Origin of the sequence: Helicobacter typhlonius (assembly GCF_001460635.1) — a bacterium.
Classification (GTDB): domain Bacteria; phylum Campylobacterota; class Campylobacteria; order Campylobacterales; family Helicobacteraceae; genus Helicobacter_C; species Helicobacter_C typhlonius.
On the sequence record NZ_LN907858.1, the window covers coordinates 1 to 56,601 of the forward strand.

The following is a 56,601-nucleotide window of genomic DNA, read 5'->3' on the forward strand; positions in this document are numbered from 1 at the left end:
TTGCTACTCCTTGCATTGTCGCTTGATAAACTAATAGTCATTTTTAATGATAATCATTAAAAAGTATTATAATTGAAAATTATAATAAAATCAAGGGTAAAATGTTTTTAAATGTATTTGCGAGAAAAGATAAATGTTGGTAGTGTGAAGTAGCTATATATTCTAATACGGCTTTTATTGGGTATAGGTAGAGTTAAATGTGCTTTTGACTTGCCAAGACATCAAGGGTTGATAGAGTTATCCACCTGTGTAGTAAAATGCGCGTGTGGAGTGGTTTTTCTGTGTCATTTCCTGCTCCCATTGGTTTTTTTCAGGCTTATTATGCACGGAGAGTTCCAAGAGTTTTTGCATATTTTCTTTATCGTTTTGCATAATGGCATCTTTAAGATTCACGCTTTCTTGATAATACAAGCAAGGACAAATCACGCCATCACTTGTAAGGCGGATACGATTACAGCTTGCACAAAAATCATCTTCGTGTGGAGAGATAATGCCAAAACTAAAGGGTGCTTGTGTGGAAGTATTTGTAGAAAAATCCGCGTGGATTATGCTATAAAGTTTGGCAGGACCAAAGCATTCTTTTCTTTCCTCTTGTGTAGGATATTTAGCATTGATAATGCTAAGAATCTCTGTTTTCTTTAAGCCTTTTAAACCATTTTTTGCGTGGATATTTTCCATAAATTCAATGAAGCGAATACCAAAGCCATAAGTGGCAGCAAATTCAAGCATATCAATGATTTCATCATCATTTATGCCTTGAAGTGGCACCATATTGAGTTTAATGCCAAGTCCTAAAGCCGCTGCTTTGTGAATACCTCTTAGGATTTGTGGCAAGGCATCGCGTTTAGAAATAAGCTTTATGCGCTCATTTTGAAGAGAATCTAAAGAAATATTAATGCGTGAAAGCCCTGCATCCTTTAAATCTTTAGCATATTTTTCAAGTAAAAAAGCATTGCTTGTAAGGGTGAGTTCAATATGTGGAGCGTATTTATAGATTTGAGCAATAAATGCGCTTAAATCTGCCCTCAAAAGTGGCTCACCACCGGTAATACGGATTTTTTTTATGCCATTATCAATGGCGATTTTAATAAATTCAAACATTTTAGGCAGAGGCAGCGCACTTTCATCTATAAAATCTTCTGGAGTATCAGGCATACAATATTGGCAGCGGAAATTGCATTGTTTGGTAACAGATACGCGCATATAGTCGATTTTGCGATGAAAGGAATCTATGAGCATTATCTCTCCCACATATTGTTTGTTATATATATATATTTCTTAGTTAAAGCACTAAAACTTGTTTGTGCTTATAGTGCTTCAAGCTATGGGCGCAAAATAAAAGCGTGATTATACAAAATAAGTTACAATGATTTAAAACATAAGCGTTTATAAGGATTGATATGAAGCACAAATCGCATTCTGTGTTGCATTCGCACAATGAGTTAGGTGCTAAAGTTTTAGAATCTAGTGCAGATTCTAAGAAAAAACTTAAGGCAAAATCTAAGCAAGTTTCTAAAGCTTGTTTGCCTGATAAAATACCTCTTAATCAGATCGTGCAGGGTAACAGCATAGATTTATTGAAAGAATTGCCGGACTCTAGCATTCACCTTATCTTTGCTGACCCACCGTATTTTATGCGCGTAGATGGGGTGTTAAAGCGTCCTGAGGGGAGTAACTTTAGTGGTTGTGATGATTCGTGGGATAGTGTCTTTAAGAATAATGACGACTACAAAGCCTTTTGCGAGAAGTGGCTCAAGGAATGTTATAGAATCTTAAAGCCAAATGGGAGTATTTGGGTGATCGGCTCTATGCAGTGTATTTATAGCATTGGTGGGATTATGCAGGATTTGGGTTTTTGGTTTATCAATGATGTGATTTGGCATAAAAGTAATCCTACGCCTAATTTTCACGGCACAAGACTCAATAATGCGCACGAAACGCTTATTTGGGCGACAAAGAGTAAAAAAAGTAAATACACTTTTCATTATAAAACTGCGAAAGAGCTTAATGTTGATATTGTAGATTTTAATAAAGGAGAGCGGAGACAGTTAGGAAGTGTGTGGAAAATGCCTGTGTGTAGTGGAAATGAGCGACTTAAGAATAATCAAGGGAAAAAGCTTCATAGCACACAAAAACCACAAGACTTGCTGTATAGAATCATTGCTATTAGTTCCAACATAAATGATATTGTGCTTGACCCTTTTGGAGGCACAATGACTACGGCAGCTATGGCGAAAAAGCTTGGGCGAAAATATATAAGCTTTGAGCAAAATCCTATGTATATTGAATATGGTAAGAATCGCGTTAAAAGTGTTAGTTTTGAGGATAATAAAATCGCACGAGCAACATTTGATGAAAAGCCTTTAAAAGTCAGTTTAAGCGAGCTTATACAAGCAGGATTTTTGAAAATTAATGAAAGAGTGTATTTGAAAAAAACTTCTATTTATGCAACTTTAAAAAGGGAGGGGAAGTTAGCATATAAAGGGCACTCTTATGATATTCATACTCTTGCAGCACGGCTTAAACAAAGCAAAGCACAAAGGCTTAATGGCTTTATGTATTGGGAAGTGGAATGTGAGGGCAACAAACGCGTTGTGTTAGATGAGATACGAGAGCAATACAGGTTGCAAAATTCGCAAAACAATATATAATGTTGTCAATAGATGTAAGGAGTAAGCATATATGCAAAAAATAATGATTCCGTGCGTGATTTTAGCGGGGGGCAAAAGTTCGCGTTTGGGAGAGGATAAAACACAAGTTGCTTTTGGAGAAGAGAATCTAAGTCAGTGGGTATTTACGCGCTTAAGTAAAATATGTGAAAAAGTATATATCAGCACCAAAGACAGAAAGAAATTCGCTTTTGATGCCCCATTTTTAATTGAAAGAAGTCGCATTTATGCACCTATCATAGGAATGATAAATGCCTTTGAGAAGCTTAAAGCCCAAGAAATACTTTTTGTGAGCGTAGATACACCTTTTGTGCGTGGAGAAACTTTGCGTCAGCTTGTGGATTCAAATGCACCTATTACTTATGCACAAAGCGAGGACAAGGCACACTATCTTATTTCAAAATGGCATATTTCTTTGCTTGATACGCTTGTTTGGGCGCGTAAATCTAAAATTTATACCATTTATCAAATTATAGAAACTCATCAGCATAAAAGTGTGTCTGCCTCTAATGAAGAATGCTTTAATATCAATACACAAGAGGATTATGCACGCGCTTTAGAGTTTTTGAGATTGGGAGTGTAGCAAATGGCAGATGATGAGGAGAAGACCCAAGCCCCGAGCGCACATAAGATTCAAAAAGCGAGAGAAGAGGGCAATGTAGGCAAAAGTCCGGAATTTGCGGGATTTTTTATCCTGCTTGTCGGGCTTGGGTTGATGTTTTTGCTTATACCCTTTTGGGTGAGTAGTGCCGAAAAGATTTTCTTGCATATTAGTGCGCTTATGAATCTTGATGTGGATAGTCGTATTCTTGGGAATTTGATGCTAGGCATTATACTTGAAGTGTTTATTATGCTCGCCCCGCTTTTTATCGCACTAATGGCTACAGGCGTGATTGCCAATATTGCGCAGTTTGGATTTTTGCTCTCCCCTAAAGCCATTAAGCCAAAACTTTCAAAGATTAATCCTATAAGTGGATTCAAAAATGTGATTTCGCTCAAAAAACTGCTCGATGGCTTTATGATTACCTTTAAGGTTTTTGTGGCTTTTATCATTGGCTTCGCGGTGTTTGTGAGCTTCTTTGATGAATTACCAAGTGTCTCTATGGGAGGGCTTTACGCGCAGATTCTGTGGTTTAGAGAAAAGGCATTAATGCTTATTGGTGTGCTTTTGGTGTTATTTTTTATTATGGCGGTGAGTGATTATCTCATCAAAAAATATCAATACACAAAAAGCCTTAAAATGAGCATCAAAGAAGTCAAAGATGAATATAAGCAATACGAGCAAAGCCCGGAGATTAAGGCAAAGATTCGAAGAATGCAGCAAAAACTTGCCCAAAGTCGTATGATGCAAGAAATCCCCTCTGCTTCTGTGGTGATTACAAATCCTACGCATTATGCCGTGGCATTGCGATATACCCAAAAAGAATATGAGCGCAAAATGGCGCCTGTGGTGGTGGCAAAGGGCATAGATGAGCTTGCTATTCGTATTAAGGCTGTGGCGAGGGAATACGGGATTCGTATTGTTGAGAATCCGCCCCTTGCACGAGCCATTTATAAGCAGCTTGATTTAAACCAAACAATCCCGCCCGAACTCTTTGGCGCGGTGGTGCAGGTGCTTGGCGAGGTGGCACGACTCGATGCGCTTGAAGGAAAAGATAGCTTGAGTAAGCTGATTAATACAATCAACAGCAAAAGTGCGCAAAGCACATAGGCACTTATTATGCTTTGTGATATAATGTGCGCTTTCACATTTACATAAAGGCTTTAGGGTATGGAAAATAGGCGACTAATGATTATGGGTGTGCTTGTAGCGCTTCTTGTGGCGGTGGGTGTGATTAGCTTTAGCTTAGTATTTTTTGAAAACAAAGCCCCAACACTCACGAGTGATACGCCCACACATTGGAATCTTGATGATGATATATTTGTTGAATTTAGCGACGAGAGTGGCATACGCAATTATCGTGTGCAGATGATTTTTGATGGCGAGATTTTGCTTGATGAAAAAGAAGTAATTTTAAATAAGCCAAAGTCCGTAAAGATTCAGTTACCTCGCTCTCCCACGATATTAAAAAATGGCACGAGCATTCAATACAAACTATTCGTAACCGACTGGAGTAACTCACATTTTTTTAGCGGCAATACCGCGGAGGTGGATTTACATTTGATTGTGGATACAACTCCACCTGTGGTAAAAAATATTGCGCAGTCTTTTCAAATCGTGCGTGGAGGGAGCGCGGTCATAGCAGTGCAAGTCAAAGATATGGATTTGGATAAGGTTTCAATCAATAATGGCACTGATGAATTTAGGCTCTTTAAATATGCGAGTGATGACATTTATGTGGGTGTCATTGCGTGGCCTCTCAAAAATAAATTTTTTGTTGCACAAGTTGTAGCCACGGACAAAGCGGGAAATACAACAAAGCATACTATTCCCATCACGCGCAACATCAATGTGCCTTACTATCAATCAAACATCAATGTCAAAGAGGATTTTTTGAATGGCAAACTCAATGAACTTATCGCGCAAATTGACAAAAAACATTTGAGGGATTTTAGTAGCGATGTGGAAAGATTTGTATTTTTTAACGAAGGAGTGCGCGCCGAAGATGAGAGTAGAATCCTCAAAGCAAGTAACTCTGTATCGGATTCAAGCTATATAGATGAGGATTTCCGCGCATTTGTGCCGCTTAGAGGCTCAAGGGTCGTTGGGAGTTTTGGGGATTATCGCATCTATTTTTTAAATAAAGAAAAAATAAGCGAGGCAGTGCATTTAGGTATTGATGTAGCGAGTGTGAAAAATGCGCCAATCATAGCGAGCAATAGAGGTGTGGTGCTGCTTAAAAGTTATCTAGGGCTTTATGGCAATACCTTGCTACTTTATCACGGATTTGGCGTTTCATCAATTTATGCGCATATGCACGAGAGTAGTTTAGAAGTAAGTGATGAGGTCAGCATAGGGCAGCAGCTTGGTAAGACAGGGCAAACCGGCTGGGCTTTTGGCGATCATTTGCATTTTGGAATCTTAATACAAGGGCATTTTGTGCGCCTCAATGAGTGGATTGATCAAAAGTGGGTTGATGAAAATGTGGTGAATGTGCTTAAAAAAGCGCGTGAATTTACGCAAAACACAAATGCGTTACGATAAAGACACATAAAGAATGAAGCGCATAGGCACAATGAGAGAAGCAGAGAATAGGGAATTACACAAAGAGCAAAAGGCAAGGTAGAATGAAAACAAAACAGCGCAAAGTCGCATTATTTGAGTTTGTAGAAGCAGCTGATACAAAAGAGTGTATTGACTTTATTACAAAATACTTACCATTGCTTAGGCATCATATGCTTGGCTTTGGGTGGCAAATTGATAAGGAATTGCAAGAATTTTTAGAATCTAACAATCTCTCTTTTGCGATTTTGAGTGGAGAAATACCCACGCGCGATAACGCCTCATATGTTGCGCTTGGAACAATAAATGCTAATTCTACACAAGAACGCGCACAGGATTCAATAAATGGCGTGGCAAACAACACGAACAATATGATGAGCGCGGATAATGTAGATTCTATCAAATCAGAATCTATCCCTGCTACATTTTCAGGCGCGTTCTCTCGCACATTATGGATTAGTCGTATCGTGCGAAGCGGAGAGGAGATATATCATAATGGCGATATTGTTATAGAATCCCACATTAACAGCGGTGCGCGTGTGGTGGCAGAGGGAAATTTATTTCTCTTTGGCGAGTGCAGGGGGAGCATAGAGGCGCATGGAGATTTTATCATTTGCTCTAAGATTCTAAATCCTGCCGTTTTGTTTCAGGATACGATTGTTAGCCAAGAAATTTTACACACGATTAACCAAAGCAACGCATTATTCAAAATGATTTTTAAAAAGGGCGATAATATATTGGTAAAGGAGATGATATGAGACAAAAAACGATTAAAAATAAAGTTGAAATTGTAGGTATTGGGCTTCATAAGGGCGTGCCTGTGAGAATGGAGCTTGAGCCTCTGGGCGTGGATAGTGGCATTGTGTTTTATCGTAGCGATTTGGGTGTGAGTATCCCACTCAAGCCACAAAGTGTAATTGATACGACTATGGCAACCGTGATTGCCAATGGTGATGCACGTGTTTCGACAATCGAGCATTTGCTCTCTGCCATTCACGCGTATGGTATTGATAATATTAGAATCTCGCTTGATAATGAGGAAGTACCTATTATGGACGGCAGTTCAATAGGCTATTGTATGTTGCTTGAAGAGGCGGGAGTTTGCTCACAAAACGCGCATAAAAAGGCGATTGCGATTAAAAAGCCTATTGAAATTGTGGAGGATAAAAAATTTGTGCGCGTAGAGCCGAGTGAAAAGACGATTTTTGACTTTAGTATTGATTTTGCTCACCCAGCGATTCGCAACCAACAATATAAATTTATTTTTTCTACCAAAGCATATAAAGAGGAAATTGCTCGAGCGAGGACATTTGGCTTTTTGCACGAAGTGAATTATTTGCGCTCTAAGGGTTTGGCAAAGGGCGGGGACTTGAGTAATTGTATTGTGCTTGATGAAAGCGGAATTCTCAATAAAGAGGGGTTGCGCTACAAAGAAGAATTTGTGCGACATAAAATTTTAGATGCTATTGGTGATATGGCGTTGCTTGGTATGGCGTTGCTTGGCACTTATGTATCTTTCGCTGGAAGCCACAAGCTCAATCACCTTCTTACTAAACAGCTCTTAAGCGATGAAAAAGCCTATGAGATAGTAAGTCTTGAGGACAAAGTAGAGGAAGAAGCTTTAGAATACGCATATGAGACACATTGATATTGCTCTTTTTAGCGCAAGCTCTCCGCTGCTTTGCGGGGTGTATGAGAATAATACGCTCATAGAGCAAGTTCAAAGCAACGAGTTACTCTTGGTGGCATTACCTCGCGTTTTTGAATCTTTGCTCCCTACCCCAAAGCAAAACCCAGCTTATGCAGATTCTAAAATCAATGCTATTTATTATGCAAATGGTCCCGGGAGCTTTAGCGCACTTAAACTCACACATATTTTTTTGCATACACTAAGCAATCTATATGATATAAGGCTTTTTGCTACTTCAAGCTTTTACTTCACGCAAAGCGCATATATTAGAGCCTTTGGCACGAGTTGCTTTTATCGTAACGAGAATGGCGAGATAAGCCTTGTGCAAAATGTGAATCAAGATGTATCAAATCAAAATGCGATAAATCAAAACACCACAGATAGCGGGGTGATGAAAAATAATGCCTCATTCTTCTTGCCACAAAGACTTGATAAGAGTGCGTTTAACTTGCCCACCGAGCCACTCTATATTTTGCCTCCGCTTTGAGGGTTTAAAATTTTAGAATCTAGTCTCTATGCTTTATTCTTAAGAAGCGTAAGTAATTCTTTGAGCAATGTTAGGTAGTTCTTGTATTGCCCCTCATACGCGCTGATATTCGCGTTTTGCTCATCACAGAGTGCTTTCATTTCGCGTTCAAAATGCCAAATGCTTTTTTTGTGTAGCGGCTGGGTTAAAAGATTTTCTTGCAAAAAGCTAAAGCAAAAACCTAGATTAAGCTCATCGCGGATATTTTCTAGGCTAGGATTAAAAAGCGGCAAAGTGTCAGGATTCTTGCTGTGTTTATCAAGAGCTTCTTGAATTTTCAAATCAATGCTATTGAGGCACAAATGCACGGATATTTGGTAATTGAGTGTGAGAATCTTCGCAAAAAGCATTAGTTGCGCCTTGAGACTTTGGCTGTGTATATGCGTGAGGTGCTGATGAGCATTTAGCATTTCATCGAGGCTTTTTTGCAAAAGCGGACTTTGCAGGGTTGGTAGAAAGGATTCATACCATTGTGTGATAATCCCCCTCAAATGCGCCATATGCTCATTTAAAAGTGTATCAAAACTCTCGCCCATTGCGCTTATATCAAAACCAAGTTTGATAAAATCTCGCTCAAATTGTGAATCTCCTCCGCACAGACTTAGTCCCAAACGCTCTCGAGGCAAAGTCGTAATCTCCTTTGTTTGTATCTTTTGTGTGGTAATACCGAGTTTTTTCTCCAATCGCACAAAGTCCCTAGAAGTGCGTGTCAAGGAGCTATAAATATGCTGTGTGAGTTCATCAAGCTTAGATTCTAAATCATAAAAAAGTGAAGGGAAAGATTTGTAAAATGCACTCTGTGGATAGCTATCTGTAAAATGCACTCCCGCACTCACAAGAGCAGATTTTAGCTTTTTGAAGTGTAAATGCGCGTGTAGGCAAAGTCTCGCGTAATTGAGCGTGAGTGTGCGTAAATGTTTGTGAATGCTGTGAGATTTTGCCTCCTCTGCCTGTGGTGCAATAGTATTTTGCAAAAAGGCAAGGATAGATTCTATATTAGAATCTGCCCTAAGATTTTCCGCCTCCTCCCCCTTTGCGTTATGAGACAAAAGTGCATTTCTAGCCGATATAGCGATAATATCCTCAAAAAATCCATCGAATGCCTTTTTAGCATAATTGAGGCTTACATCAATTTCATCTTGATTTTTCAACCTATCTTTTTGATTTAACACACAGAGGCTTTTGCTTGCATAGTGTCTAATATGTGTGTTGATGATGTCTTTCTCACTCTGCTTACCAACATTGTCGATGAGTGTGAGCCAAATAATACCATCGACATTTTCAAGCACTTCGTTTGTTGTGTCTGTATCGCTTTGATTGATTGAATTGAATCCGGGCGTATCGAGGAAATTAATACTTTTAAGCAGATTGAGCGGTGCATAGAGTTTGTAAAAGGCAATTTTTGTATTCTCTGCCTCGCTCACTTCGCTTAGGTAGCTAAGGGGTTTATTTGTGATATTGCCATTTTTATAGACAATTTCAAGCGTGTAGTCGCTTCCATAGGCAATATGACAGACTTTGGAGGTAATTGGCGTAACACCACTAGGGAGAATGCTCTGCCCCAAAAGCGCGTTTAAGAATGTGGATTTACCGCTACTAAATTGCCCAATAATCGCCACTTTCATTGGCTCTTGTATGCTAAGGCTTAGCGCGTTGAGGCTATGGAGCGTTTTAGAATCTAATGGCGCGACTTGACTTAGGCTATATTTGACTTTGTCGATGAGTGCGTAGAGGGGATTGCTGTTTTGCAGGATTTGCTCTTTTGCGGCTGCAAATTCCTTTATAAATGTTTCGAGTAGATTCTCTTGTGAATCTTTTGAATCTGCCAAATCCTGCGCCATTTGTGAATCCTGCAAGGTCTGCGAATCTTGTGTATTACTCATATTTGCTCCTATTGTAAATGCTGTAACTGGGATTGCAAGGCATTTGTAATGTCCTTAATTACTCTAAATTGCGCTTCTAGCTCGTCTTTTCTTGTATTGTGGCTACTATCGTCCCGCTGTTTAAGAGCATTTTGTAGGCTTTGTTCTTTTTGTGCGATTTTAGATTCTATATGGGATTTGTGCGTTTGGCTTATCTCATCAAAATGTGTAAGGCAGAGGGCGCTAATCTCTTTGTTTTTGGATTCTATGAGTGTTGCAAAGGCATTAAAGAGTGTTGCAAAGGCATTTTCAAGTGCGATTTTGAGGCTGTTTTTTCTATTCGCACTTTTAATAAGATGTGGGAGTTCATCAAGCAGGGAGCGCATAATAGGCGCAATATCCGCAGTTTTGAGTTGAAAATGGATAGGCGGGAGCTTCATCTCCTCGGTATCGGCTATCGCGCTTTTAAGCTGTGCGATTTTTCTGCTAAGTCTGTAACGATATTCGCGCCCGATGTCCGCAAAGCAGTCTTTGAGGCTAAGTTCTATCATTGTTTGTATGTTTGTAGATTCTATTTTTGTCCCGCGCTCATAGTCATACACAATGTCATTAAACACCTTGTCTTTTACGAGTGTGGCGGATTTTGAGAGAGTATTTGTGCTAAAGGATTGGAGCATGTGGAGAAAGTCTTTTAGCTCGTTGTGGAGCGAAGCAAGGGTAGATTCTAAACTCTTTAGTTCTTGCAAAAGCGCGTCATTATGCGCCCTCTCTTGGGCGATAATCATTTCTAGTTCGTCTTTACTCGCGTGGAGTAGGCTCGTTTGTAAGGACAAAATCTCTTCATATTCTTGTGCGATTTTGTGAGTGGCTTTATAGGCGAGATAGAGCATATCTTGCGCTTTGAGACTTTCATTACCTAAAAGCATTTTTTGTAGATAAGATTCTATTTGCATAATCCCGCTTTGCTCCAAAGAAATGCTAACCTTGCTCGTATCACCATTAGTGCGATGAAGCAGGGCGGCATATCCGGCGAGTGGGAAAAAATCAATACGCGATAAAAGAGCGGCTGTATCGCCCTTGTAGTTGGCATTTTTAAGCTGTGTGGCGAGGCTTTTTTTCGTGTATTCGAGCGAAGCATTGAGATCCTCTTTGCTTAACAAATCAATGCGTGTAAGCACGACAAGCAGACGCGATATATTTTGTTCGAGTAGAGATTCCAAAATAAAGTCAATATCTTTTTGTGTGAGCGCACAACTCGCATTCATCACGTGGATAAGCATATCACAATGTGCTAAAAAATCGCGTGTAATGTCCTCTCGTTTTGTAACCGGGTCATCAAGCCCGGGCGTATCGACAATTTCGACATTATTTTGCAAAAATGCAAGAGGCGTGAAAAGCTCGACTTTTTGAATAAGATTACACATTTTGCTTGAATGATTTGCCGAAGTATAGGCACTAAGCTCATCAGCGCGTATATCTCTCGTGCTGTGTGGCGTAGTGATATATGAATCTAGCTCCGCGCCAAAATGTGTTTTGCATTCTGTTACAAATGTCCTTAATTGCTCGTCATATGTGCTTGAAGATTCTAAATCTGCCCACTGCTCCTTGCTCCAAAAATGCACCCTCGCACTCACTTCTTTGCCATAGCGCAAAATGGTGAGATTTGCTGTCTCTGGCACATTTGAGCTACCTAAAAGCTCTTGGGATAAAAGTGCGTTTAAAAAAGTAGATTTTCCGGCATTAAGCACACCGGTAATGGCGATACACAGGCTTTCATTTTCTAGTTTGTGTGTGATTTGGGAGAGGGCAAGTTGCGTATTTTTATCAAGCATAGGAGCTAAGAGGCTATGAATCTTATACAGCTCCTCACGCGCAGTTTGTAGGTTAGTGTTTTGTATCTTAGTCTCACTTTGTGCGCTCGATGTGACATAGGACTTAAGTGAGGCAAGGGAGGAAAACTCGTTATCATCAATTACAGAGGCGAGATTGAGTCTCGCAAAATAGGGCATAAGCTCATCAAAAATATATGGATTCTCACTCACAATGTGTGCTTGCATATCAAGGACAGAATCAAGTAGCTGGGAGGGTGTAAGCACAAGGTAAGATTCTGGTAAAGCACTCATAAAGCTCGGGCAGTGTGAGAAAATATGCAGGTTGCGCTCATTGGCACAGAGGATAATGCTAAGAGATTGCGGACTTTGGTTTATGGGAGGGGTGCTACTGCGAGTGTTTGGCGGGGGGAGCTGATGAAAATTGCGAAAATATTGCTGTAAAATTGACATATCTTTCTCCATTGCTTTGCTGCTGCTTTGCACTAGGCTTGCTCTATTGTGTGCAGATACAAAAACATATTTTCGCATAAAAACATAAAAAGTAAAATAAATAATAACTTGTGTTTTGAAAGTGTATTAAATAAGGCACAAATAACATTAAGATTTGGACTTAGTCGTTTTGCGCAGTAAGGCTAAGCCACACGAGCGAAAAAGTAGATTCTATACTTTTGAAAAATGTATAGAATCTTATAAAATCTTTCCTACAATGCTTTGTAGCTCTTGCCCCACAATTCTAGGCTTTGGAGCACAGAATCTAAACTTTGCCCAAGCGGAGTGAGGCTGTATTCCACGCGTGGATGCACTTCTGCATAGACTTTTCTTTTAATCAACTTTGCTTCCTCTAATTCGCGCAAATTTTGGGTTAAAACCTTTTGAGAAATGCTCTGATTTTTTGTCGCGCCCACAGACTTTTTGAGCTAAAAAGAATCCAAAATGCTTATATTTCTTATAAACTTATAGAGCAATGTTGTGTAGAGGATTATTTGAGCGTTGAGGGCGGCAAACACCCTGATTGGAATGTGCAAGAACAAGGAATGGATTGGCCACTTGACATAAAGAACGAACACGCAGAGGTTCTAAAAAATAGCTCCATAAGAGCAAAAGTTGTTAAGAGAAGAGAAGTGAAAAGGTAAGCTTTACTTCAATAATCTCATAAAAACGACAAAGAACTTTTGATAAGCAATTTTAACTCATCAAACACAATCTATTGCATAGTGCGTAAAGAGAAATTTATAGCTTGAAAGAGATGTTCTTGTTTGATATATTTATTCCTCTAAACCCCTTGACAAATACTTAGTATCAGGCTTTATAATTACACAATCTATTTTACAAACAAGGAGGATTCTATGAAATCGTATAATGACAAATCGTAGGGACTTTTTAAAGAATCTAGCACAATTCACAGGAGTAGCGACACTCGGGGCTTATATACCTTATCCACTTTTCGCACAAGATTTGAAACAAATTTCCAAAAAAGGAGCAAAAATGCAAACTCTCACCCTCAATAATGGCGTTAAAATGCCCATTCTTGGGCTTGGCACTTATTCGCTTACGGGTAAAGCAGGGCAAAAGGCGATGAGCGAAGCCATAGAGGTGGGTTATCGGCTCTTTGATAGCGCACAGATGTATAATAATGAAGCCGAGCTTGGAGCAGCGATAAATGCGGCAGTAAAAGGCGGAATCAAACGTGAGGAGTTTTTTATCCAAACTAAGCTTTTAGAATCAAGTAGCGAGGATTTAGCAAAAAAATCCATTGAAAAATCCTTAAAAACTTTAGGGCTTGATTATATTGATTCTTTGCTTATCCATATGCCATACTCTCAATCTAAGGCGATGTATAGAGCAATGGAGAGCTTTTATAAGCAAGGTATTTTAAAGAGCATAGGTATTTCAAACTTTGGTGCGAAGGCGTATAGTGAGTTTGTGAAATCTTGTGAGGTGATTCCTGCGATTAATCAGTGCGAGACACATTTACTCCTCCAACAAAAGCCCTTAAGAGGGGCGATGAAGAGCAAAAAAACTTTGTTGCAAAGCTGGAGTCCTTTTATCGCGGGGAAAGGTTCAATTTTAGAAAATCCCACACTGAAAAACATAGCACAAAAATACAACAAAACACCCGCGCAGGTGGTTTTACGATTTTTGATTGAACAAGGAATCTCTGTCATACCAAAAACTTCTAAAAGAGCAAGAATGCAAGAAAATCTTAATGTCTTTGATTTTTCTTTAAGTGCGCAGGATATGCGGATTCTTAAAGAGCTTGATACGAATAAAAGTGCATTTTCTTGGACGAATTATTAGGGGAAATTAGGTATAAAGTAAAAATGAATAAATAAGCGTTTGCGGTATTCAAGCTTGAAAAATATCTATTTTAGCAATTTGCGATTCTACTCTTAAGCTTTTATGCAAAGTTTGTATTACGCGTGAAAAATGCGTGTGAAAGTTTGTGTGAATGTTGTGTGTGTCATTTGTTCTCTTTGTGATTTTAAAATACATTTGACATTATAAAGCCTGACACTTGGTGTTTGTCAAGGGGAAATTGCAAAATATGTTATAATGTGATTTACCTATCTGCTAAAATCTGTAAAAAACAAAGGGGGATTAAATGATAAGATTTGCACCAATATATTTAAGTATGTTGTTTATCTCTGGTTGTGCAGTGCTAAAACCTGTGGAAGTAAAAAGATTTGGCAATACAAGTGCGTATCAATTTGTTTTTATCTCACAAACACAAACTCTAAATTCTAGTGCAGGAGGTGGCTATATTGGATATGGCACAAGCGGAGGATTTTCCTATATGACATCTAAAAGTATCAACCCTTCAGATGTCATCTCTGGCATTTTAATGAAAAAAGGATTTGTCATTGTAGAGAGCATTACTAATCCAACTCAAACCCTTATAGTTAAATATGGGCAAGGTGATAAAAGAGAGGTATTAGGGGGATTAGGAGGTTATACACTTGAAGTGTCTATTCAAATTTTAAAGGCTAAAACCCAAGAACCATTGTTCCTTTGCACTGCTGAAGGGCAAGGAGATACAGAAGCTGACGACATAAGAGAAGCCATTACAAGATGTTTGCAAGAATTATAAAACAAAAAAGCATTATAGAATCTTGCGTGATTTCATTGCATAATAGGAGTGAGATTTGGATTTTTTAGAACTTGCCAAAGAAAACCAACAAAAAGCCTTTGAAGTGATAGAGCAAACCAAAGTTTTGGAGTGTTGGCAAAGCATAGGTGCGGAGATTAACCTCATTGGCTCACTCAAAATGGGCTTACTTTGCAAACATCTTGATATTGATTTCCATATCTACACGCCCACACTTGAAGTTACCCGAAGCTTTGACGCAATGGCAAAACTCGCAAACAATCCCAAAATTATCCACATAGAATACCGCAATCTTTTGGAGGAAGAGGATAAGTGTTTGGAGTGGCACGCATTCTATCAAGACGAGCAACTTTGGCAAATAGATATGATTCACATTGTGCAAGGCAGCAAGTATGCGGGGTATTTTGAGAGAGTGGCGGAGCGTATTTTACAAATAATGAGCGAAGCACAAAAAGAGCAGATTCTAAAACTTAAGTTTGAAACGCCAGATAACCTTAAAATCGCAGGGATAGAATACTACCAAGCCGTGCTACAAGAAGGCATTACGGACTTTGCAGAGTTTATGCAATGGCACAAATCTCGTCCGCAAAATGCTATTGTAGAGTGGATTCCCTAATGGGCAAGTAGAATCAAAATTTTAAAATTCTTTTGAGTAGCACAAAGCTTAAGACAACACAAAGCAAATCGCCTACAAATGCAGCGCACCAAATGCCATTAAGCCCAAAAAAGTAAGTTAAGACAAAAAGACTACAAAGTGGCGCAAAACAACCTTGCACCAAAGTAGTCAAGAGAGAATAAGAGGCTTTGTTAAAAGCGGTGAGAAAAGAGCTTACGCATACATTAAACCAAGTGATACAATAATTGAGCGCATATAAGCTCAACGCAAAAGCACTAAAGATGATAAAATCTTGATTGGTTTTTTCTGTGAAAAGCTCAATGAGGCTTTCACTCCATAGCATAATAGCTATAAAAACACCAAAACAAAGTAAAAAAGCGGTGCTAAGGATAGAGAGGATAAGAGATTTTAATCTTGCTTTGTCCTTTTTAGCGTAATTGTAGCTTAGTGCGGGTTGCATACCCTCGCATAGGCTCATAATAAAAGCGATAATAAAAGTATCAATATAAAGTATAATAGAAAATGTCGCTACACCACTTTCTCCAGCGAGTTTAAGCAATAAAAAATTTGCGACAATCGTTAGGATTGAGCCTGAAATATTGCCCAAAAATACAGAACTTCCATTGTAAAAAATGTTTAAAAAGGTTTTTAGCTTAAAAAGAATCCTGCTAAATTTTAGCTCCACATTACCAAAAATAAAAGGCAAAAATCCCAAAATTGTAGTCAAAGCCAAACTTATACAAAGAGCAAGTGCTGATGAAAACAACCCCCAGCCAAGCACTACGATAAACAAATAATCCAAAAAGATATTGCAAAGCGCCATAAGAATGTTGATAAACATACTATACATATTTTTGGCGCAAATTCGCAAATAATTATCCAAGGCGAAATGAAATGCAATAAGCGGTGTAAAATAGATAAAAATACTCACAAAATCTTTTGCCTTTACTTTTGATAGGTTGCTAATATCTAGCAAATCTATTAAAAAAGGTGCAAGGAAAAAGGCACACATTGCCATAAAACAAGAGAAAACAAAGGTAACAACTAAAGAAGTGCTAAACAGAATGGAAGCCTCTTTTGACTTCCCTTTGCCCAAAGAAAGGCTAATGAGCACAGAGGAGCCAATGGCAATCATATCTGTAAGCGCAAAGCTAATGATGACAAAGGGCATAATAAGCCCCATAACTGCTAAATCTTCGCTGCCTAAAAACTTGCCTACAAAGATACCATCAATAATGTAACATAAAGAAAGAAACACGCCACTTATGCAATGAGGCAATGCACAACGCACGAGCAAATACAAAGGGTGTTTTGTAAAAATATTGGACATAGGATTCCTTTTTGAGATTTCTAAAATTTAAATAAGAAAAATCAAAAAGCTAATGGGGACTTTGAGAAGCAAAAAGATAGGAAGAAAATTTACAAAGATACAAAGAAAAGAATAATGCAAAAAATAAAGACAAAAATAGCATAACTCAACCTTCATAACTAATGTAAAATTCAAGAGAGCCATTCTAACAAAGTAATCTTAATCTCACTTAAAGAATCTTTTTAGGGCAAATAATGCAAAATCGCACTTGCAATCTTTATAAAAAGCCATAAATTCCAAGCTATTTAAACTTATGGCTTGCCTTAAGCCCAATGGTTGAAGCGATGATGAGTGTGATAAAGATGAGTTTTAGCATTAATTTTAAGCCCTTTTAATTACAATGCCCTTGATAAATTCAAAGGGTTTTTGCCCACCCTTTGAGCTAAGAATTAAATGCTATTGTAGAGTGGATTCCTTAGTTTTGGTAGATTGTGCAGGTAAGGATTATCCCTACTTAATATTTAGAATCCTTGAGATATTATCTATCTCTTGCACAAAACCTATTTCAAAAGTGTCTTTTTTATCAAATGAAGAATCTGCAACACATCGTAATGATGATTCTTGCTTAAGATACCAAAAATCTTAAAACACTCAAGCACAAATGTCTTATGTCTAGCATCTAATGACAAAATCCCACATTCTTTAGTATTTGCCGCTCTTCCAAGAAAAGTTGTCTTGTTTTTAGATTCTAATTCTGTGATAGGAAAGCACACATAAAGCATAGGTTGCACTCCTATGGCTCTTTGCTTTTCTTTGATTATGATTTCAACCAACACATCAAAATTGCCAAATTTATGAACTAAAAGCGGATATTTCACTTCGCTTACATAAAATTCTATGTCTAAAATTTGCTTTTGCTTTGGGTGGCTTCTAAAAATCTGCAAATCCTCTCTGCTGTCTATAAAATCCTCATTTTTAAGATTTTGTAAAAATGTGCAAAGATTTTCAATTTCTGTCTTGTTGATAATTCCCCACTACACAAAATAATATAAATATTCACTTAACTCATAAAGTGCCTTATTTTTCTCATTTGCTCCTACAAAATGTGTCTCTTGCAGAGTGCTTAAAGCAAGTTTTTCTTTATCGCTCTTATCCACATCATAGCCAATTTGCCATTCAATATAATGCTTTTGCGAGAATGGAATCTGCCTTGTTGCCGTTGGGATTCCATATTCATAAAAGCTATTTCTTATCTTTATTCTAATCTTACCGCTTTGTGTTGTAAGCGGAATCTCTACACAAATTCTACCCTTTTCCAACCTCTCAATCCGCATAATGTTCCCCTAACAAATCTTTAAAATACTGCATTATATCCTCACTTAGAATCTTATTTTCACTTGCTTTGATAAATGCAGATTCTAAGGCTTGAAATTTCTTAAAATCTATCAAAACATCACAATTTCCTAGATAATAAGGAATATGCTTGATGATTTGCTTAAATACATCAACATAGCAGTAAAGACTATATTTATCTTGTGTAACATACACCGCGTTTGCAGTATTTTTGCTTATAAATGTTTTAGAGCGGCGGAGGGCATTAATATCGCGCAGAGTATAAAACATTGCCACTTTGTGCCTTGAATCCACCCGCTTTTTATTTGGATATTTATCAATATATTGTGCGATAAAATCAAAATCATTGAGCCTAAAAGATTTGCCCTCACGAGTTTTAAAAGAAAAATTACAAATAAAATCAAAATCCATTCCTTGATTGTCTCTTTCATACAAGGCAATAACAATAGGAAAAAATCCCAAAGATTTAGGGCAAAAGATTTGTGAGCTAATAATTGTAGAATCTAATAAACAATAGTGTTTGATAAAGTTTTTTAAGGATTTAAAGTTTGATTCCTTAATCAAATAAGAAAGCGGGTGAAGCACACAGATATAATCAGCTTTTAATATATCAAATGAGCGCAAAAAGCTAATGCCTATATCTCGCGCTTTAAGTTGAGAATCCACAGGGTTAGAATCTGTGCTTTTAAGGTGATTTTGCACGATAGAGGTTTTATCGTTATAGGGCGGATTGCCTACGATAATGAGTTTAGAAGATTCTAAAATATTAAATTTTTCTCTTGAGACATTTTGCAAGGAGTTTGTATGGAGGAATAAAGGTGCAATGGCATAATCTTTAAAAATTTTTTGAGCCTTTTGCAAGGCTTGTTTATCAATATCTACGCCAATATTTTGCTTAAAACCCTCTAAATTTAAAAAACTCCCATAACCACAAGAGCTATCAAGCAAAACATAATCTTTTATATCAATTTTAGCATTTAAAAGCATTTGATACACAAGGCGCGTGATAGAATCCGGCGTGTAAAAACTCCCTTGATTAATTGTTTGGATTCTATCTAAATGTGCTTGGGCTGTCATTTATTCTGTTCTCGCTTTACTCTCAATGGTTGAATATTGCAATAAATATGCTAATAGATATTTTTAAGCTTCAGATTTACAAAGCACAAAGTTCTTTATAACTTTTTGCTCCCGCTTGTTTTAAGCTCTCTTTCTCTTTTTGGTTTAATGCCATATCTAAAACGCTTTTTTGGTTATCTACCGCATTTACATCTGCACCAAGCGCAATGAGGGCTTTTATTGCCTGTATTTTAGGGGAGGAGCTAGAGAGAAGTAGAATCATTAAGGGCGTTTGGGAAATTTTATGCTTACCTATTTGAACCTGTGTCCTTGTATCAATGTTTGCGCCATATTTGCAAGCAATTTGAATCTTTTCTATCTCTTGATTGGCAGCACAACGATGTAAGAAATTCCAGCCGTCCCTGCCATAGTCTTCAAACTCCGCTTCTCTCTCAAGTAAAAAGGAGATGATTTGTGAATCTTGCCCACCCACATCAACATAATATTGCAGAGCATTGCCCCAGCCGTCATTATCATTTGCCTTTAGCCCATATTGGAGCAAAAACTCTAAGATTTGAAAATCTTTTGTCCTATCACACACCAAACAAGCATTTCTAAGTGTGATAGCAGCGTTGAATATCGGTTCTTCCTCATCATCAAAATTTGGGTCATAAAAAAACCGCTGCGCGTCATAATATTGTAAAAATTGTTTCAATTTGCTCAAATCATTTGCTTTGATAATCTCCCATAGCTCATTTTGCAAATCATCTTTATCTTTATGGCTAAGACTTTTTATCTCTTCTAATGGCATCATCTCTTAATCTCCGAGTCAAAAGTAACCTCGCATTATAGCAAAAAAAAGTCTATAAATGCTGCATTTTACTAGCAATAGTGCAAATCTAGTCCGCAAAATGCTATTGTAGAGTGGATTCCCTAATTTTATACAAAGTGCAATCCTAGCCTTAAAACACAAGCTATTTAAATATATTTTGGTAAAATTTTCTTAAGTTTAAGGAGAGGCGCAATGAAGAGATTAATGATATTATGTTTTGTTAGCTTCGGCTTGATAGATGCTGCACAGAGGCTTGATATACAATGTGAAGTAGGATATAGAGAGAAAATATGTGGTGATGATTATTCTTGCGAAGCTTCAAAGTGTTGGATAAACGACACAGATATTCTCACTGCGTTTAGAAATGATTTAAGGTTTTGGATAGAAAGCGCACAAAGAAGAGAAAGGGCTAATGAACCACAAACACAACTTTATCAAAAAGCTTTGTTGCAAGATTTACCAAATATCCAAACTACAAAAAGAGTAGAAATAAAAAACAAGTATGGTCAAACTTGTTTTATGGATATAAAGCGTCCAAATCAAAACACTTTGGAAATAAGGTATAATGACTGCTCTGATGAATCAGATTTTAAGAAGACATATCAACAAAATGGACAAAAAGTAGAAATTATAGAAGACGGGGATAACGGAGCTTAGGAGCAAAATCGTTTCATCATTACCTTTGATTATATGTGGAGTTTTAATGATTTATACGCAGCAATTCCACTCACCGCTTGGCACAATCGCACTTGCAAGTGATGAAAGCGCACTACTTGGCTTGTGGTTTGAGGGGCAAAAGTATTTTACATTGCCAAAAGATTGTGTGCGGGAGCAAACGCCGATTTTAGCCCAAACGCAACAATGGCTAGAGATTTACTTCAGCGGAGAGATTCCACATTTCACTCCGCCTCTAGCTCCACTTCACACGCAAAGCACACCCTTTAGAGAATCTGTATGGACAATCTTACGCACAATCCCCTATGGACGCACGATAACTTACAAGGAGATTGCGCAAACTCTTGCTTGCCAAAGAGGCATAGCCAAAATGTCCGCTCAAGCTGTGGGCGGTGCAGTAGGAGCAAATCCTATCGCGCTACTTATCCCTTGCCACCGAGTGATTGGGAGTGATAAAAGCCTCACAGGTTATGCGGGAGGTTTGAAACGCAAAGAGTGGCTATTAGGGCTTGAGAGGGGATCCCTAAAGGCTATCAAGTAACGCGCAATTTAGGTAATTAATGCTATAATACACTTTTTGAAGGGATAAAAAAATGAGAAATATCATCGTGAAAAGTTTATCACTTTCTTCGTTGCAAGAAAGGGGATTATCTTATTTTAATCTCTTTGATATTCGCACAACTCAAGCCTTTTTGAGCGCTCATTTGCAAGGTTCATTCCACGCAAAAGATGAGGAAGAAATTATGAGCTTCTTAAGCGGACAATTTAATAAGGCAAAACACACTCTTACAAAGCCTCTCCTCATCGCCTGCTTTAGCTCTAAAAAATCTAAAACCCTAGCCCAAAATATCATTCAAAATCCAAATTTTATCTCACTTTATCCCTTAAATACAATTTACTATTTAGATTGTGGGATAATGGAAGCCTTTGAAAATGGCTTTGAGCCTATCTCAAGCCCACAAAGTCCTAAAAATAAATTTTCACTCATTCAATCTACCCTAGAGGAGCTAAAAACTAAATTTCTCTCCTCAAAGCGCACTTGGGTCGTTGCCTTTAGCGGTGGTAAGGATTCTACTTGTGCGCTGCAGCTTGTCTATGAAATGCTCGTCTCTTTGCAGCCACATCAAAGGAGGCAGACTTATGCCATTGCTTCAAATACTCTTGTAGAAGCCCCACATATTGATAGATTTTTAAAAGAAGTAATCCATTCTATCAATTCCCACGCAAAGAAAAACAATATCCCCTTTGAAATCTTGCAAGTTAGCCCAAGCTTGAAAGATGATTTTTGGGTCAATCTCATTGGCAAAGGCTACCCTAGCCCGACAAGAACTTTTAGGTGGTGCACTGATAGACTTAAAATCACTCCGGCTAAAGCAGAAATTGCCAAAATCACACAAAAATATGGCTCGGCTCTTTTGATACTAGGTTCAAGAAAGGCAGAATCAAGCAATCGCAAAAAATCCATAGAAAAACGCATCTTAAATGAAGAGGGTTATTCCCAACATCACGACTTCCCTGATACACTTACTTTTTCGCCCATTGTAGAGTGGAGCACCGATGAAGTATGGGCTTATCTTAGCACACATAAGCCTTTGTGGGATAAAGACCATAGCGAATTATTTTCACTCTATGCCAAAGCAAGTGGTGAGGAGTGTCAGTTTATCACAGATTTAAGTCAAAGCAGTTGTGGTGGCTCAAGATTTGGTTGCTGGGTATGCACGGTGGTAAATGAGGATAAATCAATGCAGGGTTTTATAGAATCGGGGCAAGAGAATCTAAAACCCCTCAATGAATTTAGAAATTACATTAAAGATTTAAGGGAGGATTGCAATGCAAGGGCAGATTACAAACGCGATGGCAGAGCAGTGTATAAGGTTGGAGGACTTGGACCCTTTTTAAGCCATATTCGTGTGGAGATTCTAAAAAGGCTTTTACAAACAGAGCAAGAATTTATGCGAAATGGTGGCAGTGAGCTAATCACAGATTCGCAGATTGATGCGATACAAGAGCAGTGGAGCAAAGAATTTGATTTTGAAAACAAAGCAATACAACTAGCACAGGAGGTAGGACGAATGAAAGATGAAAAATTAAAACAAAGCAGAGTTTTACATAAGGAGCTTTTGGCAGAAGTAGCGGACAGGGTGGATTCTAAAGAGCTAGAGAATCTCATTAGCACTTGCATAGACATTTATAATACCACAGGTTTAAGGGGCAAAAATAATGCTTCAAGCAAGATAAAAGAAGAGATAAAAAAGCTTGTAGAGGATAAAACGAGCAAACAAAAGCAGGAGGCATAAATGTTTATATCAAAAATCACAATTTGCAATCTTTTTGCCTACTATGGAAAAGTAGAGGTGGAATTTAAAAAGTGTGAGGAAAAAAACCTTTATTGCATTTATGGCAATAATGGCTTTGGTAAGACGAGCTTTATCCGCTGTGCAAAGCTTTTGTTTTTAGGGGCTGGAGTAATGAATAATGAAATCTCTCCTGTTATTTCAAGATTTGCTCCAAAAGGCTTAAGCTCCTCACAATTTATTAGGGGAATAGGGGAGAAATGGCTTGGCATTCTGAATAAACCTGCATTGCAGTCTTTACAAGAAGAATTTTATATCATTTTTGAAGGCACTTTTGAGGGTAAGAGATTCCATATTAAGCGTAGTTTTGAAAATATTTATGAAAGCATTGAGGAACATTTAAGCTTTAGTCTTGATAATGAAAGCTTTACGAGCGAGGAAGCTCAAGAGAGAATCAACAAGATAATGCCTCCAAATCTGATTGAATTTTTCTTTTTTGATGGCGAGGAATTAGAAAAAATAAGTGAAAATCTACGCAAGGGATTTAGAGAAAAAATAGAGGATATTTTGCAAATCAAACCACTTGATATAGCAATAAACCAAATTCAAAAATATAAAACTGAATTAAGAGATAATGAAAATAAAAACAAAGACAATGCCTCTTTGCTTGCACAAAAGAGAAAGGACAAAGAAAGTAAGGAAATAGGTATCTCACATTTAAAAGATAAAATTAAAGATTGTGAAAAAGAGATAGAGGAAAAGTCTGATTTGCTTTCGCAAAAAATAAGACAAATTGATAAGCTTGGCAGTGATTTCAGCAGAGAAAAAGCTGAACTAGTAAGTGAAAAGGATATGCTTGATAGTGAGCTTATTAATCATAAAGAAAATTTCAAAGAAAGCGTTAAAGGTGTTATTTTTGCTGCTAATGAAAAGCTGATTAAAGATTTAAATGAGGAAATTGCACGATTGGAAACGAGCAAATCCAAACAAGATATAGAAAGTTATAAGAAGCTTTTGCCAGAATTAAAAGAACTAACCAAAGAGGAGTTAAAGCACTTGGAAATGCCTGAATATTTTGATGTGTTTGATGAAATTTTAGAAAATTTGCCACAAAAGTTAGAGCAAAAAAGCTTCTCACATTCCTTTATTACTTCTGCTATGCTTTCACCCTTAAAAGAGAATCTTGCAAGAATTGAACATATTGATTTGGCAAAAGATATTGACGCAATTAAACATATCAAAAATAAGCTTTATAAAAATAAAACCTTACAAGATGAGCTTATTAGTGATGAGGACATAAGAGGAAGGCAAGAGTTGCTAGAAAAAGAAAGGCAAACCTTACAGAGTGAAAAACAACAAAAAGAGAAAGAAAAAGAAAGCCTAAAAGATGAGCTAAGAAATTTGGAATCCAAAAAGGAGCAGATTGATAGAGAGATTTATTTTTTAGAACAAAATATTAATACAGAGCGCATTGATAACAAACTAAAAATTTTAGAATCTTTGCAAAAAAGTATAGAAAAATATAAAGAAAAGCTTACCCATAAATTAAGAGGAGAGCTTCACTTGCTTATTTTGAAAAATTATCAGAGCTTATTATCAAATGATAATGTGCGAGAACTTAAGATTGATGAGGATTTTGAGATAGAGCTAAAAGACGAAAATGATGAGCAAATCATTGTAGAAAACCAAAGCAGCGGACAAAAGCAGATTCTAGCGATTGCAATTTTTTGGGCTTTAAGCAAATTATCAAACTCTAATCTACCCATTATCATTGACACGCCTTTAGGGCGAATTGATAGTGAGAATAGAAAAAACATTATACAAAATTATTATGCAAACAATGTGCAGGTGATTCTTTTACCTCTTGATTCTGAAATAGGCTTAAAAGAATATGAATATGCAAAACCTCATCTAGCTGGGCTTTACAAGATAGAAAATCCAGCAGACAGACACCACGCTTTTATTAAAAAAGCGGACATTAAAGAGATTTTATAAGGGGATACAATGGCAGATTTTAATACAAATAAAAGAGAAGAGCTTGTGATAGAAAAGGTTAAGAAAGGCTTGGGATTTGAAGAAAATGAATTTGCTAAATACAATGTGCTTAGAATCGCACTTGCACTCGCTTTAAATTCTCCAAAATTTTCATTAGATTCCTCATTTTGGGCACAAAAAAGATTAAATGGTGAAAAAGATAAAGAATATCATTTGGAGCAAATTACAGGCAAGGGCAAGGACAAAAAAGAGGATTTTGATTTGCTTATTCGCTCAATGCTGTATATCAAGCACAAAGAGGAGTTGGATAGGGACAAAAAAGATATTTTCAGCAATGAAAAAGAATATTTAAAGATTTTAAGCCGCTATATCCAAAGGGGACTTTATGAGCTTAATAATACCTATAAATCAAGTGATTGCTTTTATCAATGGTGTTTGGATAATTTGCATTTATCATCAAAGCAAGAGGAGCAGACAAAAGAAAATCCCAAAAATAATGATGTGGGTTACTTTCCTAAACTGCAAGATTATTTCAAAAAACAAGGAATTGGCATTAGGCTAGTGAATGAAGAGGATTCCTATCGGCATCATATTTGCAAAATTGAGCTTTTGGATTCTGCTAAGATTCAAGCCTTTAAAACAAAAAGTCAATATCTTGATGATGAGTTAGGGCAGAGCATTTACATTGAACAAGTTAAAGGCATAAGTAGAACATATAGCATTCAGATTCCAAAGCAACAGTGGCAAACACTTGGTTTGTCCGAATTGAAGCAAGGCTTAGAAGTCTTGCGTAAGCAAAATTTTGAACTTGGCGTTTTTGCTGGAATGAGTGTGGATAAAAAGCCTGTTTGTTTTGATTTAAAGACTGCACCACATTTGCTAGTGGGCGGGACTTCAGGAAGCGGTAAGTCAAAACTTTTAAAGGTCATTGTTCTTTGTTTGTTGCAAACGCCAAGTGTAGAAATTACAATTATTGACCCAAAATTTGGGTCGGAATTTGTGGAGTTTAACAATGCAAATAATGTAACACTTTTCACCCAAAATGAAGCGGAAGAGTGCGTGGAGCAATTTATAAAAGAAATGGAATCACGCTATGAAAGAAAATCTAAGGGCGAGAGCTTTGAGAGTATGCCTTATAAAGTGCTTGTTATAGATGAATTGCGTAACTTAACAAGAGGCAATAAATGCTTAATTGATAAGCTTGGAACACTTGCCGAGAAAATGAGGGGCTGTAAAATGCACTTTGTGCTTGGCACTCAAAGACCAGATGCTCAAAACTTTAGCGGAGATTTACGTAGCAATGTCCCAAGTCGCATAGCCCTCAAGGTGCAAAAAAGCACAGAATCTAAAATTATTTTAGATGAAATAGGAGCAGAAAAACTCACAGGCAATGGAGATATGCTTATCAAACTTGGCGATGGTAGCAGCTTACAAAGAATCATCGGCATATACCTTACAGAAGAGGAAATACAAAATCAACTTAAAGTTGATAAAATCCACTCTTAGTGCAAGAAATTAAGCTATAATCTGCATTCTAATCTTAGAGTGTTACATTAAAGTTAGGAGTTTGTATGCCCACAAGTGAGAGCTTTAAGGATTTTGTGTTAGAGAATCTTAAAAGCGCATTAGAGGATACACCTTATCACTTTAGCGCTAAAAAGATGTTTGGCGAATACTGCATTTATGTGATTGATAGGGGTGAGAGTGTGCCTAAGCCTATTTTCTTGCTTTGTGATGAGATGCTTTTCGTCAAGCAATTTGAAATTCTAAAGCCCCTTTTAGAATCCGCCCCGCTTGGATTTCCTTACGCGGGGGCAAAGGAATCTTATATCCTTGATGTGGATTCTTATACGACTTTAAGAGAAGTTGTGCTTACCCTTGCTCCCACTCTGCCTATGCCAAAGCCCAAAAAGCCAAAGAAAAATAAGGCTTAAGAGCAAAAGACAACCAACTTCCACCCCATAAATCAAGCTTTCCTAAACCCGCTCACAAATTGTGTAAGAGTAGCTAGAAGTTTCTTTTCTTGCTTCTTTTTGAAGTTTGCACAAAATTGCAATGCTAGCTCATTGAGCGCACCAGAGAGCGCAAATGTCATCAACTGCGTATCTACTTCTTCACGCAAATAGCCTTGTGCCTTTAGCTCCTCAATATGCGCTTGCAACACACTCATTGAATGCTTCGCATCAACGCTTCTCCACACTTCCCAACCAAGCACAGCGGGTGCATCAACTAATAATATCTGCCTATTTTCCTTTGCATTTGCCGCTTTGATAAACCCCACACAGCCTAATATCAGCTGCTCCCACGCCTCATCACTTTTCAAAGCCTGTTTTTCTATCTGCGCGGCAACCTCTTCTTGCACACTCTCTAGCACAGCGACAAAAAGCCCTTGCTTGTTTTTGAAATGATGATATACCGCCCCGCGCGTTACATTTGCTTCTTCTACGATTTTTTCTAGTGCGACATCAAAGTAACCATATTCCGCAAAATGCGCTCTTGCAACGCTTAATAAGACGGAGGTAGTTTTGCGCGTAGCTTCTTTATTTGTCATAATACACCGCTAGAATCATTGTTTAAAAACTCCGCACTTGGCGGCAAAACTTCAATAATATCAATCAACACATTATTTGGGTCTTTTATGATAAAATGTCGCCACCCCCAAACCTCATCTGCCAAATGCGCTACGATAATGCGTTCATCTTTGCTTTTGATAAAATCATACACTTGTGTGGCATTTGCTACCTCAAGATTAACGAGGATTCCATTCGCATTTGCGCGATAGAGTGCGGGTATGCTTTCGTGAGTTACATCAATCAAGGCTAACTCGCCACCATCAGGGTGAGATAAGTTAATATACCAATCACTTGAAAAGTTTTGCGCAAAGCCCAAATAAGTTTTGTAAAATAGGCTACTTTCTTGAAGTCTGTCTGTCATTAGGACGGGATAAATACTCTGTGCCATTTATTTTTCTCTCTTTCTTTTTTGTTGATTTTTATTTTGATTTCTCTCTCCGTGTTTGATAATCCACTCACACGCCTTGCTTGCCCCGCTTTGTCGCCATTGTGCGATGAGAGTTTGCGCTTTTAGCGGTGCTTCTTTATACAAATCATTGAGATTATTCCCCACGCTTTTTTGCACAAACTTTTGTGTATCATCTTTTAAGTTTGTCAAAATCATCGCATACTTTTCAAATTCATCAAGCGCAACAAGGAGCTTTGGCGACCAAGGCAGGTGGATTCTCACGCCCTCACTTGCGAGCCTGCGAATATGCACATTGCTATCCTTGCTCCATAAAATGAGTTCGTCCATTACTTCCTTTGGGTGCTCTCTTAGAATCGGGCGGATAGCGTATTCACCTGTAAATCGCTTGGTAAGCTCTTTGATAAAGTTTAGAGAAACTTGCCAATTTGTATTGCCATAGCGTTCCACATAGCGTGAAATAGGAAACAACCAATAGCCAAAGCTAAACATTCCCTCCGCTTTTTCTAACTCCTCGCCAAGTAGATGAAAAAAGCTTTGAATGTTTTGAGTATAATCGCTCCCCATTGTCTTAACCATTGCATCAACGATACAATCTAATCTTGCAAAGAGTTCCTTATCCTCTAAATTACCCCGCAACATTGCACAAAACTTTTGCGCTTCAAATTGTGGCATTACACTTAGAATCTTTTGGGATAATTCCACGATGTAGGCGTCATTATAATGGTCTTTGTGTTTCACCTTTTCCCCCTAAATTTTATAATATTATAACATACATACATTCTGTATGTCAATATGAAAGCAAAACAAAATCTTATGCCCACATATAATCAACGACTTTTAAAGGACACAAAAGATAAACATCAACCAAAAGAGGCAAAAGCGGATTCTAGGGTTATGAAGTAGGGTTAAACATTATTACATCAAAGGCAGTTTTTGGAGCATATTTTGTAGCTTAATGAGTTCCTTTGGCATTAGCTCGGCGATACTTAAGCCTACGATTTCATAGTGTGCGCTCACAGATTCAATGATGTGTGCGACTTCTTTCATTTTGAGTTTGCCACTATTGCCCACAGCGACATAAATCTCGCTAAAATCTAGCACATCTAAATCAAGGTGTATTACAACCTTAGAGGCTTTAGTGCCTTGTAACCATTGCAAGACCTTTTTGCTGCTTACTTTCTTCGCTTTAAGGGCTTTTAGCCCTAGCTCCTTTTGACGCTTGGCATAAAATTTTGCCTCCTCACTATGCAATCCCACAAGCAAGGTATTTTGAGCTGGTATTTTTGCGGGGAGGACTTTAAGAATCTCTTTATCGCCAAGCCCTAGCAAATGCGTAACCGCCATTGCGTGATAAGCCTTATACTCATCATTTGGCAGCCCAATATCAGGGTGTGCGTCAATCCATAGCATTGCGACATCATCACCATACTTACTTGCAAGATAGCTAAAGGGCGCGACAGACACGGAGCATTCACCCCCAAGTGTGAGAATCTTATCAGGTTTAGATTCTGTGATGAGTTTCATTGCGGCTTTGGTTTGCTTTAAAATATCGCTTTTATCTAGCACCCCGTCTTTTACCTCTCTTTTAAACTCTTGTGAAACAGGCACTTCAAGGGTTTGATGAGAGGTGCTATGTGTAAGAAGTTCAAGGAGTTTTGCACCTAAAAAATAGCCTTTGGAAATCTCCTCTTTAGGCAGCCCTTTAAACCAATGCGCAATGTCTCCACCCTGCCATTGCGGATAGATAAGCCGAATGGTTTTTGAAGCATTTGTTTTCATATTCTTTCCTTTTGCTGTGGTAATCAATTATAACATTCCTTTGATAAAATAGAGACCCTTTAAGCAAAAGCTTGATAGAATCCTTGAAAACAATTACAAATAAGTGTAAAAGGATTTCAAATGCGATATTTGATGAAGTCACTCTTAGCTAAAGCTTTGCTCTGCTTCGTTTTTACCTCTAGTGTATTAGGTGCAAATCCTTCAACAAAGATTCCAGAAGTAGATGAAAAGCTCATTGATACTATGCTCTCTCGCCTTATTTATGGAGCAAAATGCGATGAAATGGCGATGATTTCGCACTTTGACCCAAGTGTGCTATGGGTAAAAGATAAAGATAAAATTGATATGCAAAAAATCCCAAAGAAAATCCGCTATATCCGCTTTGCAGGAAGGATTCTATCGGGTGGTATCTCAAGTGGAAATAGCACTTATACTAGTGCGGATAAAGAATTTCTCTACACACTAAATGGGGCTGATTTAGAGGTTATGAGTATTTGCGATAAACAGCAGCTTATCTTAAACAATTATGACAAAGAAAAAGAGGATTATAATCTCAAACTTCGCGCAAAACCTGCCAAAGAAATTGCTATTGTAATCAATGTCGCAAATTCAATGAAAGATTATGTCTTTGCGTTTAAGGAAATTGCGCCCCTTATTGCCAAACATATACTTCAAGAAGAAAACAGAGGTAGCTATGCCAAAATCACGCTTGTGAGCTTTAGTAATTATGATGTTAAGGATTTTGATGATGTGTTTAGCTCTAGCGAATTTGTGGAAAGTGCAAAAAATCTAAAAGTTGTAAATTCGCAAACAAAACTCATCAATTATGCGCTCATTAAAGCGATGAGCCATTTTACAAAAGATAATGGGTTGAAGAAAGAAATTTTTCTCATCACTGATGGCAACCCAAATGATAGAGGAAGTGCGGAAAAAATGCTCTATCTTACGAAGAATCTTAATCGCAATATTGTGAAAAATAGCGGTGGCTCCAAGAAAAATTGGGTTACAATCCACACTTTAGCTTTAAATAAAAACCTTGATTCTTTAAAAGAGCTTACCCTTGCCACAGAAGGAAGTTTTTATGAGCCAAGCAGTGCGTATGAGTTTAAAAAGTTGCTTTTAAGGCTAAGCAATAACGGCAAAGATGTAGATCCTAGAGAAATAAATGTGATTGTTCCAAGCAAAACACATAAAATCTATGACCCTGATGATCCTAACCCTCCTAAGAAATAGTATCTAAAGCACTCTTTACTTCCTCAAAATATGCAAATATTCTAAAGTGCAATCTTGCTTTTGGATTCGTTTAGAATCTGCTTTGAAGCGCTGGTGTTTTTGTGTGGCAAAAGAATATTTGCCATATTTTTCAAAAATAGCTTGAATTTGCTCTAAACTGAGCAATCCCTCATCATTATAGCTTAGAAAAATCCACTCAAAATGCGCATTTTTGATGAGGTTTTCTAGCTCATCTGCGACTTTTGCTTTTCTGCACCAAGCCGACTTTTCATACTCTCTTAAGCCCGTCTTGCCCTTTGGGATAAAGTCATCATATAAGGCAATCGTGTTTAAAAGATGATAATTCGCGCCATACTCTCGTGCATTATAAGGTGGGTCAAGATAAAGAATATCACCCTTTATCTTAGTAATAAGTGTATTTGCGTCCTCATTAAATACCAAATGTTCATTTTCATTGCATTCAAACTCTGCAGGATTTAGAATAAAACCTTTGAGCGCACTTTTCTTAAGGTGCTTTAAAAACGCTCCATACACTGAAGCAGTGTTTGCAACCTTGTCGGCGGATTCTAAAAGGGAGGCAAGGAGAAAGTAATATTCCTTGTCCTCAATTAACTTTTCTTTTTTCCATTGCGCAATCTTAGAGCGCACAGCATCAATTTTTTGTGCATTTTCATCGCTAAAATACTGCCTCCCACTCCCAGAGCCAAGCGCATAATGAGTGTAGATTTTACCCTTTTGTGGTGGCGTTTGAGTTGTGTCATTAAGAATGTGTAGCAGCTCATTAACGCGTGTTAATTTCTGATGATTGCCGATATAATTTTGCGCCAAGACAAAGCTATAATACTCCCTATCATTGCTAATAATTTGCTTGACTTGTGCCTTAAAAAGCCGCCCCACCGCCGCAGTTCCAGCGAATATATCACAAAAGATAGAATCCTTTAAGGGCTTTGCACTAGCTTTTTGCAGTGTAGATTCTATGCTCGTTTGCAAAAAGTGAGAGAGTTTAAATTTGGAGCCAATGTAGTTCATTAAGTCTTAGGCTTGAAGCCATTTAATCTGATTGCAACTACTTCTCCAGTCGAGGGTTTTTTCTCTATGATATATGTTTCATTCAGTTTTGTTTTGGTAGTGCCACCTCTTGAGCCATCTCTAGCCCATGCGTATCCGTTATTAGAGCTTAATGGCTCATATTTTCCAACAAACTCACTTACATATACCCACCTTGAAACACCATTTTTATCAGGTTTGGCAAGTTCTACAAATAAATCTGCTTGTGTTGCGTAACTGCTCATACATTCTCCTTTTTTAAAAATTTATTTCTATCTATGTAATTAGAAAATTAAAAACATTCACTTTATCTTAAAAGCTTTTTTTAAAAACTCTAAAATACTCCTTTGTATGAGTTGCATATCCTTAAAATCATTCAAAAATTATAGCACAACAGATTACGATTAAATGATTTAAAAAACCTTTGTGATTTATCCAAAAATCACAAATTGCAATGACAAGTTAGGATTAGATTTCACTTTGAAAACACAACCTTTTAACCAAAACGATAAAAAATCTAGCAGTGCCAAAGTCAAAGGAACTGATTAAACTACAAATATACCCCAAAATCCACCTTTGATGTGATAGAGCATTGCACGTTTGAAAATTAAGTCTTAGAATCTTATAATGCCTTGAGATTTGTTCAAAGGACACCTATGCCACGCCCTACCAACAAAAGCGATTTGCTTGCCTTAAGTCAGAAAAATTATGAATCTCTGCTTGCGTTGATAGAGCAAATCCCGCTTGAACAACAAAGCACACCCTTTGAATATAACGAGCGAGATAAGGCTTTGCGCGATGTGCTTGTGCATTTGTATGAATGGCAGATACTTTTGCTTCGCTTTGTGCGCACAAACCTTGAGAGGACGAGTGATTTTGTGCCTTTTCTCCCTGCGCCTTATAGTTTCAAAACCTATCCCGCGATGAATAGGGAGATTTGGCAAAAGCACCAAAGCACGCCATTAGAGAACGCAAAGGCAATGTTAGGAAAAAGCCACATAGAATGTATGGAGCTGATAGAGAGCCTCCCGCCACAGGAGCTTTTTATCAAAAAGTATTATAAGTGGTGTGGCAACACAAGTCTTGGGAGCTATTGTGTGAGTGCGACTTCAAGCCATTATGATTGGGCAAGTAAATGTATAAAAAAGCGTGTGAGGAGCTTGAAAAAGGTTTAAGAATGCTTAAACCGCAAATCCTCATCAAGTGTATGAGCGAGAGTATCCATTAAGCGTAGCAAACCACACGATGAGTGGCAACAATGCGTAAGCAAACTGCGTTTTGAATACAGACGCATTTCCCTAATGCTCCCTCTTATAGCCTTCCCCCCAAGATTCTAAAGCTCTTAAGACACACTCCAAACTCTGCCCAAGTGGAGTGAGGCTGTATTCCACTCGTGGAGGCACTTCTGCATACACTTTTCTTTTGAGCAACTTTGCTTCCTCTAATTCGCGCAAGTTTTGAGTTAAAACCTTTTGAGAAATGCTCTGATTTTTTGTCGCACCCACAGACTTTTTAAGCTCACCAAATCGCTTTGTGCCACTTAGCAAATCGCGGATAATGATGATTTTCCATTTATTGCCAATGAGGTTTAAAGTCGTCTCAATCGGACATTCTGAAATATACGCATTCATTTTGCACCTCTTTTCTCTATAATTTATACGCAAGATTCTAAAGTTTTCAAAAATTATAGCACAAATAAATCCCAAATTTATACAATAGTATCAAAATAGATATTATATATTAAAAAAGTGCTTACTTGATTTTATATACTAAGTTCTATAAAATTGCAAAGCTGAAATTTCATATTTCAACATTTAAGATTCAAAGGAGACAAAATGAAAATCGCAGTTTTAGCAGCAAAAGGTAGGGCGGGCAGTGCAATCGTGCAAGAGGCAATCAATGCAGGATTTGAAGTGAGTGCATTTGTGAGGAGCAAAGCGCATTTTGATGAGAGGGTTCATCTTGTTGTGAAAGATATGTTTTCACTTACAAGCACTGATTTGCAAGGATTTGATGTGATTATTGATGCTTTTGGAGAGTGGCAAGATTTGTCTTTACATTTAAAACATATTGAGTATTTAAACTCCATTTTGCAAGGCAATGAGGCAAAGCTCATCGTAGTAGGAGGTGCAGGAAGTCTGTATATGAATACAACGCATACTCTTAGACTAATGGATACGCCAGAGTTTCCTAAGGAATATATGGGAGTGGCAGAAGCAACTGCAGAGGTGCTTGAGTTTGTGCGTAAAAGCAATCTCAATTGGCTCTATATCAGCCCTGCAGCACTTTTTTATGAAGGTAAATCGCAAAATTATGAGTTAATAGGCGAGGAATTTAAAGTCAATACAAAAGGTGAAAGTAGAGTGTCTTATAGCACTTATGCGACTGCACTTATCAAACTGCTTTCTAGTGGAGAAATTAAAATGTGCCAAAGAATAAGCCTCATTGAATTATAGGTTCTAAATGATATAATGGCACAGATTTTATGCAAAAAGATTTTGTGCCTATTCTTCATTACAATATTCTATCCATTGCCTTGCAATTTGTTTTTTTTTTTTTTTTTGATAGAATGCGGGGTTTTCAATCAATAAAAAGGATTTGTAATGTTATATAATGATGATTTGGGCAAATTAATTGTGCGCTTATGCGTAGGTGGGCTTATGCTCTTTCACGGAGTCAATAAAATCACAAATGGCGTAAGCGGTATAGAGGGTTTTATGGAATCTCACGGATTACCCACACTTTTTGCCTATGGCGCGTATATCGGCGAGGTGCTTGCGCCATTGATGATAATTGTAGGCTATCAAGTGCGTATAGCTGCTGCCTTAGAGGCTTTTACAATGCTTGTGGCGATTTATGTTGCAACAGGATTTGAGATTTTTACCCTTGATAATCACGGCGCGTGGGTAATTGAGCTACATTTGCTCTATATGCTCCCTTGTATTGCCTTGATATTTATGGGTGGAGGTAGATATGGCGTGAAGTTTAAGAAATGAAAAATAGAAAACAAAAGGATTCCATAATGCCACCAAAAATCCTGCAAGTGCAAAATTTGACTTCAAAAAGGTTTATAAAGACTGCTACGCGCCCAAACCTACACCCTTAAAGCTTTTTGTGCCAACGCTTTCTTTTATAAGTGTGCAAGGAGCAGGGAATCCAAATGAGCCAAATGGTGCATATCAAGCAGCTTTAAAAACTCTCTTTACCCTCTCCTACACGCTCAAAATGAGCAAAACCACAAAGGCTTTGAAAGACTATGTAGAATATGTCGTGCCTCCGCTAGAAAGCTTGTGGTGGGGTAATGAGAACTTGAGCAATAAGGCAAATTTCAAATGGCAAGCGATGATTGCCCAGCCTGATTTTATCACGCAAGAACTCTTTGAATGGGCGTGTGAAGAGGTGCAGAGCAAAAAGGGCATAGACTGCTCCAAAGCGCGATTATTGCGCTTTGAAGAGGGGCTTTGCGTACAGATACTACATATCGGCTCGTATGATGAGGAGCCACAAAGTCTCGCAAAAATAGAGGAATTTATCGCACACAATGGTTTGAAAAACGACATCAGCAAAGATAATCTCACAAGGGCGCACCACGAAATCTATTTGAGCAATCCACACAAAACTCCCACGCATAAATTTAAAACGATTTTACGCATTCCTGTGCGGGAGGGGTGAGAAAACGCAAACAACACTTAAGCTAAATAAACACTATTTTTTAGCTCAATTTATAAAAATCCCCTTGCGATTTTGTTTTTTTGATAAAATATGGGTTTGGAAATAAGAAGTAAAAGGAGAGGAAATGGCAGATGAAATGAATACTGAAAGTAAAAGCGTATTAAAGTATCTATCTGAAAACAAATTTTTAATTCCTATGTATCAAAGACCTTATACTTGGGAAGAGGAGCAATGCGAACAACTCTGGAATGATATAGTGGGGTTTTTTGATAATGAAGAGAGGCAGCAAGATGATGAATATTTTTTAGGTTCTGTGGTAATGTATAAGCAAGATGGCAAACAAAATATCATTGATGGACAGCAAAGAACAACCACCTTGAGCTTATTGCTGAAAGCTTTATATGATAAGGCTTCTAAAGATAAAAGTGAGGAAATTAAAGAACTGATTACCAATCTTGAATCTTGCCTATGGGATACTGACGATATTAGTGGTAAGGTTGATTATGGCAACCCACATCTTCAAAGTGATGTTGCTGGAGACGAAGATAAAGCAATGTTGGAAAGTATTTTGTGTAATACCTATGAAATACCAGATAGCGAAAATGATATAAAAAACAAAATGAAAAAGTCAAAATCAAACTATGAAAAAAACTACTTATACTTTATTTGTCAATCAAACAACTACGCACAAGAAGCACCAATGAAGTGGCGTAAATTATGCGTAACATTGCTTATATCTTGCATTTTGCTTCCAATAGAATGTAAAGGAGACGATGAAGATAAAAGAATGGAAAATGCGTTAAGAATATTCAATACGCTTAATAATCGGGGTATTCCTTTAAGTGATTCTGATATTTTTAAAGGAATTATTTTCAAAAATAAGAAAACCCAAGAAGAAAGAAGATCTTTTGCAGAAGAATGGAAAGAATTAGAAAATGACAATAAAGGCAATATGGACTTTATCTTTAGAAACTATATGCACATTATTCGCGCAAGAAACAATACAAAAACTAGCGAGATTGGTTTGCGTCCATTTTTTACCAAAGAATACAAAGAATACTTACAAAATAGTATGGGAGAAATTACAGAGTTAAGTAAATTTTGGAATGGCGAATATGATAAAAATTATAGCCTTAAATCGTTGCAGTTTTATGAAGTTTTGCATTGTTTGCCTAACGAATATTGGAAATACTTGGATAGTGCTTATTATATGTATTTCAAGGATAAAAATGATTATTTCAAATCCCATACACACGAGAAGTTTTTATCTAGGCTTATTACACATTGTATAGTTAAGTTTATTGATAAACCTACTATTTCAGTGATTAAGCCCATTATATTTAACGCTTATGTTTCTTTATATGAAAAAGGTGAAATAGATTTTCAAACAAATACTCAACAAATTTTAGAAAATGAACCACACTTTAAAGAGCAATTTTTTAAAGCTTATAAATTGATTCCCTCACTTTTAATGCTTAATTTATATTTAAAATACCCAGAACAAGAGACAGATATCTCTGGTGAGATTGAACATATCTTTCCAAAAACTACAAATTGGAGAAAAAATTATACAGGCTGGGATAAAGAGGAAGCAAAGCCGTTTATTGAATCTATCGGCAATAAAATGTGGCTTGAGAAAAAGCTTAATATTAAAGCAAGTAATGGGTATTTTGATGATAAAAAAGTAGAGTATGAGAAATCAAAATTTTTAGAGGCTCAAGATTTGGCAAAATATCCTAAAAATGATTGGCTTAAGGAGGATATAGAAGCAAGAAATGGAGAAATTTACCAAAGATTAAAAGCATTCTTTGAGAAAAATTTATAGGACACCCAATGCGCTACTTCATCGGTCATAAAATCATATTCAAATAGGACAAGCAGGGGGATTTGCCAACTCGCACACAAATTATCATAGGCAAAGCCGCACCGCTTAAAAGAATGAAGCAAAATGATAAAATCATCTATTATAGCCCAAAGCTAACTCAAGAATCTAAAGAGCCTTATCAAGCATTCACCGCACTAGGCGAAATCGCAGATGAAACTATTTTTGTGCTGCTTCAAGCTCGATTTTTACACTAACATTGTCACTTACCATTGCGTTTGCAGTATCCATACCTATGCCAAAATCCTTGCGATTAACCTTGCCTTCTAAAGTGAGGGCAATCAGGTCTTTGCCTGTTTGTGGGTGCTTGACTGGTCCGCTCAAATTAGTTTCAAAAGTTACTTTTTTTGTTACGCCACGTATAGTTACTTCAGCTTCAAGCTTCTTGCCACTATGCTTAACAAGCTTTAGCGTAGCTTTTGGAAATTTCTTTGAATCAAAGAAGTCTGCCGCATTCAAGTGTTTATCGCGTCCATCACTATTTGTGTTGATAGAAGAGATTTGCACTTCACCTTCAAGAGCCTTGATGTTTTTTCCCTCTACATCGAGTGTGCCACTGAATTTGTTGAAGTTTCCTTTCACATTGCTCACAGACATATGTTTTACGCCAAATTCCACAGATGAATGGCTCGCATCAACTACATATTCTGCTGCCATAAGTGAAGTGCCAAGTAGTGCTACTGCCGCACATAATGCAATTTTTCTCATAACCACTCCTTTAAGATTTTTCTAATGCGTTTTGATTTTAATCTTGCAAAATAAATTGAAAGTAAATAATAAAAGTGCAGTTCAAGGCGTGCTTTTGCCAATGATTTACCACAGGGAACCCATAAGATCATCAAGGCGCAGAATCTCCGCTACACGCGCAAAAAATAGAGGATAGATTCTATATCCTCATCGGGTAAAAAAGCGATAGAAAACTACCTTGTATCGACAGGGGATTAATGTATCAAGGACTCTCTTTTTGTGGAATTTGCCTATGCAAGGCTTATTGCATTTGCGCCCATACACTTAAAAACGTTCCTAGAATGGGTTGAAACAAAGTTTAAATTTCTACATTTTATCAAAAACAGAATCTAAGAATATACCTTATGTGATGATATTGCCTTGCGATAATGCTTGTTGATACTCCTCCTCAATTTCTTTAAAAATAGTTAAATCAGTATGAAATCCGTGAAGCTTTCTTAATCTAAATTCACTTGATTTATCAATAAGCAGATATTCCATTAAGCACTCATCTAAGCTTTCAAATTCATCTAAATCATCAATTTTAATGATATTTTCAGCAATTGGTATTTGCGCTAAGGGGCTATTATAGATACTTAAAATAGGTGTGTGTAATGTGGCATTTTGATAATAATATATGCTACCAATAATAGGCATTCGCACAAAGTCATTGTTCTTTAAAAAATGTAAAAATACAAGATTATTGGCATAAAAACTCTCGCATTTAATGTTGTAAGAATCTTTTAGATATGTAACAACAAAGTCAAGATTCAAAGTAGAGCCAAAAGGTAATTTTTGATTTTTACCCTCTTGAATATGTGCCTTTAAAAGTGCGAACCAATCGATGTTATGACTCATAAAGCTAACGCCAAAAGACCAAAATTTACCCTTAAGTCGTGTGCTGTGCATATCTAAGGAAAATGCACTTAAATGATGGTTTTGTGCATAGTCAATAACATTTTGTAGCATTTGCGCCGCTCGTTTAGGAGAAGCACAAATCATCGTATCATCAGCATCAATATTCCAAAAATGCTTTATATTGTGCATTTTAGAATGATACAATGTGCTTAAATGTGCGTTTGCAGCAGGTATCCAATACGAATCAAGATGCTTGACAATCTTTTTAAAAGGCTTGGTGATACTTTTCATTATACATACATCTGTGGTGTGGAATATAATGTGCCTATAAATGCGTAGGCTTAAGAGTTGCTTATCACAGATGATAATAAAACGCGCATTCATAGCATCTATAATATCTATCCAATGTTGCAGACATTCAAAAGTAGCAGTGGCGCGCTGGTTATTATTTACCTTGAGATAAAACAAGACTTGAGAATCTTGAGTAGATTTCTCTTTCGGGGGGGGGGGGTAATACCTAATTGCTTAGGATTCACAAAATGTATTTTTTTAGCCATATCTCTATAAAACGCATAAATGGAAATGCCAAAAAGCTGTCCTAGTCTCACCACTTTGCCATTGTGATAGAGTTTGATTTGTCTAAAAATCATATTGAGAATCTCCTTAGCGTTGTTAAAATGCTTTAAAGCTTAATGAGGAACATCTGTCCGCTTAAGCCCATATATAGAGGCATAAAGCAAGAGGGATTTTCTTCTAAAAATTCTTCTACTGCTTTTTGTGCGCCAGTAAGTGATGGAGTATGTCCATAATCTTCAGCGATGATAATGCCATTTTTAACGACTTTGTCTTTTACCTTATAAAGTGCAGCTTTTACCGCCTCATACATATCTACATCAATATTTGCTAGGCAAATTTTAGATATAGATTCTGGCAAGTTATCAGTGATGATATTTGCTTTATGCAGAGTGAAATTGCTATATGCACTCAAATATTCTTGCACTCTTTGCAATGAGGTTTCTGTATGTGTGTTTGCCCATCTCAAATCTATAGAATCTTGAGCCTCCTCATAGGTGAAGCCCTCAAATGTATCGCAAAAATAGCATTTTTTATTAATAGCACTTCTATGGATAAAATTAAGCATTGCTCTAGCCGAAGAGCCTTGAAATGTGCCAATCTCAACAATATCTCCCTCTAAATGCTGTGTGATTGAAATAGCCTGCATAATATTTTCAAAGTCGCTTGAGTAAAAATGCGGCAATGGAGAGTGATTAAACTCATAAGTTAATGTATCCCACACATTTTTATGGAGGTGATAGTATCTTGCCACAGGTTGTCCCTGACACAGCGAATCATACTTAATATGATGAATAAAGGCTTCTTTGGCGGCTTCTCTAGCGAGATAATCCGCATTGTAGGCAAGGAGCAAAATGCTATCTTTTTCTACATTTTTAATATCATCAATATGAATCATTTTCACCTCTTTTATTATTTTTAACCATTTCGCCATTTGATACTTCGCACAGAGATTGTATTTACTTATCCCCCCCCCCCGCATAATTTACATCACTTAATAGATAAAGGGGTGCGTTGCATTGTGTTTGAAGATGTTTTATGTAATACGCAAGGGTGGCGATGTTGATTCTATATATGTAGCAATCCTCCATTGTCCTTGCGAAGTCGTTTATGGCTTGCCATTTTATAGATACTCTATCGTAGCAAATGAGCCTCTTTAATGCTCTTTTGCATAGCCTTAAAAACGAAAAAATAGGGGAAAATACACTCTTCATAGTTGCTCCTTTGGTAAGAATTGTATATCTCTTAGGATTTGTGTCAAAATGTGCTCCATACGAGATATATCATATATGATTTCTATAATTTGTGAATCTGCTATGTGCCACAATGCAGGATATTGTGCTATGCTATAAGCTTTGAGCGCAGATTCTGCGTTATAGGTGGCAGTAGGAGTGCGATTATAGAGGATACTCATAGGTGTTTGCGTTTGGGTAAGAAACTCTAGCAGTCCGCACCTTAAGCCAACAATGCGTTTGGCTTTTTTTGCTAATGTAAAAATCTCTAAGAAGTCTAAATCACAAGTTTTATACACTGCCCCCCCCCCGCTTAATAGATTCTCACTTGCTTGATTCACAAATACATCATAACCTTTTTGTGTGAGTTGAGTTATAAGTTTAAGCCAAAATTCATCGTCTATGAGCTGTATAGAATTTGCTTTTGGGATAAGTAAAATAAAATTTTTAAGATTGAGATTAATCTTAGCACATTTTTGCAGGACACTCTTTTCACTTTGTGGAGGAATACACACTTTGCGCGGACAAATGTCATTGAGTGGAATTTTTAATTGAGAAATGATAAAGCAAAAATGATTGATAGGATTGTGTGGGTGTTGCTTATTAAAACCAAGAAGTTTGCCAAAAAATGCAGTGCCTGGTAATATGGTAAAGATTCTAAAAGAATGAGTGCGAAAAGAGTAATGAAAATCTGGTATTTTATGCTCTGGTATATTCACAAAAATATGAGGAATCTCTGGGCAAAGAGCTTGTATTAATTGTAAATGATAAGGTTTTGTCGCAAGTAAAAGTGGATTTTTGCTTTTATTGTTTTTAACATATCTATCAAAGCAAAAAGCAAAAAAAAATAAACTTCTCCGCTATTTGTGCGAAACATATAAATATCATCATATTGTTTGTCAATATGTGCGAGATAGGTATATTCAAATCGCTTTACTCTTGGGTCAATGAAAGATTTTTTAATGATTGTATGCAGGAGTGCAAGTTTGATTGTAATGATTTGGTATCGGTGAATCTTGGAGATAATAAGAAAATTTTGAAAAAGTTTTATTTCTGCTTTGATTACAATATCCCACTTATTTTTATAGGTTATTTTTTGCAAGATAGGATAATTAAGTAAGAGTATAGCCTTTTGTGTTTGAGTATTTGTCGTTTGTTGAATACATTGATAAAGCTTCATTACTCTTTTTATTTGCCTTTATAAATTTTCATCGATTTGGTATGCAATTTTAAAGGCTTCATCGCGTTCTTTGTTGATAGCAAAGGCGGTTTTTAGCCCACTTGGCTTTTTGTCATTGACTAAGATTCTCTCACCTAATGGCATATCACACAAAATATGATGATAAATAATGCCCTCTTTGGCTAAAAATGATTGCAAAGATTCTAATTCCTCTTGCTTTCTTGCTGTGAGCAATATCACCTTATCACCCTTAGGCAATTTCTCAAAAAAATCTTTTACGCCTTCGAGCAAAACATCGTTTCCTTGCAGGTAACCATTATGCTTGAGTATCGTGCCATCAATATCTAATATCCAAGTTTTGTGTAGAGTTGAGAGAGTAAGCATTACAACACCTCGCCTAGCTTGACTATGCCATTATAGAATGCCCCACATATTGAATCATAATCTTCCCACGCATATGTAGTGAGCGAGAGCCAAATAACAGCGTGAAGCAATTTGATTTTACGCTTATTGACAAGCGGGAGGTTATCAAAGAAAAACTCCTCCATATCCGCCCAATTATTAGGCTTTATAGCAAACTCTACTTCATTATCTTGAATATCAAGCGTGAATTTTTTTAAATTAAATTGGTCATAATCGCCTTTAAGAGAATAATAGAGTTTCGCCCAGTCATAATCCTCATCACCAAATATTTTTGTATCGCCAAAATATCCGCGTGGGTCGATAAAAGCTACTTTCATATGAAAGGTATCAAACATAAGATTGCTAAAGGTGCAATCCCCGTGGATAAGGCAGAAATATTGAGGAAAGACATTTTTGAGGGCATTTATCAAGGCTTCTTTATTGAAAAATACATTTTTGTAATAATGCCCATTGATTTTGATAAATTCTTTATCTGCAAAGGGAATAAGTGGCTGCACGAGGGAAAGTCTTTCAAAAGTCTTTGTGATATAAGTTTGCTCCGTGTCCTTATCATTTGCACTTTGTTTGGGCTGAAGATTATGCAATTCATTAAGGGCATTTATCGTGGCAAGTAAAATTTCTTTTTTTTGAGAAAAGGTAAGGCAGTCGTATTCGTAGATATTTTTGCCTTGCACGCGTTTCATTGTGAGAGGTTGATATGCGTAAATATGCGGAATATAATCAAAATTAAGATTTTTTACATATTCATACCAAGCAATTTCATTGATAGCTATTTGCCTACCCTGCTCATTAATACCACATTTTGTTACCATATCATCATTGAATGTAATAGCATTAAATGGGCGGCATTTTGGGGCAGATTCATTATTATCCGCATAAGAAAGGAGTGTGCCAATTTCTTTTGAACCATTTAGATTTAGTCGTTTAAATGGGATATTTTGATATTTTAGCCAAGTTACAAATGCGCCCTCTTGCTTAATATCTGCTAAATATTTCTTGTTTTCAAAGATAAAGAGCCCAGCTACGCCATTTTCTTTGGAGGGTTCGTTTATAAATTGATTGTCAATATATGACCAGCGACATTCAAAATCTTTAGAAATCCCTATATAATTTCCTTTTTCACAAGGGATTGTAAAATTGTGAGAGAGAATTAAATCACACCATAGAATCATAAAGGGTTCGTTATCACCCTGTGATTTTAACGCGTCTTTAATTCCTGATATTGTCCCCCCCCCCGCAGCTTTTATAATCTTATAATCTACTTTAGAGGCAAAACATTTGAGATATTTTTCAAGCACATCGGCTTTGTAATCTGCAATAATTGTGAATCTGTCGTTGCAGAATTTTTGAAAGATATGAAAAATAATTGGGAGATTATCCACAGGCACAAGGCATTTGGGTTTGTTTTTGGTTAAGCCCTCTAGCCTCGTGCCTTTACCACCAGCTTGAATAATAATATGCATAGAATCTCACTTGTATAGGGGGTAAATTTGTTGGCATTATAGCTTAAAATTTATTGAATTTGTTAATATCTATAATTCTTTCAAGCATCTTTGTGATTATTTCTCTTGGCATCATCAGCTTTTGTAACACCTTGTCCTTCAGCGGCACAAAAGGATAGTGCTTTTGGGTTTTATTAAGACGATTCTTAACGCCAACACTACCTTTTTGTTTAGTGATATTAAATCTCATATAGTATCGCAGCTTTTATTCTTTATATAAATACAAGATTCTATTTTTAGTAATCTTTACAGAATCTTACAAGGTTTTATTTTTAGCAATTTCCTTATATGTCTCAAAGACATCACCTATTTTTATGTCGTTATAGTTTTCGAGCATAATCCCACATTCATAACCCTTTGAGACTTCTTTGACATCGTCTTTAAATCTTTTAAGTGAGGTGATAGCACCTGTATGCACCACTACACCATCGCGTATAAGGCGCACCTTGATACCTCTTTGAATGCTGCCATCAACCACCATACAGCCTGCGACTGTGCCGACTTTTGGGATATTAAAGGTTTCACGCACTTCAGCCTGTCCTGTATTTTCTTCCTCAATTACAGGTGACATAAGTCCGCCAAGCAATGCTTTAATATCATCAAATAAATTATAAATCACAGAATAAGTTTTAATCTCCACACCAAGCTCTTTAGCCTTTGCCTTTACGCTTCCTGTTGGGCGGACATTGAATCCTAAAATGACACTATTATCGCTCGTAGCGCATAGGCTTATGTCGCTTTCGCTAATACCGCCCACGCCAAAGCCAATCACATTTACGCGCACCTCGTCATTGCTCATCTTTTCCACATTTGCCTTAATCGCCTCAAGACTTCCTTGTGTATCTGCCTTGATGATGAGTGGCAAGGTTTTCAAATTGCCCTGTGCCACCATTTCACCTAGCTCGTCAAAGGTAGCTTTCGTACTTTTACTCAATTCTTTTTGACGCAGATATAATGCTCGTTTTTGTGCGTATTCCCTCGCCACAGCGTCATTTTCCACGCTTAGAAGCATCGCACCAGCTTGTGGCACGAGCGACAGCCCGGTAACCACAGCTACACCAGAGGGATAAAGCTCCTTAATGTTCTGTCCCCTATCATCAAGTAATGCCCTCACTCGCCCAAAAGCAGTATCCGCAACAACCGAATCCCCAAGCTTAAGCACACCATTTTGCACGATGATAGTTGCCACAGGTCCGCGCCCCTTTTCCAAACTCGCTTCAAGTACAATTGCCTTTGCTTGTCCTTGTTGTGTGGCTTTGAGTTCAAGCACTTCGGCTTGAATAAGGATTGTTTCAAGCAGATTCTCAACGCCCTTACCTGTTTTGGCAGAAATAGGGATAAATTCATATTCTCCACCCCATTCATTTGGTGTGAATCCAAGCTCGGCGCACTCGGCTTTGAGCTTATCGGGATTGGCATTTTCTTTATCCATTTTATTCATCGCGATGATGATTTGCACATTAGCGGCTTTGGCGTGATTAAGTGCTTCAATAGTTTGCTGTTTTACGCCATCATCGGCAGCAATTACAATAATGGCAATGTCTGTTACTTGTGCGCCTCTGCTTCGCATTTGTGTGAAAGCTTCGTGTCCGGGCGTATCGATAAAACTAATTTTTTTGTTATTTTTTTCCACCATATACGCGCCGATATGCTGGGTAATACCCCCTGCTTCACCGCTTGCCACGCGTGAATTACGAATATAGTCAAGCAATGAAGTTTTCCCGTGATCTACGTGTCCCATAATCGTAACAACAGGAGGGCGTTCAAATTCTGGTGTGTCGCCTTGACTAGAAGATTCTAATCCCTCGTGTGGATTCACATCTTGGATTGAAATCTCAAGCTCAAATTCCTCACTTAGAATCTCAATCGCGTCTCTATCCAAAAAGTCATTTTTTGTCGCCATTACACCGAGATTAAATAGCACCTTTATCACATCTTTGAGTTCGGCATTGATGAGTTCGGCAAACTCATATACGCGTATTTCCTCGGGAATAGAAATAGGACCTTTTACCTTGTCCGTATTTTTCACAATCTTAGGTGGTTTGCGCCTCTTACCCCCACGCTTAATGCTCCCCTCGTTCATCCACGGATTCTTACGATGTATCTGCACCCGCTCGGTAATTGCTTGGCGGATTTGGTTTCTCTCCTCCTCATCACGCACTTGTGTTTCATTCAGGTCAAAAAGCACAATCTCATCTTGCTCATCATCGTAGCTAGATGCAATATCTCTATTATCGAGAATGTGAATCTTTTGATCCGTGTGTTTATGGGCGACTTTGGGCTTTAGCTTGTCTTTTTTCTGTCGTTTTTGCTCCCCATTGGCACTATCGGCTAGAAGTTCCTTATAGCTTAGCGTGGGCTTTTTGACTTCCTCTTTTTTAGATTCTGTTTGTGGCTCCTCCACTTTGTTTCTACGCACAATGCGTAAACCCTTTTTGGGTTCCATAGGCTTAATACTTGTATCTAGCTCTATGTTAGGGGCTTGTTGCTCTGGTGTAGTGTCCTCATTGTGGGGTTGTGTTTTTGTTTCTATTTCTATTCTTTTCTCTGCCTGTTCTTTGGTTTGTTTGGTGCTTTTACTACTTGTTTTTTTAGTAGTCTTTGTTACCTTATTCTTGCTCTCTTTGCTTTCTTTTGATTCTTTAGAGTCTTTGTTCCCCTTAGTCGCACTCTCTTTGCTTTCTTTTTGCTCCGGCTCTTGTGTGGGGATTGGATTCACACCTGTGGTCATATATTCAAGCAGCCAACCTGCTTCTTCCATTGTGATAGAGCTTGAGGCTGTTTTGACTTTCAAGCCCATTTCTTTAGCTATTTTAAAAGCATCACCTGCTTTTTTACCAACCTCGCTTGCTACATCGGCTAACCTTACTTTTTCCATAGATTCCATATCTCCTTTATATGTTCTATCTGTTCTTCATTGACTTGTAGTTTATTCATCTTGATGACTATTTGAAATGTTTTGGGTTGCGCTAGGCACTCCTCACACACATAAAAACTTCGCCCCTTCCCACTAAATTCACATAGGGAGTAATTAATATTTTGCAGTCTTAAAAGCTCCTTTTGCTGAAATCTCCCGCGACATTTTATGCACATACGCGTTTGTTTTGGCATTCTCACGCTATTATACCCAAAGATTCTATGATTGCACCAAGTTAGCGCCTATATTGTCAAATTCGCACTCAAGCACGCGGAATTGCGGGAAGCGTCCTCGCAGAATCTGCATTAAATTTGCGCTATCATCGCGGTAGCAGATATTCAAAAATGACGAGCCAGAGCCCGAGAGCGTGGAAAGGAGCGCACCATTGTGTAATGCAAGTTTTTGCACACTAAAGAGTGCAGGGCAGTTTTTCATACGCGCCTTTTGGTGGAATCTATCTCTGCTTGCTTCCCTCAAAAGCTCCCATTTATGCGTGATAAACGCCGCACTTAGCATACACGAGCGCGAGAGATTAAACACCGCGTCTTTTGTCGTATATTTTTTAGGTAGATTGCGGCGAGACATTTTTGTAGAAATGGATATGTTTGGAATCACTATCACTGCTTTTATATCCGCGGGCAGTTCCGCCTGAAAGCTCACCACTTCATTGGTTTTGTCATTTAGCATAGCGATATTGAATCCCCCATAGAGTGCGGGAGTGATGTTATCAGGGTGATTTTCGTATTTGAGGGCGAGTTGCAAAATTTCGGACTTATTTATAGGCTTTTGCATTATATGATACGCACTTACAATCGCGCCAATAATTACCGCCGAGCTCGAGCCAAGCCCGCGCGATATGGGTATGGCATTGTCAAAACTAAACTTGAAATGCCCCTGCGGATAGTCATATAGGCTTAGAATCTCATTGAAAATCCTTACAAATACATTATCTACGCGCAATTTTGGGTGCTCCTCGCCTTCCCCCGAGATATGAATACTGCTAAGACGCGAGGGCGTGATGCTAAAGCTATTGTGTAGCTTCAACGCCAAGCCCAAAGTATCAAAACCCGGTCCAAGATTTGCGCTTGTCGCAGGGACAGAGATAATCACACGCACTCCTTATGCTAAAAATTGCGTGATTATAATGTGTTTTTGGTTGTATTTTCTTTAGATTATCATATTTTGGGCGAAAAAGTGGAAAACAATGCAAGTTATCTTGAAAAGATTCAAAAAACCTATCAATCTTTAGAATCTTTGCATTATTTCAGCGCACCCTGTATCGCAAAATCGTCTTAAAATTGCAAGGTGCAGTGCGGTGGGGATTGCTTAAATAAATCTCTGTATGTATCGTGTCTATGCGTGTAAGATGATGTGCTAGACAATAGCTATCCATTATCGCAAAAGTTTTAGGTTCATCATCAAATGCGCCCTTGTGTAGCATTTGCACACATTTGCCCTCCTGCATAGTCTCAAAGTCAATGTCAGTAAGATAGTCAAGTTTTTTCTTTTTTATCAGGCTTTCTTTGGTAGATTCTATATGTTCTCGCCCGATAAAATGAGGTTGGCATATCATTATTTTGTAATGGAGCTCATCTTTATCTAGCTTTGCCTGTTCGTGTCCTGCTGCTTGCTTTTTGCCCCATATGCCCTCTAATGGATACACAGCATAATCGTCAATATTTTCACCCGTGTTTTTGTCTTTTTGTAAAAGTTGGGATTTTTTATATGCCATTTTGAGCGCATAAGCAAGAGAAAAAAGCGCAGAAACTTTGTGTGAAAAAATCTCTTCATTTGGATTTCCTATGCCTGTAAGCGTAATGAAATTTTGTGCTGGTATTTCAAGCACACAGGGTGTTGTCTTTGCCCCATAGAGTGTCTTTTCTTGCTTTTTGTAGTCGTATTTCATAGGGATTCCTTGTGAAAATTTGGCTTTAGAATCTTGCACGACATTATAGCCAAATTAAACACGAGCTTACGGGGTATTATATCAATTTTGATAATGGTTTGCAATACATTTTCATTGATTCTGTAAAATCCGCAGAATTTATATTTAAAGGAACTTTTATGAAACTCCTACCTCACATTGTTCTTTGTAGTGTTTTGTGTATAGGCTGCTCTTCCGGGTCAAAAGCGCCAAATATACCACAACACACATACATAAAACAAAAAAATTTAGGCATAGGGGATAGCCCTACACCACCTAAAAATTTAAAGATACCGGGCAAAAAATCGCGCAAAATTTTAAAGCAGCAAGAAAACAAAAGACTACCCTTTAGAGATTTAAAATCTAATGCGCCAAAAGTGCCTAAAAATGAATCCGACCCCGTATCGATTATGTCCTCAAGTGGGGGCGTTTTGACGCTTTGGGCTTTGAAGGAGGGGAATTGGGTGTGGGGTTATCCTCCGCTTGATGCGCACGAGTTTGGGGAGGCTTTATTTTGGCGCGTGGTGAGCTTTGAAAATCATCAAGTGATGATTAAAAATATCGCTAAAGGCACTTGTCTAGAGGCATATAGAAATGGCGTGATTCACAGCCAATGCAATCAAAAGGCATCAACGCAGTTTTGGACTTTTAACTTTTTTGATAATCAAGCTGTGCAGATTCAAAATGTCGCTACAAAAACTTGTCTGCAAACACCCACTTTCCGCCATACGACCTATTATAGTATCTTTCTTACGCAATGTGCTATCAATATGCCCAATCTTGACCAGCAGTGGTATATGGTACCGATCATAAACCCTGCGCCAGTGATTTTTTCAACAAATTAAGGAGTAAATAATGAAAATATTTTTATTTCTTTTTATAAGTTTTAACCTTGCTTTTGCAAATCTTGAAGAATTTAGAGTAAGCACTTGGAATCTGCAAGGCTCATCAGCAAATACCGAAAGTAAATGGAATATAAGTGTGCGACAGCTTGTAACCGGTGCTAATCCTGCAAATATTCTTATGGTGCAAGAGGCGGGTGCAGTTCCTTCTTCAGCGGTTAGGACAGAGCGGAGAGTGCAGCCCGGTGGCACACCGGTAGAGGAATTCACTTGGAATCTTGGCTCATCGTCTCGCCCACGCAATGTATTTATCTATTACGCGCCACTTGATGTCGGAGCACGGAGAGTGAATCTCGCCATAGTAAGCGATAGGAGAGCTGATGAGGTGTTTGTGATTTCTCAAAGCACAATTGCTCCGCAAACCTCGCGCCCAGTGCTTGGTATTCGCATTGGCAATGATGTATTTTTCAATATCCACGCATTAGCAAGTGGTGGTGGGGATGCTGCTGCATTGGTTACAGCAGTGCATGATAATTTTATCAATATGCCGCAGTATAATTGGCTTATTGCGGGGGATTTTAATCGAGACCCGGCAAATTTACAAGCGGGGCTTGATACCAGAATCACAAATCATATTAGAATCGCCGCCCCAAATTCTGCCACGCATTTTGGTGCAAGGGGTGCAAACAGGACGCTTGATTACGCTGTGATTGGTCGCTCAAGCGAAAGCCGCTCTGCTTTGTCTTTGCCACCCATTGTTGCGCTCATTATGGTGGCAAATATCCGCGCACACCTTGCATCCGACCATACTCCGGTGCATTTTGGACGCTTTTAGGAGGTAACTATGAAAAAATTTTTATTGATTTTTGCTTTTTTTGCCTTTTTGTATGCAGATGATCCAGAGGATTTACCTGATTTTACTTCACCATTTTCGTTAAGGAGTGTTATGCTAGGCGATGCGCTAGCTCCAGACCCGGATAATCCAAATTGGAATCTCAAAGAAATTGCGCTTACTCCACAAATGCGCAAGGGTGATCCATTTGATAAATTTAATTTGGGCGCAGTGCAATTTGTTAATACAAACAAGCCGGATATGTGTTTGGGGATTGAAGAGAGTGGATTTTTTGGGCTTAAGTCTTGCGAGGAGGATTTGCGTAGTCAAAAGTTTCAAACCCTCTTTACGATTATACCAACTGCTATAGATGCGGTGCAGATTCGCTCTTTTGTTTTGAATAAAGATGAATGTATCGCTGCGTTTTTGAATCCGAGACTACCCTCAGGCGTGGGCATAGGCATCAAGAATTGTGTTGTCGATAAATTCTCTAATGTGCCTGTTAGCCATCTTATTTTGATAACGCCCGAGCTAAGAGAGGCAAAGACGATTAATCCGTAGGGGGCAGGGGGAGTTTGTGAATTTAGAATCTAAGCTGTATTTAAGGTAAAACAAAGAGTTATTTTTGCTTGCTAGATTTTAAATTTCCAAAGTTTCTGTGTAATTATATCTCTCGTTGATAAAGTCTCAACGCATAAAATCAAAGGTATTTTGTGTTTGGGCGAAAAACATAATGCTATGTTTGTGAAATTTAAGCAGCTTAGGCAAAAAGATATTGAGAATCTCAAAAAAGAGATTCACGATAGCAAAGCCAAAATTGATGAGCTACAAACACAGCAAAGCATCTTGCAAACACTTCAAAAAGGAGACACAAAATGAGTACAACAACAGCGGCAGCAGCAAATATTGGGGGGGCAATTCGCATATCTCGTTGATTGCGATGGGCAGAATCTCAAGCTCTATCTAGGCATTTCCAACAATCTTCCACACACTCCACACAGGCGCATGACATAGACAATGCCGCATTTTTGCGCGACACCTTTGCGGGAATTTATGCAGGCTCGCATTGTGAGGCTTGCGCACAAAATCCGCTTCAAACCCTACTTGCCTATGCGCAGGCTATGCTCGGAATCCCATCGCTCAAGAAACCACACAAACAAAGCAAGAAATACTGCATTTCGCTTGTTGGGGGAAATGCATGATGAATCCATCACATCTTAGGGAAATCTACCATAACGTTAAAGCCAAACTTCATGAAATCAATGCATGCCTCGCCAATCAAGAAGGGGAATATTTTAAAAAACAAGTTCTGTCTCTCGAAAATGTTCAAAAAGACCTTGATTCCAAGTTAGATTCCTTAAACCAAGATGCTGAATGGGATATTTTTACCATTGCATTCTATGGTGAAACCAATGCAGGAAAATCTACTCTCATTGAAGCCCTGCGGATTTATTTTGGAGAAAAAACAAAAATGGATTCATGGAATGAATTTAAAAATATCTATGAGCCATTTATAAAACAAAAAGAAAACTTGGAACAAAATATACATGAACAAGAACAAGCTATTGACGAATTATCTAAATATATTTTAGAACAAATGCTATTAGAACAACATAAGCGAAAATCTCTTTGGTATCGCTTTTTCTCATTTTTTAGCACCCATTCTCTAGCAAAACAAATTAAAAATCTTGAAAAAGAGCTTGATAATAAGAAATCACTCTACAATCAAACTCAAGAATCCTTACAGACCTTATTGAATAGATTGCTTCGCTTGAGTGATGGCAACATAATTGGCGATGGACGTTCGGATTTCACGCGTGAGGTAACTTCTTATATCTTTAGTATCAACAATCAAAACTTCCAAATCCTTGATGTGCCCGGCATTGAAGGCGATGAAATACAAGTGAACAATTCCATACTTTCCGCAACAAGGAAGGCGCATTGTGTGTTCTATATTACACGCGTGCCCACTCCTCCACAAAAGGGCGATGATAACAAAAAAGGCACGCTCGAAAAAATTAAAGAGCATTTAGGTGCACAAACAGAAGTATATAGTATCTTCAATAAATCCATCACCAATACTCAACGACTAGAACAAGCTTTGGTCAATGAGGGCGAAAAGCAAAGCCTACAAGTGCTCGATGAAAAAATGCAAGAAGCTTTGGGCGAACATTATGTTGGCAGAAAAGAGCTTTCTGCAAAAGTAGCCTTTCTGGCTCTTGCTGAATGTTTGTTTGCTGAAAGCAAGAAACGTGAGAGGGAAAAATTTTTAAGTAAATATGACTCGATAACCTTACTTCAGAAAAGTGGTTTTGGGGAATTTGCAGATTTTATTGTAAGGGATTTGGTCAAAGACACACAAGGCAAAATCAAAAAATCCCATTACAATAGAGCCAATGCAATACTTTGTGGACTTCAAGGATTACTTACAAAGATTTCTGCGACATACGAAAAACTTTTAAGCGATGCCAAAAATGAAGTAGATGATACAAAAAATAATCTTGAACACATCAAAACTCAAAACCTAAAAGCAATCTCAAATAAGATTGATGAATGTATCGAAGAATTTAAAATAAATATAAGGAAGTATACTTATAAACTCATTGATTCCGATGTGAGTGATAAAGAGTTTGAAAGACTACAAAAAGACATACAAGAAGAACTAGATAATCTCAAGAGACGCATTTCGTATATGATTCAAGACTTTAATTACAATCTTCAAATAGACTTTGGACATGATATATCTATGGACATGAAAAGTGGCATTGACACTGTGGGAATTCCTTTTACCCTGGCAAACTCTTGGAATCCCGTAGGCTGGACGGCTGCTGCACTAATGGGGATAGCGATGTTGATAGGTCTTGGTAAGTCTATATATAAATTTTTCAGCTCCGATTATAAAAAATCGGAGCAAAAAAGAGTAGCTAACAAAAATCTCGAAAGAATATCAGAAAATATCAAAGAAAACACAGAAAAAGAGCTGGAGAAGCTTCGCAGAAACGTAAATGAGTATATGCAAACGCTCCAACAAGAATGCGAAACAGTAACTGAACACATACGAGAGCCTTATATTTTTATTTGTCGAACACAAAAAGAAGTCAAGCAACTCACATACCAAATCCAACGCGAAGGAGAACTTCCATGACAAACACTATTCAGAGTTTCAAAGAACAACAAAGTAAAGCCCTAGAGACCTGTAAAAATCTTTTGGCTTTCTTGGAAAAAGGAAAGGAGATAGAAGTATTCATTGATGAAAATCTAATCAATAAGCTCTTGAGGACAATAAGTGAGATAGATTCCAAAAAGCTCAAAGTGGCTCTCGTTGGTGGATTTTCAGAAGGAAAAACGTCTATTGCGGCGGCATGGCTTGAAAGACTTGATAAATCAAGCATGAAAATTAGCCATGAAGAATCGTCAGACATGCTAGCAATATATGAACTAGGAGATGACATTGAGCTCATCGACACACCTGGCTTGTTTGGCTTTAAGGAAAAACATAGCGGCGCAAATGTTGAAAAATACAAAGACATCACGCGTAAATATATCAGCGAAGCACATTTGCTTTTGTATGTTATGAATGCGGCAAATCCTATTAAAGAAAGTCATAAAGATGATTTAAACTGGCTATTTAGGACGTTAAATCTATTGCCAAGAACCATTTTTGTTTTAAGTAAATTCGATGAAGTCGTTGACATCGAAGAACAAGATTCTTACCAAGAAGCCTTAAAAATTAAAAAGGAAAGCATAACCAAAAGATTGAGCGACTTGATTGAACTATCCAACAAGGAATGTGAAACTCTTTCAATTGTAGCCGTTGCGGCAAATCCTCTTGATAAGGGCTTTGAACATTGGCAACAAAACATGCAAGAATTTAAAGCACTATCACATATAGAAAGCCTACAAAACGCTACACAAGAAAAAATCATAACTAATGGCGGTTTTGAACTTATTGTGCTTGAAAGCATAAAAAGCATAATTGCAGATGTAATACACAAACAATTACCACTAATTACAGATGAAAATGAAAATATAAGTCAAGCCAAAATAAGATTTATTGAAGGCACAAAGCACTTGCAGTCAGACATGAAAAGACTAGAAGAAAATATTTCAGAATCAAGAAGAAGTTTGCGCAATTTTGCGACAAATTATTTTACAGACCTGATTCTACAACTACAAGGCACAAGCCTAAAAACTTTTGGAGAATTTTTTGAACGCGAGATAGAAGTGAGGGCATTATTCTAAATACAAGAATCCAGAATGAATTTGACAAACAAACTGAATATGTGCATCTCGAATTTCAAAAAATTGCTACACATTTTGAAGCAAAAATCGACACTTTTTCTAAGTTTATAAATACTGCAGGGAAAGAGGGATTGGGCTATATTCAAAAATCTGGAGTCATTAATGCTAATAATGTAAAAATAGTACGAGATAGCATGGTAAATTTTGGAAAAATAGTGGGCGTAGATTTGACTCAAGCCTTAAAATTTCAACCTTGGGGTGCCGTCAAGCTTGCAAAAGGGGCAAATGTTGCCGTTGCCGTAGCGGGCATAGCATTTGAGCTATGGGATAGCTACAAACAATACGAGAAAGAGCAGGAATTTCAAAAAGTAAAAGATGGCATTAAAGAAAATCTTGAGGGACAAAGAAAAGAAATCTTAGAGCTTGTTAATGGTGAAAGTTTTATAGAAACATTTTTTAAAAACTATATGCAGTTAAAAGATAAATATACAGAGATAAACAATGAAATGAAGGCTATCGAATCCAAACAACAAACATTTGAACAATGGGCAAATGAGGCTAAAAAGATTGAAGAACAATCTAAACAACTACTCATGGGACAAAATCAATAGAGGAGAGAGAATGAAAGCAACAACAGAAAAGGAATTGGCAGAAGCAATTGAAAGTGGTGCAAGCAGCATCGAAATATATGGCGACTTAGCAAGGCATACTATTGGCATTAAGGCAACGGGACAAGTGGCATGGTTGGTTGCCATTGGTGCGATTGGAGTCGCGGTGGCTTCCCTCATGGTTTCGCCCGCAACCGCTGGAATCACTTCAGGATTTGCTGCAGCATCTGCCGCGGGAGCTGTGGGCATTCTTGGTGCTGCCACAACCGCAACAGCAATCAGCATTGCGGTGGCAGCAGGAGGTGTTGGTATTTTGAACAGCTTGAGAGATTATAATATGGAAAAAATCTCTGACACACATGTGAAGCTGACTAAATCATAAAACCAAATTGTGATTCTATTTGTTGTCTTTTGCGGCTTCAGATGTGCCTATTTTGGCATAGAAGATTTTAGATTAATTTTTATCATTATGATGTCATTGCAACACAGAAAGGAACGAGATGATACAACCAGCGGCTGTAAAATATACATGCAAGTGTGGCTTTAGAGAATCTACCAACCCCAAAGTGATGCGCTCAACCCATTGCACGCGCAATACGCATGCGCCTGCCCCAGATGTGGCGAGATGATGTCGGGCGAGGCATTGCCACCCAAAAAACGTTATGGCTTCACTTTTTCGGACGGCATGCCAGACGAAGAATTGCTCAAAAAGACATTGGAAAACTACTTTCGTAAACTAGGACAGCGGAATAGAGATGAATAATGAAATCACCCGCAAAAATCCAAAAGAATGCACCACGAATCGATAAGAGAATCGAGACTATATTTTGCATTTGCGGGGCTTGTTGAGGGCAAAGAAAAGATGCGAATCTCTCGCGTAAATTTGAGGGCGAGAGACTGTGTTGGGGTAAGGATTTTATAATGCAGACAAGCCTGAATCTTTAGTGGAAAGGCTAGATTCTTGCAATATTGCTGAAAGAGCGTTGTTGCCTTTGTGCCATTGAGAAAAATGGCGCAAATCTTGCTTATGTGTAGCAGCGCAAAAATATCATTAAAAGCGATATTCTTGAGGCTCGAATCACTCGAACCTTGAATCTCACACGCCTGCACAATATCCCAAAGAACGATAGAATGAGATTGTAAAAATGCTTTTTGTGCTGTGATGTGTT

At 37.7% G+C, this 56,601-nt stretch carries 61 protein-coding genes and 2 pseudogenes (1 of these 63 only partly in view); 32 read left to right on the forward strand and 31 right to left on the reverse strand.

What is annotated here, in order from left to right:
* Window positions 1-237: 237 nt before the first annotated feature.
* Window positions 238-1,239 carry a GTP 3',8-cyclase MoaA gene (gene moaA / locus BN2458_RS00005; protein WP_034326377.1) on the reverse strand — a complete coding sequence of 334 codons (1,002 nt, stop codon included), beginning with the start codon at window positions 1,237-1,239 and terminating at the stop codon, window positions 238-240.
* Between the two features lie 161 nt (window positions 1,240-1,400).
* On the opposite strand from moaA, the gene BN2458_RS00010 reads away from it, so the two are divergent.
* The 7 genes from BN2458_RS00010 to BN2458_RS00040 all read left to right on the forward strand — a co-directional run bounded on the left by BN2458_RS00010 (window position 1,401) and on the right by BN2458_RS00040 (window position 8,009).
* Window positions 1,401-2,651, forward strand: coding sequence for a DNA-methyltransferase (locus BN2458_RS00010; RefSeq protein ID WP_081951386.1), 1,251 nt, complete (start codon window positions 1,401-1,403; stop codon window positions 2,649-2,651).
* A 31-nt stretch (window positions 2,652-2,682) separates the two neighbouring features.
* Window positions 2,683-3,252, forward strand: a complete 570-nt coding sequence (gene mobA / locus BN2458_RS00015; RefSeq protein ID WP_034326379.1) for a molybdenum cofactor guanylyltransferase MobA — start codon at window positions 2,683-2,685, stop codon at window positions 3,250-3,252.
* 3 nt (window positions 3,253-3,255) lie between these two features.
* Complete coding sequence (flhB, locus tag BN2458_RS00020; protein WP_034326381.1) at window positions 3,256-4,380, forward strand: flagellar biosynthesis protein FlhB; 1,125 nt, start codon at window positions 3,256-3,258, stop codon at window positions 4,378-4,380.
* Window positions 4,381-4,440: 60 nt separating this feature from the next.
* On the forward strand, window positions 4,441-5,814 hold the full coding sequence (locus BN2458_RS00025) for a M23 family metallopeptidase (protein WP_034342527.1): 1,374 nt from the start codon (window positions 4,441-4,443) through the stop codon (window positions 5,812-5,814).
* An 83-nt stretch (window positions 5,815-5,897) separates the two neighbouring features.
* Window positions 5,898-6,590, forward strand: coding sequence for a septum site-determining protein MinC (locus BN2458_RS00030; protein WP_034342524.1), 693 nt, complete (start codon window positions 5,898-5,900; stop codon window positions 6,588-6,590).
* Window positions 6,587-7,480, forward strand: a complete 894-nt coding sequence (gene lpxC, locus BN2458_RS00035; protein WP_034326385.1) for a UDP-3-O-acyl-N-acetylglucosamine deacetylase — start codon at window positions 6,587-6,589, stop codon at window positions 7,478-7,480. Before BN2458_RS00030 ends, lpxC begins: the two co-directional genes overlap by 4 nt.
* Window positions 7,467-8,009, forward strand: coding sequence for a hypothetical protein (locus BN2458_RS00040; RefSeq protein ID WP_034342521.1), 543 nt, complete (start codon window positions 7,467-7,469; stop codon window positions 8,007-8,009). The genes lpxC and BN2458_RS00040 overlap by 14 nt, the downstream gene beginning before the upstream one ends.
* 26 nt (window positions 8,010-8,035) lie before the next feature.
* On the opposite strand, the gene BN2458_RS00045 is transcribed toward BN2458_RS00040, so the two are convergent.
* The 3 genes and pseudogenes from BN2458_RS00045 to BN2458_RS00055 all read right to left on the reverse strand — a co-directional run.
* Window positions 8,036-9,931: a dynamin family protein gene (locus BN2458_RS00045; RefSeq protein WP_231944793.1), complete on the reverse strand. Its 1,896-nt coding sequence runs from the start codon at window positions 9,929-9,931 to the stop codon at window positions 8,036-8,038.
* Between the two features lie 8 nt (window positions 9,932-9,939).
* On the reverse strand, window positions 9,940-12,192 hold the full coding sequence (locus BN2458_RS00050; RefSeq protein WP_052082083.1) for a dynamin family protein: 2,253 nt from the start codon (window positions 12,190-12,192) through the stop codon (window positions 9,940-9,942).
* Window positions 12,193-12,443: 251 nt separating this feature from the next.
* Window positions 12,444-12,659: pseudogene (locus tag BN2458_RS00055) on the reverse strand (winged helix-turn-helix transcriptional regulator); the annotation flags it as partial.
* A 568-nt stretch (window positions 12,660-13,227) separates the two neighbouring features.
* Here BN2458_RS00055 and BN2458_RS00060 point away from each other — a divergent pair.
* The 3 genes from BN2458_RS00060 to BN2458_RS00070 all read left to right on the forward strand — a co-directional run bounded on the left by BN2458_RS00060 (window position 13,228) and on the right by BN2458_RS00070 (window position 15,464).
* A complete protein-coding gene (locus BN2458_RS00060; RefSeq protein ID WP_034342638.1) occupies window positions 13,228-14,040 on the forward strand; it encodes an aldo/keto reductase in 813 nt (270 codons plus the stop codon).
* Window positions 14,041-14,344: 304 nt separating this feature from the next.
* A complete protein-coding gene (locus BN2458_RS00065; RefSeq protein ID WP_034342518.1) occupies window positions 14,345-14,830 on the forward strand; it encodes a hypothetical protein in 486 nt (161 codons plus the stop codon).
* A 55-nt stretch (window positions 14,831-14,885) separates the two neighbouring features.
* Window positions 14,886-15,464: a hypothetical protein gene (locus BN2458_RS00070; protein WP_034342515.1), complete on the forward strand. Its 579-nt coding sequence runs from the start codon at window positions 14,886-14,888 to the stop codon at window positions 15,462-15,464.
* A 13-nt stretch (window positions 15,465-15,477) separates the two neighbouring features.
* Here the strand turns inward: BN2458_RS00070 and BN2458_RS00075 are convergent, their stop codons facing one another.
* The 5 genes from BN2458_RS00075 to BN2458_RS00090 all read right to left on the reverse strand — a co-directional run bounded on the left by BN2458_RS00075 (window position 15,478) and on the right by BN2458_RS00090 (window position 19,996).
* Window positions 15,478-16,794, reverse strand: coding sequence for an MATE family efflux transporter (locus BN2458_RS00075; protein WP_034342512.1), 1,317 nt, complete (start codon window positions 16,792-16,794; stop codon window positions 15,478-15,480).
* A gap of 539 nt (window positions 16,795-17,333) precedes the next feature.
* Window positions 17,334-17,717, reverse strand: coding sequence for a R.Pab1 family restriction endonuclease (locus tag BN2458_RS10190; RefSeq protein ID WP_231944794.1), 384 nt, complete (start codon window positions 17,715-17,717; stop codon window positions 17,334-17,336).
* 90 nt (window positions 17,718-17,807) lie between these two features.
* Window positions 17,808-18,107 carry a hypothetical protein gene (locus BN2458_RS10195; protein WP_231944795.1) on the reverse strand — a complete coding sequence of 100 codons (300 nt, stop codon included), beginning with the start codon at window positions 18,105-18,107 and terminating at the stop codon, window positions 17,808-17,810.
* Window positions 18,097-19,203: an N-6 DNA methylase gene (locus BN2458_RS00085; protein WP_034342509.1), complete on the reverse strand. Its 1,107-nt coding sequence runs from the start codon at window positions 19,201-19,203 to the stop codon at window positions 18,097-18,099. Before BN2458_RS00085 ends, BN2458_RS10195 begins: the two co-directional genes overlap by 11 nt.
* A gap of 76 nt (window positions 19,204-19,279) precedes the next feature.
* Complete coding sequence (locus BN2458_RS00090; protein WP_138091959.1) at window positions 19,280-19,996, reverse strand: ankyrin repeat domain-containing protein; 717 nt, start codon at window positions 19,994-19,996, stop codon at window positions 19,280-19,282.
* Window positions 19,997-20,206: 210 nt separating this feature from the next.
* Here BN2458_RS00090 and BN2458_RS00095 point away from each other — a divergent pair, with 210 nt between their 5' ends.
* The 6 genes from BN2458_RS00095 to BN2458_RS00120 all read left to right on the forward strand — a co-directional run bounded on the left by BN2458_RS00095 (window position 20,207) and on the right by BN2458_RS00120 (window position 26,912).
* Window positions 20,207-20,671 (forward strand): hypothetical protein, encoded by a 465-nt coding sequence (locus BN2458_RS00095; RefSeq protein WP_034342503.1) that lies wholly within the window; start codon window positions 20,207-20,209, stop codon window positions 20,669-20,671.
* A gap of 46 nt (window positions 20,672-20,717) precedes the next feature.
* Window positions 20,718-21,230 carry a methylated-DNA--[protein]-cysteine S-methyltransferase gene (locus tag BN2458_RS00100; RefSeq protein ID WP_034342501.1) on the forward strand — a complete coding sequence of 171 codons (513 nt, stop codon included), beginning with the start codon at window positions 20,718-20,720 and terminating at the stop codon, window positions 21,228-21,230.
* Window positions 21,231-21,282: 52 nt separating this feature from the next.
* Window positions 21,283-22,986, forward strand: coding sequence for a DNA phosphorothioation system sulfurtransferase DndC (gene dndC, locus BN2458_RS00105; protein ID WP_231944796.1), 1,704 nt, complete (start codon window positions 21,283-21,285; stop codon window positions 22,984-22,986).
* A complete protein-coding gene (locus tag BN2458_RS00110; protein WP_034342497.1) occupies window positions 22,987-24,978 on the forward strand; it encodes an AAA family ATPase in 1,992 nt (663 codons plus the stop codon).
* A 9-nt stretch (window positions 24,979-24,987) separates the two neighbouring features.
* A complete protein-coding gene (locus tag BN2458_RS00115; RefSeq protein ID WP_052082081.1) occupies window positions 24,988-26,484 on the forward strand; it encodes an FtsK/SpoIIIE domain-containing protein in 1,497 nt (498 codons plus the stop codon).
* Between the two features lie 65 nt (window positions 26,485-26,549).
* On the forward strand, window positions 26,550-26,912 hold the full coding sequence (locus BN2458_RS00120; protein WP_034342494.1) for a transcriptional regulator: 363 nt from the start codon (window positions 26,550-26,552) through the stop codon (window positions 26,910-26,912).
* Window positions 26,913-26,944: 32 nt separating this feature from the next.
* Here BN2458_RS00120 and BN2458_RS00125 read toward each other — a convergent pair whose 3' ends face one another.
* The 4 genes from BN2458_RS00125 to BN2458_RS00140 form a co-directional block, all read right to left on the reverse strand.
* Entirely contained in the window at window positions 26,945-27,529 is a 585-nt protein-coding gene (locus BN2458_RS00125; RefSeq protein ID WP_034342491.1) for a TetR/AcrR family transcriptional regulator, read from the reverse strand.
* Window positions 27,526-27,939 (reverse strand): VOC family protein, encoded by a 414-nt coding sequence (locus BN2458_RS00130; RefSeq protein ID WP_034342486.1) that lies wholly within the window; start codon window positions 27,937-27,939, stop codon window positions 27,526-27,528. Before BN2458_RS00130 ends, BN2458_RS00125 begins: the two co-directional genes overlap by 4 nt.
* The gene (locus BN2458_RS00135; protein WP_034342483.1) at window positions 27,940-28,698 is read right to left on the reverse strand and encodes a DNA alkylation repair protein; all 759 of its coding nucleotides are present in this window, start codon (window positions 28,696-28,698) and stop codon (window positions 27,940-27,942) included.
* A gap of 177 nt (window positions 28,699-28,875) precedes the next feature.
* Window positions 28,876-29,739 (reverse strand): arginase family protein, encoded by an 864-nt coding sequence (locus BN2458_RS00140; RefSeq protein ID WP_034342481.1) that lies wholly within the window; start codon window positions 29,737-29,739, stop codon window positions 28,876-28,878.
* Window positions 29,740-29,859: 120 nt separating this feature from the next.
* Between BN2458_RS00140 and BN2458_RS00145 the strand changes: the two genes are divergently transcribed.
* Window positions 29,860-30,972 (forward strand): vWA domain-containing protein, encoded by a 1,113-nt coding sequence (locus BN2458_RS00145; RefSeq protein ID WP_034342478.1) that lies wholly within the window; start codon window positions 29,860-29,862, stop codon window positions 30,970-30,972.
* A 15-nt stretch (window positions 30,973-30,987) separates the two neighbouring features.
* Here the strand turns inward: BN2458_RS00145 and BN2458_RS00150 are convergent, their stop codons facing one another.
* Window positions 30,988-32,001, reverse strand: coding sequence for a DNA adenine methylase (locus tag BN2458_RS00150; protein WP_034342475.1), 1,014 nt, complete (start codon window positions 31,999-32,001; stop codon window positions 30,988-30,990).
* Window positions 32,001-32,264, reverse strand: a complete 264-nt coding sequence (locus BN2458_RS00155) for a hypothetical protein (RefSeq protein ID WP_034342472.1) — start codon at window positions 32,262-32,264, stop codon at window positions 32,001-32,003. Before BN2458_RS00155 ends, BN2458_RS00150 begins: the two co-directional genes overlap by 1 nt.
* Before the next feature lie 411 nt (window positions 32,265-32,675).
* Here BN2458_RS00155 and BN2458_RS00160 point away from each other — a divergent pair, with 411 nt between their 5' ends.
* Complete coding sequence (locus BN2458_RS00160; protein ID WP_058122003.1) at window positions 32,676-33,194, forward strand: ClbS/DfsB family four-helix bundle protein; 519 nt, start codon at window positions 32,676-32,678, stop codon at window positions 33,192-33,194.
* On the opposite strand, the gene BN2458_RS10510 is transcribed toward BN2458_RS00160, so the two are convergent.
* A complete protein-coding gene (locus BN2458_RS10510) occupies window positions 33,191-33,313 on the reverse strand; it encodes a hypothetical protein (RefSeq protein ID WP_011115895.1) in 123 nt (40 codons plus the stop codon). The two genes, BN2458_RS00160 and BN2458_RS10510, sit on opposite strands and share 4 nt — an antisense overlap.
* A 4-nt stretch (window positions 33,314-33,317) precedes the next feature.
* Window positions 33,318-33,650 carry a MarR family transcription factor RrpB gene (rrpB, locus tag BN2458_RS00165; RefSeq protein WP_034342469.1) on the reverse strand — a complete coding sequence of 111 codons (333 nt, stop codon included), beginning with the start codon at window positions 33,648-33,650 and terminating at the stop codon, window positions 33,318-33,320.
* 204 nt (window positions 33,651-33,854) lie between these two features.
* Between rrpB and BN2458_RS00170 the strand changes: the two genes are divergently transcribed.
* From BN2458_RS00170 to BN2458_RS00190, 5 genes are all read left to right on the forward strand, one after another.
* On the forward strand, window positions 33,855-34,475 hold the full coding sequence (locus BN2458_RS00170) for an SDR family oxidoreductase (RefSeq protein ID WP_011115897.1): 621 nt from the start codon (window positions 33,855-33,857) through the stop codon (window positions 34,473-34,475).
* A 147-nt stretch (window positions 34,476-34,622) separates the two neighbouring features.
* Complete coding sequence (locus BN2458_RS00175) at window positions 34,623-35,015, forward strand: DoxX family protein (protein ID WP_011115899.1); 393 nt, start codon at window positions 34,623-34,625, stop codon at window positions 35,013-35,015.
* A 118-nt stretch (window positions 35,016-35,133) separates the two neighbouring features.
* Entirely contained in the window at window positions 35,134-35,691 is a 558-nt protein-coding gene (locus BN2458_RS00180; RefSeq protein WP_034342849.1) for a GyrI-like domain-containing protein, read from the forward strand.
* A 124-nt stretch (window positions 35,692-35,815) separates the two neighbouring features.
* Window positions 35,816-37,516, forward strand: coding sequence for a DUF262 domain-containing protein (locus BN2458_RS00185; RefSeq protein WP_034342851.1), 1,701 nt, complete (start codon window positions 35,816-35,818; stop codon window positions 37,514-37,516).
* A 62-nt stretch (window positions 37,517-37,578) separates the two neighbouring features.
* On the forward strand, window positions 37,579-37,770 hold the full coding sequence (locus BN2458_RS00190; RefSeq protein ID WP_052082116.1) for an EVE domain-containing protein: 192 nt from the start codon (window positions 37,579-37,581) through the stop codon (window positions 37,768-37,770).
* Here BN2458_RS00190 and BN2458_RS00195 read toward each other — a convergent pair.
* From BN2458_RS00195 to thrB, 12 genes are all read right to left on the reverse strand, one after another.
* A complete protein-coding gene (locus BN2458_RS00195; protein WP_034328391.1) occupies window positions 37,733-38,281 on the reverse strand; it encodes a YceI family protein in 549 nt (182 codons plus the stop codon). The two genes, BN2458_RS00190 and BN2458_RS00195, sit on opposite strands and share 38 nt — an antisense overlap.
* Before the next feature lie 381 nt (window positions 38,282-38,662).
* Window positions 38,663-39,448, reverse strand: coding sequence for a hypothetical protein (locus tag BN2458_RS00200; RefSeq protein ID WP_156407261.1), 786 nt, complete (start codon window positions 39,446-39,448; stop codon window positions 38,663-38,665).
* Window positions 39,449-39,606: 158 nt separating this feature from the next.
* A complete protein-coding gene (locus BN2458_RS00205; protein ID WP_058122004.1) occupies window positions 39,607-39,807 on the reverse strand; it encodes a hypothetical protein in 201 nt (66 codons plus the stop codon).
* 32 nt (window positions 39,808-39,839) lie between these two features.
* Entirely contained in the window at window positions 39,840-40,628 is a 789-nt protein-coding gene (locus BN2458_RS00210) for a TylF/MycF/NovP-related O-methyltransferase (protein ID WP_034325838.1), read from the reverse strand.
* 61 nt (window positions 40,629-40,689) lie between these two features.
* Window positions 40,690-40,944, reverse strand: coding sequence for a hypothetical protein (locus tag BN2458_RS00215; RefSeq protein ID WP_034343578.1), 255 nt, complete (start codon window positions 40,942-40,944; stop codon window positions 40,690-40,692).
* A complete protein-coding gene (locus BN2458_RS00220) occupies window positions 40,941-41,681 on the reverse strand; it encodes a hypothetical protein (RefSeq protein WP_034343581.1) in 741 nt (246 codons plus the stop codon). Before BN2458_RS00220 ends, BN2458_RS00215 begins: the two co-directional genes overlap by 4 nt.
* Before the next feature lie 35 nt (window positions 41,682-41,716).
* Complete coding sequence (locus BN2458_RS00225; RefSeq protein WP_034343584.1) at window positions 41,717-42,142, reverse strand: hypothetical protein; 426 nt, start codon at window positions 42,140-42,142, stop codon at window positions 41,717-41,719.
* Window positions 42,143-42,160: 18 nt separating this feature from the next.
* Window positions 42,161-42,526: an HAD family hydrolase gene (locus BN2458_RS00230; protein ID WP_034325844.1), complete on the reverse strand. Its 366-nt coding sequence runs from the start codon at window positions 42,524-42,526 to the stop codon at window positions 42,161-42,163.
* On the reverse strand, window positions 42,526-44,028 hold the full coding sequence (locus BN2458_RS00235) for a sugar phosphate nucleotidyltransferase (protein WP_034343589.1): 1,503 nt from the start codon (window positions 44,026-44,028) through the stop codon (window positions 42,526-42,528). The genes BN2458_RS00230 and BN2458_RS00235 overlap by 1 nt, the downstream gene beginning before the upstream one ends.
* 295 nt (window positions 44,029-44,323) lie before the next feature.
* Window positions 44,324-46,945, reverse strand: coding sequence for a translation initiation factor IF-2 (gene infB / locus BN2458_RS00245; protein WP_034343679.1), 2,622 nt, complete (start codon window positions 46,943-46,945; stop codon window positions 44,324-44,326).
* Complete coding sequence (locus BN2458_RS00250; RefSeq protein WP_231944797.1) at window positions 46,933-47,178, reverse strand: DUF448 domain-containing protein; 246 nt, start codon at window positions 47,176-47,178, stop codon at window positions 46,933-46,935. The genes infB and BN2458_RS00250 overlap by 13 nt, the downstream gene beginning before the upstream one ends.
* Window positions 47,179-47,203: 25 nt before the next feature.
* Window positions 47,204-48,094, reverse strand: coding sequence for a homoserine kinase (gene thrB / locus BN2458_RS00255; protein ID WP_034325851.1), 891 nt, complete (start codon window positions 48,092-48,094; stop codon window positions 47,204-47,206).
* A gap of 21 nt (window positions 48,095-48,115) precedes the next feature.
* Between thrB and BN2458_RS09775 the strand changes: the two genes are divergently transcribed.
* Window positions 48,116-48,280, forward strand: a complete 165-nt coding sequence (locus BN2458_RS09775) for a hypothetical protein (protein ID WP_156407262.1) — start codon at window positions 48,116-48,118, stop codon at window positions 48,278-48,280.
* Here BN2458_RS09775 and BN2458_RS00260 read toward each other — a convergent pair.
* Window positions 48,249-48,890 carry a GyrI-like domain-containing protein gene (locus tag BN2458_RS00260; RefSeq protein WP_034325853.1) on the reverse strand — a complete coding sequence of 214 codons (642 nt, stop codon included), beginning with the start codon at window positions 48,888-48,890 and terminating at the stop codon, window positions 48,249-48,251. The two genes, BN2458_RS09775 and BN2458_RS00260, sit on opposite strands and share 32 nt — an antisense overlap.
* A 158-nt stretch (window positions 48,891-49,048) precedes the next feature.
* On the opposite strand from BN2458_RS00260, the gene BN2458_RS00265 reads away from it, so the two are divergent.
* The 8 genes and pseudogenes from BN2458_RS00265 (at window position 49,049) to BN2458_RS00295 (ending at window position 55,814) form a co-directional block, all read left to right on the forward strand.
* Entirely contained in the window at window positions 49,049-49,753 is a 705-nt protein-coding gene (locus tag BN2458_RS00265) for an RICIN domain-containing protein (protein WP_034325855.1), read from the forward strand.
* A 10-nt stretch (window positions 49,754-49,763) separates the two neighbouring features.
* Window positions 49,764-50,585: a cytolethal distending toxin subunit B family protein gene (locus BN2458_RS00270; RefSeq protein WP_034325857.1), complete on the forward strand. Its 822-nt coding sequence runs from the start codon at window positions 49,764-49,766 to the stop codon at window positions 50,583-50,585.
* Window positions 50,586-50,594: 9 nt separating this feature from the next.
* Window positions 50,595-51,143, forward strand: coding sequence for an RICIN domain-containing protein (locus tag BN2458_RS00275; RefSeq protein WP_034325859.1), 549 nt, complete (start codon window positions 50,595-50,597; stop codon window positions 51,141-51,143).
* Window positions 51,144-51,299: 156 nt separating this feature from the next.
* Window positions 51,300-51,461 (forward strand): hypothetical protein, encoded by a 162-nt coding sequence (locus tag BN2458_RS09780; protein WP_156407263.1) that lies wholly within the window; start codon window positions 51,300-51,302, stop codon window positions 51,459-51,461.
* A gap of 149 nt (window positions 51,462-51,610) precedes the next feature.
* Window positions 51,611-51,784 (forward strand): hypothetical protein, encoded by a 174-nt coding sequence (locus BN2458_RS00280; RefSeq protein WP_156407264.1) that lies wholly within the window; start codon window positions 51,611-51,613, stop codon window positions 51,782-51,784.
* A complete protein-coding gene (locus tag BN2458_RS00285) occupies window positions 51,784-53,727 on the forward strand; it encodes a GTPase (RefSeq protein ID WP_161594509.1) in 1,944 nt (647 codons plus the stop codon). Before BN2458_RS00280 ends, BN2458_RS00285 begins: the two co-directional genes overlap by 1 nt.
* Window positions 53,724-55,435 (forward strand): annotated as a pseudogene (locus tag BN2458_RS10760) (LeoA/HP0731 family dynamin-like GTPase). The gene BN2458_RS00285 and the pseudogene BN2458_RS10760 overlap by 4 nt, the downstream one beginning before the upstream one ends.
* A 10-nt stretch (window positions 55,436-55,445) precedes the next feature.
* Entirely contained in the window at window positions 55,446-55,814 is a 369-nt protein-coding gene (locus BN2458_RS00295) for a hypothetical protein (RefSeq protein WP_034325862.1), read from the forward strand.
* Between the two features lie 386 nt (window positions 55,815-56,200).
* Here the strand turns inward: BN2458_RS00295 and BN2458_RS00300 are convergent, their stop codons facing one another.
* Window positions 56,201-56,601 carry the 3' portion of a DNA-deoxyinosine glycosylase gene (locus BN2458_RS00300; RefSeq protein ID WP_034342724.1) on the reverse strand. It continues 205 nt past the right edge of the window, so the window shows 401 of its 606 coding nt (coding positions 206-606); the start codon falls outside the window, past its right edge; it ends in the stop codon at window positions 56,201-56,203.

Bases quoted from the DNA above. Each gene is read 5' to 3' on its own strand.
- moaA (WP_034326377.1), bottom strand. From the start codon at position 1,239: ATGCTCATAGATTCCTTTCATCGCAAAATCGACTATATGCGCGTATCT.
- BN2458_RS00010 (WP_081951386.1), top strand. From the start codon at position 1,401: ATGAAGCACAAATCGCATTCTGTGTTGCATTCGCACAATGAGTTAGGT.
- mobA (WP_034326379.1), top strand. From the start codon at position 2,683: ATGCAAAAAATAATGATTCCGTGCGTGATTTTAGCGGGGGGCAAAAGT.
- flhB (WP_034326381.1), top strand. From the start codon at position 3,256: ATGGCAGATGATGAGGAGAAGACCCAAGCCCCGAGCGCACATAAGATT.
- BN2458_RS00025 (WP_034342527.1), top strand. From the start codon at position 4,441: ATGGAAAATAGGCGACTAATGATTATGGGTGTGCTTGTAGCGCTTCTT.
- BN2458_RS00030 (WP_034342524.1), top strand. From the start codon at position 5,898: ATGAAAACAAAACAGCGCAAAGTCGCATTATTTGAGTTTGTAGAAGCA.
- lpxC (WP_034326385.1), top strand. From the start codon at position 6,587: ATGAGACAAAAAACGATTAAAAATAAAGTTGAAATTGTAGGTATTGGG.
- BN2458_RS00040 (WP_034342521.1), top strand. From the start codon at position 7,467: ATGAGACACATTGATATTGCTCTTTTTAGCGCAAGCTCTCCGCTGCTT.
- BN2458_RS00045 (WP_231944793.1), bottom strand. From the start codon at position 9,931: ATGAGTAATACACAAGATTCGCAGACCTTGCAGGATTCACAAATGGCG.
- BN2458_RS00050 (WP_052082083.1), bottom strand. From the start codon at position 12,192: ATGTCAATTTTACAGCAATATTTTCGCAATTTTCATCAGCTCCCCCCG.
- BN2458_RS00060 (WP_034342638.1), top strand. From the start codon at position 13,228: ATGCAAACTCTCACCCTCAATAATGGCGTTAAAATGCCCATTCTTGGG.
- BN2458_RS00065 (WP_034342518.1), top strand. From the start codon at position 14,345: ATGATAAGATTTGCACCAATATATTTAAGTATGTTGTTTATCTCTGGT.
- BN2458_RS00075 (WP_034342512.1), bottom strand. From the start codon at position 16,794: ATGTCCAATATTTTTACAAAACACCCTTTGTATTTGCTCGTGCGTTGT.
- BN2458_RS10195 (WP_231944795.1), bottom strand. From the start codon at position 18,107: ATGCGGATTGAGAGGTTGGAAAAGGGTAGAATTTGTGTAGAGATTCCG.
- BN2458_RS00085 (WP_034342509.1), bottom strand. From the start codon at position 19,203: ATGACAGCCCAAGCACATTTAGATAGAATCCAAACAATTAATCAAGGG.
- BN2458_RS00090 (WP_138091959.1), bottom strand. From the start codon at position 19,996: ATGATGCCATTAGAAGAGATAAAAAGTCTTAGCCATAAAGATAAAGAT.
- BN2458_RS00095 (WP_034342503.1), top strand. From the start codon at position 20,207: ATGAAGAGATTAATGATATTATGTTTTGTTAGCTTCGGCTTGATAGAT.
- BN2458_RS00100 (WP_034342501.1), top strand. From the start codon at position 20,718: ATGATTTATACGCAGCAATTCCACTCACCGCTTGGCACAATCGCACTT.
- dndC (WP_231944796.1), top strand. From the start codon at position 21,283: ATGAGAAATATCATCGTGAAAAGTTTATCACTTTCTTCGTTGCAAGAA.
- BN2458_RS00110 (WP_034342497.1), top strand. From the start codon at position 22,987: ATGTTTATATCAAAAATCACAATTTGCAATCTTTTTGCCTACTATGGA.
- BN2458_RS00115 (WP_052082081.1), top strand. From the start codon at position 24,988: ATGGCAGATTTTAATACAAATAAAAGAGAAGAGCTTGTGATAGAAAAG.
- BN2458_RS00120 (WP_034342494.1), top strand. From the start codon at position 26,550: ATGCCCACAAGTGAGAGCTTTAAGGATTTTGTGTTAGAGAATCTTAAA.
- BN2458_RS00125 (WP_034342491.1), bottom strand. From the start codon at position 27,529: ATGACAAATAAAGAAGCTACGCGCAAAACTACCTCCGTCTTATTAAGC.
- BN2458_RS00130 (WP_034342486.1), bottom strand. From the start codon at position 27,939: ATGGCACAGAGTATTTATCCCGTCCTAATGACAGACAGACTTCAAGAA.
- BN2458_RS00140 (WP_034342481.1), bottom strand. From the start codon at position 29,739: ATGAAAACAAATGCTTCAAAAACCATTCGGCTTATCTATCCGCAATGG.
- BN2458_RS00145 (WP_034342478.1), top strand. From the start codon at position 29,860: ATGCGATATTTGATGAAGTCACTCTTAGCTAAAGCTTTGCTCTGCTTC.
- BN2458_RS00150 (WP_034342475.1), bottom strand. From the start codon at position 32,001: ATGAACTACATTGGCTCCAAATTTAAACTCTCTCACTTTTTGCAAACG.
- BN2458_RS00155 (WP_034342472.1), bottom strand. From the start codon at position 32,264: ATGAGCAGTTACGCAACACAAGCAGATTTATTTGTAGAACTTGCCAAA.
- BN2458_RS00160 (WP_058122003.1), top strand. From the start codon at position 32,676: ATGCCACGCCCTACCAACAAAAGCGATTTGCTTGCCTTAAGTCAGAAA.
- BN2458_RS10510 (WP_011115895.1), bottom strand. From the start codon at position 33,313: ATGCGTCTGTATTCAAAACGCAGTTTGCTTACGCATTGTTGCCACTCA.
- rrpB (WP_034342469.1), bottom strand. From the start codon at position 33,650: ATGAATGCGTATATTTCAGAATGTCCGATTGAGACGACTTTAAACCTC.
- BN2458_RS00170 (WP_011115897.1), top strand. From the start codon at position 33,855: ATGAAAATCGCAGTTTTAGCAGCAAAAGGTAGGGCGGGCAGTGCAATC.
- BN2458_RS00175 (WP_011115899.1), top strand. From the start codon at position 34,623: ATGTTATATAATGATGATTTGGGCAAATTAATTGTGCGCTTATGCGTA.
- BN2458_RS00185 (WP_034342851.1), top strand. From the start codon at position 35,816: ATGGCAGATGAAATGAATACTGAAAGTAAAAGCGTATTAAAGTATCTA.
- BN2458_RS00195 (WP_034328391.1), bottom strand. From the start codon at position 38,281: ATGAGAAAAATTGCATTATGTGCGGCAGTAGCACTACTTGGCACTTCA.
- BN2458_RS00200 (WP_156407261.1), bottom strand. From the start codon at position 39,448: ATGAAAAGTATCACCAAGCCTTTTAAAAAGATTGTCAAGCATCTTGAT.
- BN2458_RS00205 (WP_058122004.1), bottom strand. From the start codon at position 39,807: ATGATTTTTAGACAAATCAAACTCTATCACAATGGCAAAGTGGTGAGA.
- BN2458_RS00210 (WP_034325838.1), bottom strand. From the start codon at position 40,628: ATGATTCATATTGATGATATTAAAAATGTAGAAAAAGATAGCATTTTG.
- BN2458_RS00215 (WP_034343578.1), bottom strand. From the start codon at position 40,944: ATGAAGAGTGTATTTTCCCCTATTTTTTCGTTTTTAAGGCTATGCAAA.
- BN2458_RS00225 (WP_034343584.1), bottom strand. From the start codon at position 42,142: ATGAAGCTTTATCAATGTATTCAACAAACGACAAATACTCAAACACAA.
- BN2458_RS00230 (WP_034325844.1), bottom strand. From the start codon at position 42,526: ATGCTTACTCTCTCAACTCTACACAAAACTTGGATATTAGATATTGAT.
- BN2458_RS00235 (WP_034343589.1), bottom strand. From the start codon at position 44,028: ATGCATATTATTATTCAAGCTGGTGGTAAAGGCACGAGGCTAGAGGGC.
- infB (WP_034343679.1), bottom strand. From the start codon at position 46,945: ATGGAAAAAGTAAGGTTAGCCGATGTAGCAAGCGAGGTTGGTAAAAAA.
- BN2458_RS00250 (WP_231944797.1), bottom strand. From the start codon at position 47,178: ATGCCAAAACAAACGCGTATGTGCATAAAATGTCGCGGGAGATTTCAG.
- BN2458_RS00260 (WP_034325853.1), bottom strand. From the start codon at position 48,890: ATGAAATACGACTACAAAAAGCAAGAAAAGACACTCTATGGGGCAAAG.
- BN2458_RS00265 (WP_034325855.1), top strand. From the start codon at position 49,049: ATGAAACTCCTACCTCACATTGTTCTTTGTAGTGTTTTGTGTATAGGC.
- BN2458_RS00270 (WP_034325857.1), top strand. From the start codon at position 49,764: ATGAAAATATTTTTATTTCTTTTTATAAGTTTTAACCTTGCTTTTGCA.
- BN2458_RS00275 (WP_034325859.1), top strand. From the start codon at position 50,595: ATGAAAAAATTTTTATTGATTTTTGCTTTTTTTGCCTTTTTGTATGCA.
- BN2458_RS00285 (WP_161594509.1), top strand. From the start codon at position 51,784: ATGAATCCATCACATCTTAGGGAAATCTACCATAACGTTAAAGCCAAA.
- BN2458_RS00295 (WP_034325862.1), top strand. From the start codon at position 55,446: ATGAAAGCAACAACAGAAAAGGAATTGGCAGAAGCAATTGAAAGTGGT.